Source organism: Gluconobacter roseus NBRC 3990, assembly GCF_006538885.1.
In the GTDB taxonomy this organism is placed as follows: domain Bacteria; phylum Pseudomonadota; class Alphaproteobacteria; order Acetobacterales; family Acetobacteraceae; genus Gluconobacter; species Gluconobacter roseus.
The window spans coordinates 229150-284865 of sequence record NZ_BJLY01000004.1; the positions used below are offsets into that span (position 1 = coordinate 229150).

General features: G+C 60.5%; 57 protein-coding genes (1 of these 57 only partly in view). 42 read left to right on the forward strand and 15 right to left on the reverse strand.

Going from position 1 to position 55716, the window contains the following annotated elements:
• From rpoB to GRO01_RS11225, 35 genes are all read left to right on the forward strand, one after another.
• Positions 1-2073, forward strand: the 3' end of a protein-coding gene (rpoB, locus tag GRO01_RS11055) for a DNA-directed RNA polymerase subunit beta (RefSeq protein WP_062509834.1). It extends 2100 nt beyond the left edge of the window; 2073 of the gene's 4173 nt are visible here — the last part of the coding sequence; its start codon lies beyond the left edge, outside the window; its stop codon occupies positions 2071-2073.
• An 80-nt stretch (positions 2074-2153) separates the two neighbouring features.
• Positions 2154-6473, forward strand: a complete 4320-nt coding sequence (rpoC, locus tag GRO01_RS11060) for a DNA-directed RNA polymerase subunit beta' (RefSeq protein WP_141307014.1) — start codon at positions 2154-2156, stop codon at positions 6471-6473.
• A gap of 377 nt (positions 6474-6850) precedes the next feature.
• Positions 6851-7222: a 30S ribosomal protein S12 gene (gene rpsL / locus GRO01_RS11065; RefSeq protein WP_011251969.1), complete on the forward strand. Its 372-nt coding sequence runs from the start codon at positions 6851-6853 to the stop codon at positions 7220-7222.
• 12 nt (positions 7223-7234) lie between these two features.
• Positions 7235-7711, forward strand: coding sequence for a 30S ribosomal protein S7 (gene rpsG / locus GRO01_RS11070; protein ID WP_011251968.1), 477 nt, complete (start codon positions 7235-7237; stop codon positions 7709-7711).
• Between the two features lie 115 nt (positions 7712-7826).
• Complete coding sequence (gene tuf, locus GRO01_RS11075; protein WP_062509661.1) at positions 7827-9017, forward strand: elongation factor Tu; 1191 nt, start codon at positions 7827-7829, stop codon at positions 9015-9017.
• Between the two features lie 119 nt (positions 9018-9136).
• Positions 9137-9445, forward strand: a complete 309-nt coding sequence (gene rpsJ, locus GRO01_RS11080) for a 30S ribosomal protein S10 (protein ID WP_007282720.1) — start codon at positions 9137-9139, stop codon at positions 9443-9445.
• 10 nt (positions 9446-9455) lie between these two features.
• On the forward strand, positions 9456-10139 hold the full coding sequence (rplC, locus tag GRO01_RS11085; protein WP_041110841.1) for a 50S ribosomal protein L3: 684 nt from the start codon (positions 9456-9458) through the stop codon (positions 10137-10139).
• A gap of 11 nt (positions 10140-10150) precedes the next feature.
• Complete coding sequence (gene rplD, locus GRO01_RS11090) at positions 10151-10765, forward strand: 50S ribosomal protein L4 (RefSeq protein WP_011251965.1); 615 nt, start codon at positions 10151-10153, stop codon at positions 10763-10765.
• A 41-nt stretch (positions 10766-10806) separates the two neighbouring features.
• Positions 10807-11103 (forward strand): 50S ribosomal protein L23, encoded by a 297-nt coding sequence (locus tag GRO01_RS11095; RefSeq protein ID WP_172492046.1) that lies wholly within the window; start codon positions 10807-10809, stop codon positions 11101-11103.
• 16 nt (positions 11104-11119) lie between these two features.
• Positions 11120-11950 (forward strand): 50S ribosomal protein L2, encoded by an 831-nt coding sequence (gene rplB, locus GRO01_RS11100; protein WP_011251963.1) that lies wholly within the window; start codon positions 11120-11122, stop codon positions 11948-11950.
• A gap of 16 nt (positions 11951-11966) precedes the next feature.
• Positions 11967-12245, forward strand: a complete 279-nt coding sequence (gene rpsS, locus GRO01_RS11105) for a 30S ribosomal protein S19 (RefSeq protein ID WP_011251962.1) — start codon at positions 11967-11969, stop codon at positions 12243-12245.
• A gap of 2 nt (positions 12246-12247) precedes the next feature.
• A complete protein-coding gene (rplV, locus tag GRO01_RS11110; RefSeq protein WP_011251961.1) occupies positions 12248-12676 on the forward strand; it encodes a 50S ribosomal protein L22 in 429 nt (142 codons plus the stop codon).
• A 3-nt stretch (positions 12677-12679) separates the two neighbouring features.
• A complete protein-coding gene (gene rpsC, locus GRO01_RS11115; RefSeq protein ID WP_062509659.1) occupies positions 12680-13357 on the forward strand; it encodes a 30S ribosomal protein S3 in 678 nt (225 codons plus the stop codon).
• A gap of 57 nt (positions 13358-13414) precedes the next feature.
• On the forward strand, positions 13415-13831 hold the full coding sequence (gene rplP / locus GRO01_RS11120) for a 50S ribosomal protein L16 (RefSeq protein WP_011251959.1): 417 nt from the start codon (positions 13415-13417) through the stop codon (positions 13829-13831).
• The gene (gene rpmC, locus GRO01_RS11125) at positions 13831-14064 is read left to right on the forward strand and encodes a 50S ribosomal protein L29 (protein ID WP_011251958.1); all 234 of its coding nucleotides are present in this window, start codon (positions 13831-13833) and stop codon (positions 14062-14064) included. The genes rplP and rpmC overlap by 1 nt, the downstream gene beginning before the upstream one ends.
• A 13-nt stretch (positions 14065-14077) precedes the next feature.
• On the forward strand, positions 14078-14350 hold the full coding sequence (gene rpsQ, locus GRO01_RS11130; RefSeq protein ID WP_041110838.1) for a 30S ribosomal protein S17: 273 nt from the start codon (positions 14078-14080) through the stop codon (positions 14348-14350).
• A 12-nt stretch (positions 14351-14362) separates the two neighbouring features.
• Positions 14363-14731 carry a 50S ribosomal protein L14 gene (gene rplN, locus GRO01_RS11135; RefSeq protein WP_011251956.1) on the forward strand — a complete coding sequence of 123 codons (369 nt, stop codon included), beginning with the start codon at positions 14363-14365 and terminating at the stop codon, positions 14729-14731.
• The gene (gene rplX / locus GRO01_RS11140; RefSeq protein ID WP_011251955.1) at positions 14731-15051 is read left to right on the forward strand and encodes a 50S ribosomal protein L24; all 321 of its coding nucleotides are present in this window, start codon (positions 14731-14733) and stop codon (positions 15049-15051) included. The genes rplN and rplX overlap by 1 nt, the downstream gene beginning before the upstream one ends.
• Positions 15052-15062: 11 nt before the next feature.
• A complete protein-coding gene (gene rplE / locus GRO01_RS11145; protein ID WP_011251954.1) occupies positions 15063-15626 on the forward strand; it encodes a 50S ribosomal protein L5 in 564 nt (187 codons plus the stop codon).
• Between the two features lie 132 nt (positions 15627-15758).
• Positions 15759-16064, forward strand: a complete 306-nt coding sequence (gene rpsN, locus GRO01_RS11150; protein ID WP_011251953.1) for a 30S ribosomal protein S14 — start codon at positions 15759-15761, stop codon at positions 16062-16064.
• 12 nt (positions 16065-16076) lie between these two features.
• Complete coding sequence (gene rpsH / locus GRO01_RS11155; RefSeq protein WP_011251952.1) at positions 16077-16475, forward strand: 30S ribosomal protein S8; 399 nt, start codon at positions 16077-16079, stop codon at positions 16473-16475.
• Between the two features lie 10 nt (positions 16476-16485).
• Positions 16486-17022: a 50S ribosomal protein L6 gene (gene rplF / locus GRO01_RS11160; RefSeq protein WP_062509657.1), complete on the forward strand. Its 537-nt coding sequence runs from the start codon at positions 16486-16488 to the stop codon at positions 17020-17022.
• On the forward strand, positions 17022-17384 hold the full coding sequence (rplR, locus tag GRO01_RS11165; RefSeq protein ID WP_011251950.1) for a 50S ribosomal protein L18: 363 nt from the start codon (positions 17022-17024) through the stop codon (positions 17382-17384). The genes rplF and rplR overlap by 1 nt, the downstream gene beginning before the upstream one ends.
• Positions 17385-17396: 12 nt before the next feature.
• Complete coding sequence (gene rpsE / locus GRO01_RS11170) at positions 17397-17972, forward strand: 30S ribosomal protein S5 (RefSeq protein ID WP_062509655.1); 576 nt, start codon at positions 17397-17399, stop codon at positions 17970-17972.
• A complete protein-coding gene (rpmD, locus tag GRO01_RS11175; protein ID WP_011251948.1) occupies positions 17965-18153 on the forward strand; it encodes a 50S ribosomal protein L30 in 189 nt (62 codons plus the stop codon). The genes rpsE and rpmD overlap by 8 nt, the downstream gene beginning before the upstream one ends.
• A gap of 1 nt (position 18154) precedes the next feature.
• Positions 18155-18643 (forward strand): 50S ribosomal protein L15, encoded by a 489-nt coding sequence (gene rplO / locus GRO01_RS11180; protein ID WP_062509653.1) that lies wholly within the window; start codon positions 18155-18157, stop codon positions 18641-18643.
• A gap of 96 nt (positions 18644-18739) precedes the next feature.
• Entirely contained in the window at positions 18740-20113 is a 1374-nt protein-coding gene (secY, locus tag GRO01_RS11185; protein ID WP_062509651.1) for a preprotein translocase subunit SecY, read from the forward strand.
• Positions 20110-20691 (forward strand): adenylate kinase, encoded by a 582-nt coding sequence (locus GRO01_RS11190; protein WP_062509649.1) that lies wholly within the window; start codon positions 20110-20112, stop codon positions 20689-20691. Before secY ends, GRO01_RS11190 begins: the two co-directional genes overlap by 4 nt.
• A gap of 216 nt (positions 20692-20907) precedes the next feature.
• Entirely contained in the window at positions 20908-21285 is a 378-nt protein-coding gene (gene rpsM / locus GRO01_RS11195; RefSeq protein ID WP_011251944.1) for a 30S ribosomal protein S13, read from the forward strand.
• A gap of 57 nt (positions 21286-21342) precedes the next feature.
• On the forward strand, positions 21343-21735 hold the full coding sequence (rpsK, locus tag GRO01_RS11200; protein WP_011251943.1) for a 30S ribosomal protein S11: 393 nt from the start codon (positions 21343-21345) through the stop codon (positions 21733-21735).
• A 132-nt stretch (positions 21736-21867) separates the two neighbouring features.
• The gene (locus GRO01_RS11205) at positions 21868-22887 is read left to right on the forward strand and encodes a DNA-directed RNA polymerase subunit alpha (RefSeq protein WP_062509647.1); all 1020 of its coding nucleotides are present in this window, start codon (positions 21868-21870) and stop codon (positions 22885-22887) included.
• Between the two features lie 27 nt (positions 22888-22914).
• Positions 22915-23337: a 50S ribosomal protein L17 gene (gene rplQ, locus GRO01_RS11210; protein ID WP_062509645.1), complete on the forward strand. Its 423-nt coding sequence runs from the start codon at positions 22915-22917 to the stop codon at positions 23335-23337.
• 340 nt (positions 23338-23677) lie between these two features.
• Positions 23678-24988 carry an MFS transporter gene (locus GRO01_RS11215; protein ID WP_062509644.1) on the forward strand — a complete coding sequence of 437 codons (1311 nt, stop codon included), beginning with the start codon at positions 23678-23680 and terminating at the stop codon, positions 24986-24988.
• Positions 24989-25093: 105 nt separating this feature from the next.
• On the forward strand, positions 25094-25318 hold the full coding sequence (locus GRO01_RS11220; protein WP_062509642.1) for a hypothetical protein: 225 nt from the start codon (positions 25094-25096) through the stop codon (positions 25316-25318).
• A 61-nt stretch (positions 25319-25379) separates the two neighbouring features.
• The gene (locus GRO01_RS11225) at positions 25380-25550 is read left to right on the forward strand and encodes a DUF1328 domain-containing protein (RefSeq protein WP_011251938.1); all 171 of its coding nucleotides are present in this window, start codon (positions 25380-25382) and stop codon (positions 25548-25550) included.
• 62 nt (positions 25551-25612) lie between these two features.
• On the opposite strand, the gene GRO01_RS11230 is transcribed toward GRO01_RS11225, so the two are convergent.
• From GRO01_RS11230 to GRO01_RS11245, 4 genes are read right to left on the reverse strand one after another with little or no spacing between them, the layout of a single operon-like run.
• Complete coding sequence (locus GRO01_RS11230) at positions 25613-27157, reverse strand: efflux transporter outer membrane subunit (RefSeq protein ID WP_062509641.1); 1545 nt, start codon at positions 27155-27157, stop codon at positions 25613-25615.
• Positions 27157-30435, reverse strand: a complete 3279-nt coding sequence (locus GRO01_RS11235) for an efflux RND transporter permease subunit (RefSeq protein WP_062509640.1) — start codon at positions 30433-30435, stop codon at positions 27157-27159. The genes GRO01_RS11230 and GRO01_RS11235 overlap by 1 nt, the downstream gene beginning before the upstream one ends.
• Positions 30432-33632, reverse strand: a complete 3201-nt coding sequence (locus tag GRO01_RS11240) for an efflux RND transporter permease subunit (RefSeq protein ID WP_062509639.1) — start codon at positions 33630-33632, stop codon at positions 30432-30434. The genes GRO01_RS11235 and GRO01_RS11240 overlap by 4 nt, the downstream gene beginning before the upstream one ends.
• Before the next feature lie 39 nt (positions 33633-33671).
• Complete coding sequence (locus GRO01_RS11245; protein ID WP_062509637.1) at positions 33672-35015, reverse strand: efflux RND transporter periplasmic adaptor subunit; 1344 nt, start codon at positions 35013-35015, stop codon at positions 33672-33674.
• 281 nt (positions 35016-35296) lie between these two features.
• Between GRO01_RS11245 and GRO01_RS11250 the strand changes: the two genes are divergently transcribed.
• The 4 genes from GRO01_RS11250 to GRO01_RS11265 all read left to right on the forward strand — a co-directional run bounded on the left by GRO01_RS11250 (position 35297) and on the right by GRO01_RS11265 (position 38157).
• Entirely contained in the window at positions 35297-35587 is a 291-nt protein-coding gene (locus GRO01_RS11250; RefSeq protein ID WP_141307015.1) for a CsbD family protein, read from the forward strand.
• Positions 35588-35665: 78 nt separating this feature from the next.
• Positions 35666-36304: a DUF4339 domain-containing protein gene (locus GRO01_RS11255; protein ID WP_062509633.1), complete on the forward strand. Its 639-nt coding sequence runs from the start codon at positions 35666-35668 to the stop codon at positions 36302-36304.
• Between the two features lie 147 nt (positions 36305-36451).
• Positions 36452-37075, forward strand: coding sequence for a ribonuclease HII (locus tag GRO01_RS11260; RefSeq protein ID WP_062509631.1), 624 nt, complete (start codon positions 36452-36454; stop codon positions 37073-37075).
• Entirely contained in the window at positions 37072-38157 is a 1086-nt protein-coding gene (locus GRO01_RS11265; RefSeq protein ID WP_062509629.1) for a site-specific DNA-methyltransferase, read from the forward strand. Before GRO01_RS11260 ends, GRO01_RS11265 begins: the two co-directional genes overlap by 4 nt.
• 72 nt (positions 38158-38229) lie before the next feature.
• Here the strand turns inward: GRO01_RS11265 and GRO01_RS11270 are convergent, their stop codons facing one another.
• The 5 genes from GRO01_RS11270 to GRO01_RS11290 form a co-directional block, all read right to left on the reverse strand.
• Positions 38230-38847 carry an ankyrin repeat domain-containing protein gene (locus GRO01_RS11270; RefSeq protein ID WP_062509627.1) on the reverse strand — a complete coding sequence of 206 codons (618 nt, stop codon included), beginning with the start codon at positions 38845-38847 and terminating at the stop codon, positions 38230-38232.
• 77 nt (positions 38848-38924) lie between these two features.
• Entirely contained in the window at positions 38925-40964 is a 2040-nt protein-coding gene (locus GRO01_RS11275) for a hypothetical protein (protein ID WP_062509625.1), read from the reverse strand.
• Positions 40961-43696, reverse strand: a complete 2736-nt coding sequence (locus tag GRO01_RS11280) for a DUF4159 domain-containing protein (RefSeq protein ID WP_062509623.1) — start codon at positions 43694-43696, stop codon at positions 40961-40963. The genes GRO01_RS11275 and GRO01_RS11280 overlap by 4 nt, the downstream gene beginning before the upstream one ends.
• Positions 43693-44619: a DUF58 domain-containing protein gene (locus GRO01_RS11285; protein ID WP_062509621.1), complete on the reverse strand. Its 927-nt coding sequence runs from the start codon at positions 44617-44619 to the stop codon at positions 43693-43695. Before GRO01_RS11285 ends, GRO01_RS11280 begins: the two co-directional genes overlap by 4 nt.
• A 5-nt stretch (positions 44620-44624) precedes the next feature.
• Complete coding sequence (locus GRO01_RS11290; protein ID WP_062509619.1) at positions 44625-45653, reverse strand: AAA family ATPase; 1029 nt, start codon at positions 45651-45653, stop codon at positions 44625-44627.
• Between the two features lie 155 nt (positions 45654-45808).
• On the opposite strand from GRO01_RS11290, the gene GRO01_RS11295 reads away from it, so the two are divergent.
• From GRO01_RS11295 to GRO01_RS11305, 3 genes are read left to right on the forward strand one after another with little or no spacing between them, the layout of a single operon-like run.
• The gene (locus GRO01_RS11295; RefSeq protein WP_062509831.1) at positions 45809-46345 is read left to right on the forward strand and encodes a DUF1285 domain-containing protein; all 537 of its coding nucleotides are present in this window, start codon (positions 45809-45811) and stop codon (positions 46343-46345) included.
• Positions 46342-47532, forward strand: a complete 1191-nt coding sequence (locus GRO01_RS11300; RefSeq protein WP_062509617.1) for a CCA tRNA nucleotidyltransferase — start codon at positions 46342-46344, stop codon at positions 47530-47532. The genes GRO01_RS11295 and GRO01_RS11300 overlap by 4 nt, the downstream gene beginning before the upstream one ends.
• A 45-nt stretch (positions 47533-47577) precedes the next feature.
• Positions 47578-49332: an ABC transporter ATP-binding protein gene (locus tag GRO01_RS11305; RefSeq protein WP_062509614.1), complete on the forward strand. Its 1755-nt coding sequence runs from the start codon at positions 47578-47580 to the stop codon at positions 49330-49332.
• On the opposite strand, the gene GRO01_RS11310 is transcribed toward GRO01_RS11305, so the two are convergent.
• The 6 genes from GRO01_RS11310 to GRO01_RS11335 all read right to left on the reverse strand — a co-directional run bounded on the left by GRO01_RS11310 (position 49290) and on the right by GRO01_RS11335 (position 55702).
• Entirely contained in the window at positions 49290-49802 is a 513-nt protein-coding gene (locus GRO01_RS11310) for an RNA pyrophosphohydrolase (RefSeq protein ID WP_062509612.1), read from the reverse strand. The two genes, GRO01_RS11305 and GRO01_RS11310, sit on opposite strands and share 43 nt — an antisense overlap.
• Positions 49799-50968: a divergent polysaccharide deacetylase family protein gene (locus tag GRO01_RS11315; protein WP_062509610.1), complete on the reverse strand. Its 1170-nt coding sequence runs from the start codon at positions 50966-50968 to the stop codon at positions 49799-49801. Before GRO01_RS11315 ends, GRO01_RS11310 begins: the two co-directional genes overlap by 4 nt.
• A gap of 25 nt (positions 50969-50993) precedes the next feature.
• Complete coding sequence (locus GRO01_RS11320; RefSeq protein WP_062509608.1) at positions 50994-52454, reverse strand: S41 family peptidase; 1461 nt, start codon at positions 52452-52454, stop codon at positions 50994-50996.
• A 130-nt stretch (positions 52455-52584) separates the two neighbouring features.
• Positions 52585-53874, reverse strand: a complete 1290-nt coding sequence (locus GRO01_RS11325) for a murein hydrolase activator EnvC family protein (protein ID WP_062509606.1) — start codon at positions 53872-53874, stop codon at positions 52585-52587.
• Entirely contained in the window at positions 53861-55393 is a 1533-nt protein-coding gene (gpmI, locus tag GRO01_RS11330; RefSeq protein WP_062509603.1) for a 2,3-bisphosphoglycerate-independent phosphoglycerate mutase, read from the reverse strand. Before gpmI ends, GRO01_RS11325 begins: the two co-directional genes overlap by 14 nt.
• A gap of 117 nt (positions 55394-55510) precedes the next feature.
• Positions 55511-55702, reverse strand: coding sequence for a CsbD family protein (locus GRO01_RS11335; protein ID WP_062509601.1), 192 nt, complete (start codon positions 55700-55702; stop codon positions 55511-55513).
• Between the last annotated feature and the right edge of the window lie 14 nt (positions 55703-55716).

A 55716-nucleotide genomic window follows, 5' to 3' on the forward strand; every position in this document is an offset into this window, starting at 1 on the left:
CTCATTCCGTTCCTTGAGAACGATGACGCCAACCGCGCATTGATGGGCGCGAACATGCAGCGTCAGGCCGTGCCGCTGGTGAAGGCTGATGCCTCGCTGGTCGGTACCGGCATGGAAGCTGCTGTGGCGCATGACTCGGGTGCGACCATCGTGGCCAAGCGCCGCGGCGTGGTTGACCAGATCGATGGTGCCCGTATCGTCGTCCGTGCAACGGATGAAGCTGGTGCCACGCAGGGTGTCGATATCTATCGTCTGCGCAAGTATATGCGCTCCAACCAGTCCACCTGCATCAACCAGCGTCCGCTGGTAAAGGTCGGTGACACGGTTCATGCCGGCGACATCATCGCCGATGGTCCGTCCACCGAGCTGGGTGAACTGGCTCTGGGCCGCAACGTGCTCGTCGCGTTCATGCCCTGGAACGGTTACAACTTCGAAGATTCCATCCTGATCTCCGAGCGTATTGCCCGTGACGACGTCTTCACTTCGATCCATATCGAAGAGTTCGAAGTCATGGCTCGTGATACGAAGCTGGGTCAGGAAGAAATCACGCGTGACATTCCGAATGTCGGTGAGGAAGCCCTGCGTAACCTCGACGAAGCCGGTATCGTCTATGTTGGCGCCGAGGTGAACCCGGGCGACATTCTCGTTGGCAAGGTGACGCCGAAGGGTGAAAGCCCGATGACGCCTGAAGAAAAGCTTCTGCGCGCCATCTTCGGCGAAAAGGCTTCCGATGTCCGTGACACGTCCCTGAAGCTGCCGCCTGGCACGACGGGTACGATTGTCGACGTTCGCGTCTTCTCCCGCCGTGGCGTGGACAAGGACGAGCGTGCGATGGCCATCGAGCGTGCCGAAATCGAGCGTCTCACCAAGGACCGTGACGACGAGCGTGGCATTCAGGAGCGCAGCTTCTACAACCGTCTGCGTGAGCGTCTGGTTGGTCAGACGGCCGGTGCCGGCTTCAAGGGCATCCGCTCCGGTACGCCGATCACAGAAGAAGTTCTGGACGAGCATCATCGTGCGACCTGGGCTAGCATCACGGTCACATCCGACGAAGTTATGGCGGAGCTTGAAAAGCTGCGTGGTGAGTTCAAGGAAGCGACCCGCCGGATCGATGCGCGTTTCGACAGCAAGGTCGAGAAGCTGCAGCGTGGTGACGAGCTGCCGCCTGGCGTGATGAAGATGGTCAAGGTCTTCGTTGCCGTGAAGCGCAAGCTTCAGCCGGGTGACAAGATGGCTGGTCGTCACGGTAACAAGGGTGTCGTCTCCCGCGTTGTTCCAGTTGAGGATATGCCTTTCCTTGAGAATGGTCAGGCCGTCGACATCGTACTGAACCCGCTGGGTGTGCCGTCGCGCATGAACATCGGTCAGATCCTCGAAACCCATCTGGGCTGGGCCTGTGCCAATATCGGCGCAAGCATCGGTGATATGGTGGACGAGTATCAGCGGACCGGTGAGCGCAAGCAGGAGCTGCTGGATCGTCTGCATGAAGTCTATGGCGATGTCATCTTCAACGAAGATGTGGCGACCCTGCCAAACGAACAGCTGATCGAGCTTGCGAACAACCTTCGCAAGGGTCTGCCGATCGCAACGCCGGTGTTTGACGGTGCCTCCATCCCGGACATCGAAGAGATGCTCGAGAAGGCTGGCGTCAACAAGTCGGGCCAGTCGCAGCTGATCGATGGTCGTACGGGTGAGCCGTTCGAGCGTCAGACGACGGTTGGCTATATCTACATGCTGAAGCTGCATCACCTTGTCGATGACAAGATCCATGCCCGTTCGATCGGTCCTTACTCGCTCGTCACGCAGCAGCCGCTGGGTGGTAAGGCGCAGTTCGGTGGTCAGCGCTTTGGTGAAATGGAAGTGTGGGCCCTTGAGGCATACGGTGCAGCCTACACGCTGCAGGAAATGCTGACGGTGAAGTCGGATGACGTGTCCGGCCGTACCAAGGTCTACGAGGCAATCGTTCGCGAGCAGGACGATTTCGAAGCAGGCATTCCGGAGAGCTTCAACGTTCTGATCAAGGAACTGAAGTCGCTCGGCCTGAACGTCGAACTCGAGCAGAGCGGGCTTTAATTGCCCGCTCCCTCCTTCTCGCCACGGTTCATTTTTAAGGTGTCCGCGGGACGCCGCGGTACACATTGGGGTTTCGGCGCATGAACGAACTCATGAAGATCCTGGGTCAGACCGGCCAGTCGGTGACCTTCGACCAGATCAAGATCCAGCTCGCTTCCAGCGAGCAGGTGCGGTCGTGGTCTTACGGCGAAATCAAGAAGCCGGAGACCATCAACTACCGGACGTTCAAGCCTGAGCGTGACGGTCTGTTCTGTGCTCGTATCTTTGGCCCGATCAAGGATTACGAGTGCCTCTGTGGCAAGTACAAGCGGATGAAGTTCCGCGGTATTGTCTGCGAAAAATGCGGTGTGGAAGTCACGCTGGCCAAGGTGCGCCGTGAGCGCATGGGCCATATCGAACTGGCTTCCCCGGTTGCACATATCTGGTTCCTGAAGTCCCTGCCGAGCCGCATCGCCACGATGCTGGATCTGCCGCTCAAGGACGTCGAGCCGGTTCTGTATTTCGAGAAGTTCCTGGTGCTCGACAAGGGCGTCTGTGAATCCGATCAGATCGATTCTTATAAGAACGGCAAGAAACGCGACCAGTACCTGCTAGACGAAATCCGCTGCGAAGACCTGCTGGATGAATATCCGGATGCGGGCATCGACGTCGGAATCGGTGCGGAAGCCATCAAGCGCGCGCTCTCCAGCTACGACTGGGGTATTCCGAACGACCAGGAACGCGACCTGAGCCTCGCGGCGAAAGAAAAGGGCCTGCCGGATCCGTTCGACTATGACGCTGACGTCATGGAAGGCGATTCCGAGAAGACCATGATGCGCAAGAAGCTGCGCAAGGCGACCTCGGAAGCCGCGCGCAAGAAGCTCGTCAAGCGTCTGAAGCTGGTCGAAGCCTTTGTGGAAAGCGGCTCGCGTCCGGACTGGATGATCATGGACATCGTCCCAGTCATTCCGCCGGAACTGCGTCCGCTGGTGCCGCTGGATGGCGGCCGTTTCGCGACGTCTGATCTGAACGACCTGTATCGCCGCGTCATCAACCGTAACAACCGTCTGAAGCGGCTGATCGAGCTGCGTGCGCCGGACATCATTGTCCGCAACGAAAAGCGCATGCTGCAGGAAGCTGTTGACGCCCTGTTCGACAACGGCCGTCGTGGTCGTGCCATCACGGGGGCCAACAAGCGTCCGCTGAAGTCGCTGTCCGACATGCTGAAGGGCAAGCAGGGCCGCTTCCGTCAGAACCTGCTCGGAAAGCGCGTCGACTATTCCGGCCGTTCGGTCATCGTGGTCGGTCCGGAGCTGAAGCTGCATCAGTGCGGTCTTCCGAAGAAGATGGCGCTCGAGCTATTCAAGCCGTTCATCTACTCGAAGCTCGAGAAGTACGGTCACGCCACCACCATCAAGGCTGCAAAACGCATGGTGGAGAAGGAACGTCCGGAAGTCTGGGATATCCTCGAAGAGGTGATCCGCGAGCATCCGGTCATGCTGAACCGTGCGCCGACGCTTCATCGTCTGGGTATCCAGGCGTTCGAGCCGACGCTGATCGAAGGCAAGGCCATCCAGCTTCACCCGCTGGTCTGCACCGCGTTCAACGCCGACTTCGACGGTGACCAGATGGCCGTTCACGTGCCGCTGTCGCTTGAAGCGCAGCTTGAAGCCCGCGTACTGATGATGTCCACGAACAACATCCTCAGCCCCGCGAACGGCAAGCCGATCATCGTGCCGTCCCAGGATATCGTTCTGGGTCTGTATTACCTGAGCCTTGAGGTTCCGGAATACCGCGAGACGCCGGACGAAGCTGTCATCAAGGATGGCAAGGTCGTCACGGCTGCTCCACCGGCCTATTCGGATGTTGCTGAAATCGAAAGTGCCATGCTTTCGGGCTCGTTGAAGCTGCATGACAAGATCCGTCTGCGCCTGCCGACGGTTGATGCCGATGGCAAGCCCGTGCGTCAGACGATTCTGACGACACCGGGTCGTGCCCTGATCGCGCAGATCCTGCCGAAGCATCAGGCCATCCCGTTCAGCCTGATCAACAAGCAGCTGACGAAGAAGAACGTGTCCGACGTGATCGACACGGTCTATCGTCACTGTGGTCAGAAAGAAGCGGTGATCTTCTGTGACCGCCTGATGGGACTTGGTTTCCGTCACGCAGCCCGCGCCGGCATTTCCTTCGGCAAGGATGACATGATCATCCCGGAAGCCAAGGCAACGCTGGTTGGCAAGACGTCGGAAGAGGTCAAGGAGTTCGAGCAGCAGTATCAGGACGGTCTGATCACGGCTGGCGAGCGCTACAACAAGGTGGTGGATGCCTGGTCACGCTGCACGGACGAAGTCCAGGCCGCGATGCTCAAGGAAATCTCCAAGCAGGTCATCGGTAAGCCAACGAACTCGGTCTGGATGATGAGCCACTCCGGTGCCCGTGGATCGCCGGCCCAGATGAAGCAGCTCGCCGGTATGCGCGGCCTGATGGTGAAGCCTTCGGGCGAGATCATCGAGCAGCCGATTATCGCGAACTTCAAGGAAGGCCTGTCGGTTCTCGATTACTTCACCTCCAGCCACGGTGCCCGTAAGGGGCTTGCGGATACGGCGCTGAAGACCGCGAACTCGGGTTACCTGACGCGTCGTCTCGTCGACGTGGCGCAGGACTGCATCATTGTCGAGCCGGATTGCGGTACGGAACGCGGTCTGACGGTCCGTGCGGTCATGGATAGCGGCGAAGTCGTCGCGTCCCTGTCCGAACGTATCCTGGGCCGTACGCTGCCCAAGGACATCGTGCATCCGGTTACGCAGGACGTTATCCTGCCGCGTAACACGCTGATCGAGGAAGCCGAGGCTGAACTGATCGAGAAGGCAGGCGTGGAAAGCGTTGATATCCGCTCGGTCCTGACCTGTGACAGCCGCGTGGGCATCTGTGCTCACTGCTATGGCCGTGATCTTGCTCGCGGTACGCCGGTCAACATTGGTGAAGCTGTTGGCGTTATTGCCGCTCAGTCCATCGGTGAGCCGGGTACCCAGCTGACGATGCGTACCTTCCATATTGGTGGTGCAGCAACGCGTGGCGCCGAGCAGTCCACGGTCGAAGCATCCCGCGACGGTATTGTGACGATCAAGAACCGGAACGTCGTCGAGAACTCGCAGAAGGTTCTGGTTGTGATGTCGCGTAACTGCGAGATCCTGCTGACCGACGAGAACGGCGTGGAACGTGCCCGCTACCGTGTGCCTTATGGTGCGCGTCTGATGGTCTCGGAAGGCGAAGCGGTGACGCGGACCCAGAAGATGGCCGAGTGGGACCCGTACACCCTGCCAATCATCACCGAGCAGGCTGGTACCGTCGAGTATCTGGACCTGATCGACAGCATCACGCTCGTTGAGCGCATGGATGAAGTCACGGGCCTGAGCTCGAAGGTCGTCGTTGACTACAAGCAGGCAGCGAAGGGTGTGGATCTGCGTCCGCGTCTGCAGCTCAAGGATGCTTCCGGCAACGTCGTCAAGCTCGCCAATGGCAATGACGCCCGCTACTTCCTCTCGCCTGACAGTATTCTGTCGGTGGAGAACGGAGCAGAGGTTAATGCCGGTGACGTGCTGGCCCGTATTCCCCGCGAAGGGTCCAAGACGCGTGACATTACGGGTGGTCTGCCGCGTGTGGCAGAACTGTTCGAGGCACGTCGTCCGAAGGATCATGCGATCATCGCCGAAGGTGAAGGCCGCATCGAATTCGGGAAGGACTACAAGTCCAAGCGCTGCGTCATCGTCAAGAACGACGATACGGGCGAAGAGACCCAGTACCTCATCCCGAAGGGCAAGCACGTTTCCGTTCAGGAAGGCGACTTTGTCCAGAAGGGCGATCCGCTGGTCGACGGTCCGCGCGTGCCGCATGACATTCTCAAGGTCATGGGCGTCGAGGCTCTGTCCGGCTATCTCGTCAACGAGATCCAGGACGTCTATCGACTGCAGGGCGTGAAGATCAATGACAAGCACATCGAAGTCATTGTTCGTCAGATGCTGCAGAAGGTTGAGATCCTTGAACCGGGCGATTCGACCTACCTGATTGGCGAGACGGTGGACCGTATTGAGTACGAGGGTGAAAACCAGCGTCTCATGGAGAACGGGGATACGCCTGCAAGGGCCATGCCGGTTCTGCAGGGCATCACCAAGGCGTCTCTGCAGACGCAGTCCTTCATCTCGGCGGCCTCCTTCCAGGAGACCACACGTGTCCTCACGGATGCGGCAACGTCGGGCAAGGTGGATACGCTCAACGGTCTGAAGGAGAACGTGATTGTCGGGCGTCTGATCCCGGCAGGAACGGGCAGCGTGATGAACCGCCTGCGGGGCATCGCTGCAAGCCAGGACCGTCAGCGCGTCGGCGGAACATCTCCCGCAGCTGTGGAAGATGCCGCAGAATGAAGAACAGGATCCCTGCTTTAAACAGGGCAGGGATCCGTTCAGCCCGATTCCGCAAACTTTCGGGGCAGAATCGGGCCATTTCGGCTGAACCACTTGACTTGGCGTCGAACCCTTCGTAGGTTCCGCGCCCTCGGCTCCTGCCTTCCCGGAAGGCTGAAAAAGCCGACGAAGTTTAAAGAATCGCATGCGGTGCCGCTATTCTCTTCCGGGGGAAAATGCCAAGGCCGTACGCTAAAGAGAGAAGGGAACAGTTCAGGCTGTTTCCTTTTCACGATGTGGAAATGGCAGGCGGTCCTACCGCATGTCGGTTGGAACAAATGTCACGACAGAAACAGCAATGTTGCTGTCTGAAATAGGACAAGGATTGGGAAGGGCGCATGCCGACCATCAACCAGTTGATCGCGAACGGCCGTGAGCCGGCCGCAAAGCGGAACAAGGTCCCCGCACTGCAGGGCTGCCCGCAGAAGCGCGGCGTTTGCACGCGTGTGTATACCGTAACGCCGAAGAAGCCGAACTCCGCTCTGCGTAAGGTCGCCAAGGTGCGTCTGACCAACGGGTATGAGGTCGTGAGCTACATTCCGGGTGAAGGCCACAACCTTCAGGAACACAGTGTTGTTCTGATCCGTGGTGGCCGCGTGAAGGATCTTCCTGGCGTCCGTTATCACATCCTGCGTGGTGTGCTTGATACACAGGGTCTCGCCAAGCGTCGTCAGCGTCGTTCGCTGTATGGCGCGAAGCGTCCGAAGTAAGAGGTATTTGGAATGAGTCGCCGTCACCGCGCTGTAAAGCGCGAGATCCTTCCCGATCCGAAGTTCGGAGACGTCGTCATCACGCGCTTCATGAATGCGCTGATGTATGATGGTAAGAAATCCACTGCCGAAGGCATCGTTTACGGTGCCCTCGAAGTCATGCGCCGCCGCGGCGGCACGACTGCAGATCCGGTGGCCATGTTCCACTCGGCTCTGGACAACGTGAAGCCTGCGGTTGAAGTCCGCTCGCGTCGCGTCGGTGGCGCAACCTATCAGGTTCCGGTTGAAGTCCGCGCCGAGCGCCGTCAGGCTCTCGCGATCCGCTGGCTGATCGATGCCTCCCGCAAGCGTGGCGAGAACACGATGCAGGAGCGTCTGTCCAACGAACTGATGGATGCGGTCAACAACCGTGGCTCCGCTGTCAAGAAGCGCGAAGACACGCACCGCATGGCTGAAGCCAACAAGGCATTCAGCCACTATCGCTGGTAATCAGAACCGGTTAAAGGGCTTCCGGCAGTGTCTCGATCTTCGGATCCGGCACTGACTGGTTTGAACTTTCAGTCTTACTCCCGTTCCAGGTGGAGCGGGGTTTTGGAGAAAGACGATGGCAAAGGCTAAATTCGAGCGGACGAAGCCGCACTGCAACATCGGCACCATCGGTCACGTCGATCACGGCAAGACCTCGCTGACTGCTGCAATCACCAAGACGCTGGCAAAGACCGGCGGCGCCACCTACAGTGCGTACGACCAGATAGACAAGGCTCCGGAAGAGCGCGCCCGTGGTATCACCATTTCCACGGCTCACGTTGAGTACGAGACGGCTGACCGTCACTACGCTCACGTCGACTGCCCGGGTCATGCTGACTATGTGAAGAACATGATCACGGGTGCAGCTCAGATGGACGGCGCGATCCTCGTCGTGTCCGCTGCTGATGGTCCGATGCCGCAGACCCGCGAGCACATCCTGCTTGCCCGTCAGGTTGGCGTGCCGGCACTGGTCGTGTTCCTGAACAAGGTTGACCAGGTTGACGATCCGGAGCTGCTCGAGCTCGTGGAAATGGAAGTTCGTGAACTTCTGTCTTCCTACCAGTTCCCGGGCGACGATATCCCCATCATCAAGGGCTCTGCTCTTGTGACGCTGGAAGATGGCGATCCGGCCATCGGTGAAGACCGCGTTCTCGAGCTGATGACGCAGGTTGACGCCTACATCCCGCAGCCGGAGCGTCCGGTTGACCGTCCGTTCCTGATGCCGATCGAAGACGTGTTCTCGATCTCGGGTCGTGGTACGGTTGTCACGGGTCGTGTCGAGCGTGGCGTTGTTAACGTCGGTGACGAAGTCGAAATCGTTGGCCTGAAGGACACCATCAAGACGACCGTTACGGGCGTTGAAATGTTCCGCAAGCTGCTCGATCGCGGTGAAGCCGGTGACAACATCGGTGCGCTGGTTCGTGGCACGAAGCGTGAAGACGTCGAGCGTGGCCAGGTTCTGGCAAAGCCCGGCTCCATCACGCCGCACAAGAAGTTCAAGGCTGAGGCTTACATCCTCACGAAGGAAGAGGGTGGCCGTCACACGCCGTTCTTCACGAACTACCGCCCGCAGTTCTATTTCCGTACGACCGACGTTACGGGCGTCGTGACGCTGCCGGAAGGCACGGAAATGGTCATGCCGGGTGACAACGTTGCCATGGATGTGGAGCTGATTGCTCCGATCGCCATGGACGAAGGCCTGCGCTTCGCTATCCGCGAAGGTGGCCGTACCGTGGGTGCCGGTGTGGTTTCTTCCATCACCGCCTAAGTCCTGCGTTTAGCCGTTGGCTTTGACAGCCCCGGTCAGATTTTTTCTGACCGGGGTTCCCTTTCAGGGGCAATGGCAGTAGGACGACACCCGAATTTTTGAGTTGGACGAACAAGAACATGGACAACCAGAACATCCGCATTCGCCTTAAGGCGTACGATCATCGCGTGCTGGACAACAGCACTAAGGAGATCGTAAACACGGCGAAGCGTACGGGTGCGCGGGTTCGGGGTCCGATCCCGCTGCCGACGCATATCGAACGGTTCACGGTGAACCGCTCGCCACACGTGGATAAGAAAAGCCGCGAACAGTTCGAAATTCGGACTCACCGCCGGCTGCTCGACATTGTCGAGCCGACCCCGCAGACCGTGGACGCCCTCATGAAGCTCGACCTCGCCGCTGGCGTGGACGTCGAGATCAAACTCTAAGGTCCAGACGATGCGAACCGGATTGATTGCAAAGAAGCTGGGTATGACCCGGCTGTTTAAGGAAGATGGCACGCATGTGCCTGTGACGGTCCTTCACCTTGACAATGTCGAGGTTGTGGATGCCCGCACGAACGAGCGCGATGGCTATACCGCCATTCAGCTCGGACTTGGTAATGCCAAGGTGAAGAATGTCACCAAGGCGAACCGTGGCCATTTCGCCCGGACCAAGGTCGAGCCAAAGAAGCATCTGGCAGAGTTCCGCGTCTCCGAAGACGCCCTGCTGGAAGCTGGAACCAAGCTGTCCGCTGCTCACTTCGTTGTGGGGCAGAAAGTTGACGTCACGGGCCAGAGCAAGGGCAAGGGTTTTGCGGGTGTTATGAAGCGTCATAACTTCGCAGGTCTCGAAGCGTCCCACGGCGTCTCCATCAGCCACCGTTCCCATGGTTCTACGGGCCAGCGCCAGGATCCTGGCAAGGTCTTCAAGGGAAAGAAGATGGCAGGTCACATGGGTGACGAGCGTGTTACCACGCTGAACCTTGAGATCGCTGCCGTGGATGAAGAGCGCAACCTGATCATGGTCAGGGGTGCAATTCCTGGTGCGAAGAACGGCCTTGTGCTGATTCGCGATGCAATCAAGAAGGCTCGCCATGCTGATGCGCCGTATCCGGCAGCAACAGTGGCGGCCGCCGGTTGAGGACGAGGGGCATGGAATACGATATCAAGACCCTCGATAACGGTAGCGCAGGCTCTGTCGCGCTTCCGGAAGAGATTTTCGCGGTCACGCCGCGCTCTGACATCATGGCACGTGTTGTGCACTGGCAGCTCGCAAAGCGCCGTGCCGGTACGCACCGTACGAAGGGCATGGGTGAGATTTCTGGCACGACCAAGAAGCCTTACCGCCAGAAGGGCACAGGTTCTGCCCGTCAGGGCTCCCTGCGTGCACCGCAGTTCCGTACGGGTGGCGTTGTCCATGGTCCGGTCGTTCGCGACCACGGCTATGATCTTCCCAAGAAGGTCCGTCGTCTCGGCCTGATCTGCGCCCTGTCGCAGAAGGCAGCCGAGGGCAAGCTGATCGTTCTCGATGCAGCCAACGGTGTCACCAAGACCCGTGAAGCCGCAGCGAAGATCAAGGCCCTGGGCTGGACGTCCGCGCTGATCGTTGATGGCGCTGTTGACGAGCAGTTTGCTCGCGCAATCGCCAATCTGCCGAAGATCGACGTTCTGCCGACCATTGGTGCAAACGTCTATGACATCCTCAACCACGACGTGCTGGTCATCACCCGCGCCGGTCTTGAGGGTCTTAAGGAGCGTCTGGCATGACCACCAATACCGTCATGAACGCACACAAGACGGCACAGAACATGTCGCAGGAAGCCCTGTACGACGTGGTCCGTGCACCGCTGATCACCGAAAAGGCTACGCTTCTTTCCGAGCGTAACCAGGTGGTGTTCAAGGTCGCTCCCGGTGCGACGAAGCCTCAGATCAAGGCTGCGGTTGAGAAGCTCTTCAACGTGAAGGTTACCGGCGTGAACACGCTGGTCCAGAAGGGCAAGGTCAAGCGCGTCAAGGGTCGTCCCGGCCGTCGCTCGGACATCAAGAAGGCGTATGTACAGCTTGCTGAAGGTCAGTCCATTGACCTTACAGCCAAGCTGGGCTGACGCGGGGTAGGATACCATGGCACTCAAGCACTTTAATCCCACGACGCCGAGCACACGCGGCACCGTGCTGATTGACCGCAGCGAGCTCTTCAAGGGCAAGCCGGTCAAGCAGCTGACGGAAGGCAAGAACAAGTCGGGCGGCCGTAACAATCACGGTCGTACCACGGTTCGCTTCCGTGGCGGCGGGCACAAGCAGTCCTATCGTTATGTGGACTTCAAGCGTCGCAAGTTCGATGTGGCCGCAACGGTCGAGCGTCTCGAATACGATCCGAACCGCACGGCATTCATTGCGCTGATCAAGTATGAAGATGGCGAGCTCGCCTACATCCTTGCTCCGCAGCGCGTGAAGGTTGGCGATCGCGTCATCTCCGGCGCCCACACGGACGTCAAGCCTGGCAACGCAATGCCGCTGGGTGCAATGCCGGTCGGAACGATCGTGCATAACATCGAGCTGAAGCAGGGCGCCGGTGGCAAGCTGGCCCGCTCCGCTGGCACGTATGCCCAGCTGGTTGGTAAGGACGCCGGCTACGCGCAGGTCAAGCTGCAGTCCGGTGAGCTGCGTCTTGTTCGCGGTGAATGCATGGCAACCGTTGGTGCCGTGTCCAACCCGGACAACATGAACCAGCACATGGGCAAGGCCGGCCGTTCCCGCTGGCTCGGACGTCGCCCGCACAACCGTGGCGTTGTCATGAACCCGGTTGACCATCCGCATGGTGGTGGTGAAGGCCGGACCTCTGGTGGCCGTCATCCGGTTACGCCGTGGGGTGTTCCGACCAAGGGTTACAAGACGCGTGTTAACAAGAAGACGGATAGCCTGATCATCCGTCGCCGTAAGTCCGGCAAGTAAGAGGGGGCAAACAGAGATGGCACGTTCCGTCTGGAAGGGCCCGTTCGTTGACGGGTATCTGTTCGGTAAGGCTGAAGCGTCCCGCGCTTCGGGTCGTAATGAAGTGATCAAGATCTGGTCGCGTCGTTCGACGATCCTTCCGCAGTTCGTCGGGCTTACGTTCGGCGTCTATAATGGTCACAAGTTCCTGCCTGTGCAGGTCACGGAGAACATGGTCGGTCACAAGTTCGGTGAGTTCTCGCCGACGCGGACCTACACCGGTCATGGCTCTGACAAGAAGTCGAAGCGGGGCTGAAAATGAGCAAGCCGAAGCACATCCGCACGCTCGCTGATACGGAAGCGCAGGCAGTTGCCCGCAACATCCGCGTCAGCCCGCGCAAGCTGAACCTGGTCGCGGCAATGATCCGCAACCAGCCGGCTGACAAGGCTATCGCCGCTCTGACCTTCTCGCGTCGTCGTATCGCGCAGCAGGTCAAGAAGACTCTTGAGAGCGCCGTGGCCAACGCTGAAAACAATCACCAGCTCGATGTCGATCAGCTGGTGGTCAAGACGGCAGAAGTGGGCAAGTCCATCGTCATGAAGCGTTTCCACGCTCGTGGCCGTGGCCGTTCCGCTCGCGTCGAGAAGTTCTTCAGCCACCTGAAGATTGTTGTTGCCGAGCGTGCAGAAGCACCGGAAGAGACGAAGCCGTCTCGCGGAACCAACAAAGAGCAGAAGGCAGCCTGATCCATGGGACACAAGGTCAATCCGATCGGGCTTCGGCTCGGCGTCAACCGTACCTGGGGCAGCCGCTGGTACGCCGGTCAAGACTACGCACGTCTGCTGCATGAAGACCTGAAGCTTCGTGCATTCCTGCGTCGCAAGCTGTCCGGCGCAGGCGTGTCCCGCGTTGTTATCGAGCGTCCGGCCAAGAAGCCCCGCGTGACGATCTACGCCGCCCGTCCGGGCGTCGTGATCGGCAAGAAGGGCCAGGACATCGACGCGCTCCGCAAGGAACTGAGCCGTATGGCGAAGACCGACGTGGCGCTGAACATCGTCGAGATCCGCAAGCCGGAAATCGATGCGACCCTCGTTGCCGAGAACATTGCTCAGCAGCTGGAACGTCGTGTTGCTTTCCGTCGTGCCATGAAGCGCGCAATTCAGTCCGCAATGCGTCTTGGTGCCCAGGGCATCCGGATCACCTGCGGTGGTCGTCTGGGTGGTGCTGAAATCGCTCGTGCCGAAAAGTATCGTGAGGGACGTGTTCCCCTGCATACGCTTCGTGCCGACATCGATTACGGTACGGCAACGGCCAAGACAACGTATGGCACCTGCGGTGTGAAGGTATGGATCTTCAAGGGTGAGATCCTGGCTCATGACCCGCTGGCACAGGATCGTCGTGCTGCGGAGCAGGCTCCCCAGCGCTAAGACTGTGAGCGAAAGCTCACAGTTCCATTGCTGGTGCTGATTTGAGGATTTAACAACATGCTTTCCCCGAAGCGGACAAAGTTTCGTAAGGCCCACAAGGGCCGCATTCACGGTCTGGCGAAAAGCGGAACCCAGCTGAACTTCGGTGCCTTCGGCCTGAAGGCGCTGGAGCCGGAGCGGATCACCGCTCGCCAGATCGAAGCCTCCCGTCGTGCGATCACGCGTGCCATGAAGCGTGCCGGTCGTGTGTGGATTCGTATCTTTCCGGACACTCCGGTCTCGACAAAGCCTGCAGAAGTGCGTATGGGCTCCGGTAAGGGTAACCCCGAGTACTGGGCAGCACGTGTCAAGCCGGGTCGTATCCTGTTCGAGATCGAAGGCGTTCCGCCTGAGGTTGCCAAGCTGGCCCTGAGCCTGGGTGCTGCAAAGCTTCCGATCAAGACCAAGTTCGTTCAGCGTATCGGAGACGCGTAATGGCCGACACGTACAAGCCTGCCGATCTGCGCGCGAAGAGCGAGGACGAGCTGAACGCTCTTCTGCTCGATCTCAAGCGCGAACAGATCAATCACCGTTTTTCGGCTGCCACCGGGCAGTCGGAGAATACAAGCCGCGTCAAGGTCGTGCGCCGTGCAGTAGCACGTATCAAGACACTGGCTCATCAATCGAAGAACCGTGCGGGCGCCAAAACGTCCGCCGCTAAGTCCTGAGAGGAGACGGACGATGCCAAGGCGCGTCCTGACGGGTAGGGTCACGAGCGACAAGATGGACAAGACGGTTACCGTTCTTGTCGATCGTCGCATCATGCATCCGCTCTACAAGAAGTTTATTCGCCGCTCCAAGAAGTATGCGGCTCATGACGAAGAGAACGTTTGCCAGACGGGCGATCTGGTCCGCATTGAAGAATGCGCACCGATCTCCAAGCGCAAGACGTGGTCTGTCGTGTCGCGCAACGGAGAGGACTTGGCTGCTGCCTCCTCTTCCGTCAGCGCTTAAGGGGGTAGACACATGATTCATCCCGAGACCAACCTGGACGTCGCCGACAATTCCGGCGCACGTCGGGTGCAGTGCATCAAGGTGCTGGGCGGTTCCAAGCGGAAGACCGCCTCGGTCGGCGACGTCATTGTCGTGTCCGTTAAGGAAGCAATTCCCCGCGGCAAGGTGAAGAAGGGGGACGTCCATCAGGCCGTTATCGTTCGCACCTCCTACCCGGTCCGTCGTGCAGATGGCTCCGCCATCCGCTTCGACAAGAATGCTGCCGTTCTGCTGAACAAGCAGCAGGAGCCGATTGGTACGCGTATCTTTGGCCCGGTGGTTCGTGAACTGCGTGCGCGCAAGTTCATGAAGATCATCTCGCTGGCTCCGGAGGTGCTGTAATGGCTGCTCGTATCAAGAAGGGTGACCAGGTTCTGGTCCTCTCCGGCAAGTCCCGTGGCGTTCGCGGCGAAGTTCTCGCCGTGATGCCGAAGGCCGAGAAGGCTGTTGTGCGTGGCGTGGCAGTTGCCAAGCGTCACACGAAGCCCAACCGCATGGGTGGAGAAGGTGGGATCATCGAGCGCGAAATGCCGATCCACCTGTCCAACCTGAAGCTGGTTGATCCGAAGAGCGGCAAGCCGACGCGCGTTGGTTTCCGTATTCTGGAAGACGGTCGCAAGGTTCGCGTTGCCAAGGCAACCGGCGAAGTGATCGAAGGCTGAGGAGCGCAACAATGAGCGAATATAAAAACGCTTTGCCGCGTCTGCACCAGCGCTACGAAGACGTTCTGAAGAAGCAGCTGCGCGAGCAGTTCGGTTACGCCAACGAACTCCAGGTTCCCAAGCTCGAGAAGATCGTGCTGAACATGGGTGTTGGTGAAGCCGCCGGCGACCAGAAGAAGCTTGATGCCGCTGTTGCGGAAATGACCGTTATTTCCGGTCAGAAGCCCGTCAAGACCCTTGCTCGCAAGGCTATTGCTGGCTTCAAGATCCGTGAAGGTCTGCCCATCGGCTGCAAGGTCACGCTCCGTCGTGCCCGCATGTACGAGTTTCTTGACCGTCTGGTGACGATCGCCATGCCGCGTATCCGCGATTTCCGCGGTCTGCCGGCAAACAAGGGCTTTGATGGACATGGCAACTTCGCCATGGGTATCAAGGAACAGATCGTGTTTCCTGAGATCGAATATGACAAGATCGATGCCGTTCGCGGCATGGACATCATTTTCGTGACCAGCGCCAAGTCTGATGCTGAAGCAAAGGCCCTGCTGAAGGCCTTTGATCTGCCGTTCAACGGCTGATCCATAATTTTTCAGACCGATCACGGTTAAAATCAGGATTCGGCCTTCCATTGGAAGGCCGCTTTCCTTTATAGACACGCTGATTGGAAAACCGTCGGGATAGGCCTGACAGGTTCCGGGAGAAAATTCGAGATGGCGAAGGTCTCAGCGGTAAACCGTAATAACCATCGCGCTGCCCTGGTGAAGCGCGACAAGGAAAAGCGGACCGCTCTCAAGAACATCATCAAGGATCGCACTCTGTCGGTTGAAGACCGCTTTGATGCGACCCTCAAGCTGGCCCAGATGCCGCGTAATGGATCCGCCACGCGCGTCCGCCTGCGTTGCAAGCTTTCTGGTCGCCCCCGTGCCAACTATCGCAAGTTCGAGCTGAGCCGTATCGCTCTGCGTGACCTTGCCTCCGCCGGCCAGATTCCTGGCATGGTCAAGTCGAGCTGGTAAAGGGTAGATCGAATGTCTTTGTCTGATCCACTGGGCGATATGCTGACCCGGATCCGCAATGCGCAGCGTGCCCGTCATGCTGTCTGCGTTGCGCCTGCATCCAAGCTGCGCGCAAGCGTTTTGGAAGCTCTGAAGCGTGAAGGCTACATCCGTGGCTTTGCTGCTGAAGAACTCCGCAAGGGTGTTGCACAGCTCCGCATCGAGCTGAAGTATGTAGAAGGCCAGCCGGTCATCAAGGAAATCCATCGCGTTTCCAAGCCCGGCCGTCGCGTCTACTCGAAGATCAAGGAACTTCCGCGCGTTTATGCCGGCCTTGGTGTGTCGATCCTGTCCACCCCGCGTGGCGTCCTGTCGGACGTCGAGGCTCGCGCTGCCAACGTTGGCGGCGAGGTCCTCTGCCGCGTCTTCTAAGGAGGATCGCATGTCTCGCGTAGGTAAATATCCCGTCGAAGTTCCGACTGGCGTGCAGGTGTCCGTTGCTGATGGCGTATTCAAGGCCAAGGGCAAGCTGGGTGAACTGAGCGTTCCGGTGTCCCGTCATGTAGAAGTCAAGATCGAAGGCAGCAATGTTTCCGTTGCTCCTGTTGGTCGTCGCTCCCGGGAAAACTGGACCATGTGGGGAACCACCCGCGCTCTGATCGCCAATACGGTCAAGGGCGTGTCGGACGGCTTCACCAAGGGTCTTGAAATTCAGGGTACGGGTTTCCGTGCTGCTGTTCAGGGTTCCAACCTGGTGATGAACCTCGGCTTCTCGCATGATGTTGTCTATCCGATTCCGGAAGGCATCAAGATCACCACTCCGCGTCCGACCGCGATTGTCGTTGAAGGTAACGACAAGCAGCGTGTTGGTCAGGTTGCGCTCGATATTCGCAGCTTCCGCAAGCCTGAGCCTTACAAGGGCAAGGGTGTTCGGTACGACACCGAGGTTCTGCGTCGTAAGGAAGGTAAGAAGAAGTAATGGCATCGCAGCAAGGATTGCAGGAACGTCGCCGTCAGCGGCTGCGCTTCCAGCTTCGTCGCAAGAGCGGCGGCCGGCCGCGTTTGTCGGTCTTCCGTTCCAGCAAGCACATTCACGCCCAGATCATCGACGACGCACAGGGTCGCACGCTTGCCAGCGCTTCCACGCTGGAAAAGACGCTGCGTGACGCTGGCAAGACCGGCGCCGATGTCTCTGCGGCTACGGTTATCGGCAAGCTGATTGCCGAGCGCGGTGTTGCAGCTGGCGTCAAGACCGTCGTGTTTGACCGCGGCTCTTATCTGTATCATGGCCGGGTCAAAGCCCTGGCAGAGGCTGCCCGTGAGGGCGGACTCTCGTTCTAAGGAGGATCACACATGGCACGTGAGCCAAGAGAAGGCGGCCGTGGTGGTCGTGAGCGCGAGCAGGGCGATGATCTGGTCGACAAGCTCGTAACCATCAACCGTGTCGCCAAGGTCGTGAAGGGTGGTCGCCGTTTTGCGTTCGCCGCCCTCGTGGTTGTCGGTGACCAGAAGGGTCGTGTTGGTTACGGTGCGGGCAAGGCCCGTGAAGTTCCCGAGGCGATCCGCAAGGCAACCGAGCGCGCCAAGCGCACGATGATCCGCGTACCGATGAAGGAGGGTCGTACCCTTCATCACGATACGTTCGGTCACTACGGTGCCGGCAAGGTTGTTGTCCGTGCGGCTGAAGCCGGTACGGGTATCATCGCCGGTGGTCCGATGCGTGCGGTGTTCGAAAGCCTCGGCGTCAATGACGTTGTGGCCAAGAGCCTCGGAACGCGTAACCCGCACAACATGATCAAGGCGACATTCGCTGCGCTCGAAAAGGCCAGCAGTCCGCGTCATGTTGCATCCCGTCGCGGCAAGAAAGCTGCTGAACTGTTTGGCAAGCGCGAGCAGAGCCAGACGGAAGCGGAGGTGACAAATGGCTGAAAACGGCAAGACCGTCCAGGTTACGCAGATCGCTTCGGTCATCGGTCGTAAACCGGGCCAGGCTGAGACCATCACCGGTCTTGGTCTGCGTGGAATTGGTTCCACGCGTACGCTGGAGGATACTCCGGCTGTGCGTGGAATGATCCGCAAGGTTGCCCACCTCATCAAGGTGGAGGGTTGAAATGAACCTCAACGAACTGCGTGACAACGAGGGTTCTCGTTATCGCAAGAGGCGTCTTGGACGTGGCATCGGGTCCGGCAAGGGCAAGACGTCAGGTCGCGGCGTCAAGGGTCAGAAGGCTCGTGAGGGCGTGTCTCTCAACGGCTTCGAGGGTGGTCAGCTTCCGCTGTACCGTCGTATGCCGAAGCGTGGCTTCGTGAACATTTTCCGCAAGGAATATGCTCCGGTGAACCTCGGCGCGATCTCCAAGGCGATCGAAAGCGGCAAGCTGGACAAGGCTGCAACCGTCAATGAAGAGTCCCTGCGCAAGGCTGGTCTCGTCAACGGTAGCAAGCTGGCCGGTGTCCGTCTTCTTGCCCATGGTGAACTTTCGCATGGCGTGACCATCGAAGTTGCCGGTGCCTCGGCTGCAGCTCTGGCTGCTGTCGAGAAGGCCGGTGGTACCGTGACGGTACTCGAAGCCAAGAAGGAAGCTCAGGCTGAGGCCTGAGATTTCTTTCCTGGGTTTTTCCCGGGATAGGGTTAGATAGTGAACAGCGTCCCGTGCTCTTGTGCGGCGACGCTGTTTTCATGAAAGGACAGGTGGATGGCTTCCGCAGCAGAGCAGCTCGCCGCCAATCTCAATATGAGTTCGTTTTCCAAGGCGACCGAACTCAAGAAGCGTATCTGGTTCACCCTGGGTGCGCTGATCGTCTATCGGCTTGGCACGTATATTCCGGTTCCCGGCGTGGATGCGACCGTGATGGGGCAGCTTCTGGCCCAGCATCAGGGTGGCATCCTGGGAATGTTCGACATGTTCACGGGTGGTGCGCTTGGGCGTATGACCGTGTTCGCGCTGAACATCATGCCGTATATCAGTGCCTCGATCATCATCCAGCTTCTTTCCACGGCGCTTCCGTCCATGGAAGCCATGAAGAAGGAAGGTGAGGCGGGTCGTAAGAAGCTCAACCAGTACACTCGCTATCTTACGGTCTTCATTGCTCTTTTTCAGGCCTATGGCATCGCTGTCGGGCTTGAGAACATGACGGCGCATGGTGCGAGCGCTGTGGTGGCCCCCGGGATGTTCTTCATTGCGTCCTGCGTCGTGACGCTTGTGGGCGGCACGATGTTCCTGATGTGGCTCGGAGAGCAGATCACGTCCCGTGGTGTGGGAAATGGGATTTCCCTCATCATTTTCGCGGGTATCGTTGCAAACCTGCCGCATGCCATGGCCAGTCTTTTCGAACTCGGACGGACAGGGGCGCTGTCGCCTATTTTCGTTGTGATCTTCCTGGTTCTGGCGATTGCGGTCATTGGCTTCATCGTCTTCATGGAGCAGGCGCAGCGCCGTGTGGTGATCCAGTATCCCAAGCGTCAGGTTGGAAACCGCATTTTTGGCGGTGACTCCACCCATATGCCGCTGAAGGTCAACACGGCTGGTGTCATTCCGCCGATCTTCGCGTCCTCCGTTCTTCTGATCCCGGTGACCATCTCCGGCTTCATGAACGGACATTCGATGCCGGGATGGCTTTCGGTTCTGGGCCAGCAGTTGGGGCAGGGACAGCCGCTGTACATGCTGTTCTATGCCGCAATGATCCTGTTCTTCTCCTATTTCTATGCGGCGATCACGTTCAATCCCGAGGAAACGGCCGAGAACCTGCGCAAGCAGGGGGGCTTCATCCCAGGTATCCGTCCGGGTGCGAGTACGGCCACGTATTTCGACAAGATCCTGTCCCGCCTGACAGCAATCGGTGCACTGTATCTTGTCGTGGTCTGCCTGCTGCCGCAGATCCTGATCAGCAAATATAACGTGCCGTTCTATTTTGGTGGTACGAGCCTGATCATTATCGTGTCCGTGACGATTGATACCGTGACGCAGATCCAGTCGCATCTGGTCGCTCACCAGTATTCGGGACTGATCCGCAAGCAGCGTAGCCGTGGCTCACGTGGCGGCGTACAGGGAGGCATGAAACGTCGATGAACATCATTCTTCTTGGGCCTCCTGGGGCCGGTAAGGGAACTCAGGCCAAGCGGCTTGAGAGCCTGTATGGCTTCAAGCAGATTTCGACTGGCGACATGCTGCGTGCAGAAGTTGCGGCAGGATCTGATATCGGAAACGAGGCGAAGGCGATCATGGCGAAGGGGCAGTTTGTCCCCGATCCGATCATTGTCGCCATGATCCAGAGCCGGATTGCACAGCCGGACTGCCAGCGGGGTTTTATCCTTGATGGTTTTCCGCGGACCGAGAGTCAGGCCGAGGCGCTGGATACCATGCTGTCCGCGCGCGGCTTGACGATCGATGCCGTCATCCTTCTGGACGTCAACGAGGATGAACTTGTTGAACGGATCGCCAGCCGTCGCGGCGAAGACGGAACACGTCGTCCGGATGATAACCCCGATGTGGTCCGTGCCCGTCTGGATGTCTATCGTAAGCAGACCGCGCCGATCCTTCCCTATTATGAGAAGGCCGGACGTCTGCTGCATGTCGATGGCATGAAAGACGTTGAGAGCGTTGGCAAAGAGATCGATGCCATCGTTGCGGCAGCGAAGAAACACTGAGTATTCTGATAGAATCACGAAAAAGTGATCTCTATCATTTGACTCAGGTAGGGTGGGCAGTATATTGCGCGCCCTCGACACAGGTGCAGTCAGACCGTGTATGCGCCTGCCGGAATCGGCAGGTGACAGGTCCGGCTGCGACATAATCGACCTGGCCACGGCCGGGCACGTAACAGTCTGGTGCGGTCCCGAACCGCGCCAATGGGAGTAACAGGCGTGGCACGTATTGCCGGCGTAAACATTCCGACCAACAAGCGGGTCGTCATTGCCCTGCGTTATGTCTACGGCATCGGCCCGTCGACGGCGCAGTCCATCTGCAACAAGCTCGAAATTCCCGATGCCAAGCGCGTCAACGAGCTGTCTGATGATGAAATCGTGAAGATCCGCGAGCTGATCGATTCCGAACTGCGCGTTGAAGGCGACCTCCGTCGCGAAACCGCAATGAACATCAAGCGTCTGATGGACCTCGGTTGCTACCGTGGCCTTCGTCACCGTCGTGGCCTGCCGGTCCGCGGTCAGCGCACGCACACGAACGCCCGTACCCGCAAGGGCAAGGCCGTGGCGATTGCCGGCAAGAAGAAGGTCACGCGCTAATCCGCGCCTGACATCTTCATCGACGTTTTTCGTTAAACTTTTAGGACGACCTCTCTCATGGCCAAGGCCGCTGCTCCGCGTATCCGTAAAAAGGAACGCAAGAATATCATCTCCGGTGTTGCTCACGTGCTGTCCACGTTCAACAACACCATGATCACCATTTCTGACGCACAGGGCAACGCGATTGCCTGGTCGTCGTCGGGTGCGCAGGGGTTCAAAGGCTCCCGTAAGTCCACGCCGTATGCTGCTCAGGTCGCTGCAGAAGATGCCGGCCGCAAGGCACGCGAGCATGGCATGGAAACGCTTGAGATCGAGGTCTCCGGTCCGGGTTCGGGGCGTGAAAGCGCTCTTCGTGCCCTTCAGGCCGTAGGGTTCAACATTACGTCCATCCGCGACATGACGCCCGTGCCGCACAATGGCTGCCGTCCCCGGAAGCGTCGTCGCGTCTGAGTGATGCTTTGCTGCGTATCGTGCGCGATACGCAGCATCTGTAAGTGATTGCATCTTTTGCCGCACCTCTGGTGCGGGCCCAGGTGCCGCCAATTTCCCTTGGCGTGCTTCGTTGTTTGAAAGGCCACGACCTTGGTTCTCCAGAAAAACTGGCAGTCCCTCATCAAGCCGGAGAAGCTTGAAGTCGAGCCCGGACCGGTTGCCTCGCGCATCGCCACTGTCGTGGCCGAGCCTCTGGAACGCGGCTTCGGCATGACGCTCGGTAACGCACTGCGTCGTATTCTCCTGTCGTCGCTGCAGGGCGCTGCCGTGACCGCCATCCAGATCGATGGCGTGCTGCATGAGTTCTCCGCTGTGCCGGGTGTTCGCGAAGACGTCACGGACATCGTCCTGGACGTCAAGCAGCTCGCCCTGCGTATGCATGGTGAAGGCCCCAAGCGCATGATCCTGACGGCCACGGGCCCGGGTGAAGTGACGGCTGGCCAGATCCAGGCGGGTCATGACATCGAGATCATGAACCCCGATCTCGTGATCTGCACGCTCGATGACGGTGTGAAGCTCGGCATGGAATTCACCGTCAATATGGGCAAGGGCTATGTTGCAGCAGCAGCAAACCGTCCGGAAGATGCCCCGATTGGCCTGATTCCCATCGACGCGATCTACTCGCCGGTGCGCCGTGTGTCCTACAAGATCGAGCAGACGCGTGTCGGTCAGGTTACTGACTATGACAAGCTGCTTCTGACGGTCGAGACCAACGGTGCGGTGACGCCCGAAGACAGCCTGGCTCTTGCAGCCCGGATTCTTCAGGATCAGCTGCAGTTGTTCATCAACTTCGATGAGCCGCGTCCGGTCCAGCATGAAGAGCCGCAGGATGACCTGCCGTTCAACCGCAATCTTCTCCGCAAGGTTGACGAGCTCGAGCTGTCGGTGCGTAGCGCCAACTGCCTCAAGAACGACAACATTGTCTATATCGGCGATCTGGTGCAGAAGTCCGAACAGGAAATGCTCCGTACGCCCAATTTCGGGCGCAAGTCGCTCAACGAGATCAAGGAAGTTCTCACCGGTATGGGGCTGTCGCTCGGCATGAGCGTCCCGGCCTGGCCGCCCGAGAACATCGAGGATCTGGCCAAGCGTCTCGACGAGACGTTCTGAGAACTTTCAAGGTAAGGAAAACTAGCAATGCGTCATGGTGTGAGCGGGCGTAAGCTCAACGTCACCTCTTCTCACCGCGCTGCCATGTTCCGCAACATGGCCGTGGCTCTCATCAAGCACGAGCAGATCACGACGACGCTGCCGAAGGCGAAAGAACTTCGCCCGGTCGTCGAAAAGCTGATCACGCTCGGCAAGCGCGGCGACCTGCACGCCCGTCGTCAGGCTTTCGCACAGCTGCGTGACGATGCCGTCGTGACGAAGCTGTTCTCGGCTGTTGCCGAGCTCTACAAGGGACGTGCCGGTGGCTACTCCCGCGTCCTGAAGGCTGGCGTCCGTTATGGCGACAATGCCGATATGGCCGTGATCGAGCTGGTCGATCGTGATGTCTCTGCCAAAGGCCAGGACAGCGGACCGAAGCAGAACGTTGCAGAAGAGCAGGAAGCCGCCTGAGGCTCCTGTTTTTCAGGAATTCGGAAGAGGCCGGGGCAGGAATGCTCCGGCCTTTTTTGATTCGTGGTTTCTTTGCCACGATGTTGTGTGGTATGCACTCATCACTCTTTGCAGAATCTTTCCTGTCTCCATCCGGAGACAGCCTGAATGTCCGCTCCTTCTTCAGGAGCGGTTCGTACCCTTTTGGAGAACGTTCCTTCGTTCTCCGCGTTGGGTCTGCACAATTCTGAGAAACAGGTCCGAGCACTCTCGTAGGGCCTGCCACGACGCATCGAATATGTATCCCGGCAATGAGGCCTGGATGGGTTCGTGATGCGTCCAGCGTTTGGAGAGCGTTATAATGTCCGAATCTTCCCCCCCCAAGCACGGGCTTGCGGAAACCCTTGGGATACCCAGAGCCCTGTTCTGGGCATTTGTGGGGCAGCTCCTGTTCATGGTCGGCGATGGTGTGGAGGCGGGGTATCTCGATACCTACATGCTCCATCACGGCCACACGCAGGGTTTCGTGAACGAAATGTTCACGTTCTACGGTATCACCGTGATGATCGCCGCCTGGTTCTCCGGGCCGCTGTCGGATCTCATGGGGCCGAAGAAAGTCATGTGGCTTGGTCTCATCCTGTGGTCCATTCTTGAAGTGGGCTTCCTGTCCCTGGGTCTTGGACCCAACAGCGGACCGATGATCCTGCTTTTCTATACGCTTCGCGGCTTTGCTTATCCGCTCTTCGCGTATGGTTTCCTTGTCTGGATCGCCGCCGCCACGCCGACCGCCATGCTGGGCTCGGCTGCTGGCTGGTTCTGGTTCTCCTTCTCCGCAGGTCTGCCGACGCTTGGCTCGCAGTTCGCACGGTTTGCCATTCCGCAGATCGGCGAACTCCGCACCTTCTGGTGCTCGCTCGGACTGGTGATCATCGGTGGCCTTGTGGCCCTGCTGTTCACGCATGAACCGACCGGCAAGAAGCGTCTGCTTCCCGAGCATGTGCCCACCAAGGACATTTTCTTCGGGTCCATGAGCATCATGTGGCGTGAGCCCAAGACGCTGATTGCCGGCATCGTCCGTGTGATCGACACGTCTTCGGAATATGCGTTCCTGGCGATCATGCCGGCCTTCTTCGTCGACCATCTCGGGTTTTCCCTTGGCCAGTGGCTGAACCTGCTGTCGCTCATCTTCCTGAGCAACATCCTGTTCAACCTCGTCTCTGGTATGGTGGCCGACAGCCTTGGGCACCGGTTTGTTGTCGCCGTGTTCGGTGGCATCGGCGGCTTTATTGCCATTCCGCTGTTCTATTATGTGCCGCTGTGGTTCCCCGGAAACTTCTGGGCTGTGGCCGCCGCAGGCATCTTCTATGGCGCGACCGTGGCAGCGTTCGTCCCGCTGTCTGGCCTGATGCCGCAGATCTGCCCGCGTGAAAAAGCTGCTGCCCTGTCCATTCTGGGTCTGGGTGCTGGTGCATCCACCTGGGTTGGTCCGGCGGTTGTGGCCGGCTGTGAAGCCGTCTTCGGTCCGGGCATGCAGTATGTGATCTGGACCTTTGCTGTGATCTATCTGGCTTCTGCCGGCATGACGATGGCTCTGACCATTTCGCCGGAAGCACGTCGCTACAGCGAAGAAGCTGCAGCACGGGGCGAAAGCGGTCCTGTAGTCGGTCACTGATCCAGAGCATCACATCATCGCTCTGAGGATGTAAAAGGAAGGGGCAGTCCGGCATCGGGCTGCCCCTTCCTGCGTTTGGGACCTGTCATATCAAGGAGAAGACCTATGGACGCCGATCTGGAGCGTTATCTCGAAGCCGGTGTAGGCCGGGTGCAGGACGAGCCTGCCTGCTGTTTTTCGAAATGTGGGTTTGGAAAAAAGATTTCTGGTGCGGCAAGAGAAACGGAAGCACTTGTTAGCGATCTGATGGTGGATCAGCCGCTCCTGTGGCTTCTGGTTTCGTTTTTCCTTGGTCTCTTGCTGGGAAAGCGACTTTTTCGAGGAAATTAAACTTCTGCAGGTTGCTCACGTTACGACATGACCACGAACTCTTGGGCGAGGAGCCTGCGTCATGCTGCACTATGCGATTGTTTTCTTTATCATTTCCATCATTGCCGGTGTTTTCGGCTTCTCTGGTATTTCAGCCGCGACCGCAGGCATCGCCAAGCTGTTCTTCATCGTCTTCCTCGTGCTGGCCGTGCTTGCCATTCTCGCAGGCGTAGCTGGGCTTCACGCTCTCTGAGGGCATGACGCAGGGCTGATGTGAAAAGGGCGGGTGCCAATGGCCCCGCCCTTTTTTGTTGTTCAGTTCCCGTTCTTGTCCCTCTGGATGAAAGAGGGCAGGAAGGGGTTGTCCGTCTGAAGCGAGCCCTTGCTGGGAAGCTGCTGGGTGGTCCATCCGCCGCCCAGATCCGTGATGAGCTTGACCTCGGCCAGGAACTGCTGCTGGCGTACGCTGAGCTGCGTTTCCTGATACTGCAGGGCGTTCTGTTCGGCAGTGATGACCGTCGTGTAGATCTGGGTGCCGGCAAGATACTCGTTCATCGAGACCTGAACTGCTTCCTCTGCGGATTTCACGGCCGCGTTCTGCAGGGCCAGCTGCTGATCGAGATAATGCAGGCCCGACATCTGGTCTTCGGTATCCTGAAGCGCAGCCAGAACGGTCTGGCGGTAGGTGGCAACGGCATTATCGTAGTCTGCTTCGGCGCTGCGGACGGCTGCGGAACGTGATCCGCCCTCGAAGATTGTTTCCGTTGCCGCGGCACCAAGGCTCCAGGTCCGCGTTGCTGTCTGGATCAGCTGCTGAAGCGGATTGCCGCTGTAGCCGTAGGACGCGGAAAGCGTGACCTGCGGGAAGAAAGCGCCAATCTCGTACCCGATTTCTGCATTGTAGGATTCCATGTTGCGCTCGGCCTGCGCCACGTCCGGCCGGCGTTCCAGCAGCATGGAGGGAACGGCAGCAGGTGCAGCAGGAATTGTCGCGGGAAGGGGCGACGGCGCCAGCGTCAGTTCGGCAGGGGCCCGTCCCGTCAGAACTGCAATGGCATGTTCATACTCTGCGCGCGCGATATGGGCATTGGCCAGATTCGCCTGAGTGGATTGTAACAGGTAACGCGCCTGCAGAACGCTGGTCGGATCGGCCACGCCAGCTTCAAGCTGGTTCTGAAGAATTTCGAGGTTATGGTGGTACAGATCCACATTGCGGGCATAGAGCGCAATCAGACTGTCCTGATAGCGCAGCTCAAAATAGTCCTGGGCCAGCTGAAGCTGATAGGACAGGCGCATATTCGCAACCAGCGCTGCGTCGGCCTGCGTCGCCGCGACCTGTTCCTGCACCTGACGGCGGATCATGCCCCAGACATCCACGGTCCAGCTTGCCGATGGTCCGGTGGTCCATGTGTTGGACGTGTAAGACTGGCTGGACGTGTAGGTGAAGCCGCCACTCGTATTCTGGGCGCTACTGCCCTGCGCATAACGGTTGAAGCTGAACTTGCCGCTCAGGGTCGGGAAGAGCTGGGCGCGGATCGAGTCAATTGTCGCGGCAGCCTTGCGATACTGCGCCTCGTATTCCTTCAGGCTCTGGTTGGACTTGGCGACACGTTCTTCAAGATCGTTCAGAACGGGGTCGTTGAAGACCGTCCACCAGTCGCCTTTTGGCATTTTTGCAAGATCCGGGGCGGCCATCTGCCAGCCCGGCGGTGGCGGGGCTTCCTTGAATTTCGCAGAGATGATGGCCTTCGGGCGATGATAATTCGGCCCGACCATGCCGCCGATGCAGCCGCTCAGGAAAGGCAGGGTTGCTGCCCCCAGCAGGGCATTGCGCAGGGTAGACTTACGGAGGGCGGTCATCAGGACTGTGTTTCCCGGGATGAAAGATGAAAGAAGGAGGCGAGATGGGCCCGCAGACGGCCCATGGCGCGCCCGAACCGGTCGAGATACAGGAAAATGACGGGGGTGCTGTAGAGCGTCAGAAGCTGGCTGACCACGAGACCGCCAAGAATGGCGATGCCCAGCGGACGCCGGAGCTCACAGCCGTAACCGTTGCCGATGATTAGTGGTACGGCGCCGAAAGCCGCGGCCAGCGATGTCATCAGAATTGGACGGAAACGCAGATGGCTGGCCTGACGGATGGCATCCATGGCGGACATCCCCTCGCGCTGTGCCACCAGGGCGAAGTCGATCAGCATGATGGCGTTTTTCTTGACGATGCCAATGAGCAGAATGACGCCAATCATCGCCATCAGCGAGAATTCTTCCCCGCAGATCTGAAGCGCAAGAATAGCACCCACGCCTGCGGAAGGCAGGGTCGAGAGGATCGTCAGGGGATGGATCAGGCTCTCATACAGAATGCCGAGAACAATATAGACCGCGGCCAGAGCGGCGAGGATCAGCAGGATCTCGCTGCTGGCCGATTGCTGGAAGGCGGCCGCATTGCCGGCAAATCCGCCATGAATGTCCGAGGGTACATGAAGCTTGACCATGGCTGACTGAACGGCATCGACGGCCGGCCCAAGCGAGACGCCCGGCGCCAGATTGAAGGAAATGGTCGTAGCGACGAACTGTCCCTGATGGCTGACCGTCAGCGCCGTATTCGTGTTGCGCTGTCGTGAGACAACGGAGAGTGGAACCATCGTGGCAGCGCTCGTCGCGACAGCCGAACCACTCGAAGCCGACTTGCCGCCCGCGAGCGCGTTTGCGACCGAGTTCTGGTAGGAGATTTCGCTCTGGGACAGGGTGGTCGCCGTCGTCGCGGCTTTGACGCGGATGTTGTTGGAGGCTGTTCCGCCTGCCGCTGTCCCGCCCGAGATGCTGACCCACATCTGCTCCAGCATCGACGGGTCCTGCCAGTAGCGCGGAGCGGCTTCCATGACGACGCGGTACTGGTTGAGATTGCCGTAGATGATGGATGCGGCGCGCTGGCCGAAGGCATCATAGAGCGTGTTGGAAATCAGCTGCGGCGTGACGGAATAGCGCGCTTCCGTATCGCGATTGATGGCGATGTTGATGCCCTGTCCGCCCTGTTCCACGTTCGAGGTCACGTCCATGAGCTGCGGCAGTTTCGAGAGCGCGGCCACGATCTTGGGCGTCCATTCGAACAGATCTTCGGCAGATGCGCCTTCCAGCGAATACTGGTAGGCGCCATCGCCGGAGCGCGCGCCCGTCCGCACGCTGCCCGGTGCCATCAGGCGCAACTGGGCGCCGGGGGTATGGGAGAACTTGCGGGTCAGGCGCTGGATGGTCGTGGCGAGATCGTCTGTCCGTTCGGATTTGGGTTTGAGGGCCACGAAGACATTGGCAGAGTTTGCCGAACGTCCGCCCACCCCACCCATGACGCCGACGACATCGCGGTCGGATGCGATCACCTTCATGGCCTTGACCACGATTTTCTGCAGCGCCTGAAAGGAGATCGACTGGTCGGCAACTATGCGGCCCATGATCTGTCCGGTGTCCTCGGACGGGAAAAACCCCTTGGGCATTTTCACGAACAGTACGCCCGCGAGCACCAGCGTGGCAGGCAGGGACAGTGCGATCAGGAACTGATGACCCAGCGCCCAGTCCAGCGATCTGCCATAGCCTGCCGTGGTGGCGTTGATCATGCGCTCGCAGAACCGGCCGATTTTTTTCCAGAAGCCGGGCCCGTTATCGTCCGAATGGGTCAGGAGCTGGGCGCTGATCATGGGCGTCAGCGTCAGGGACAGGACCAGGGAGATGCAGAGCGTGATGACCATGGTCATCGCGAACTCGTGGAACAGACGACCGGCGATCCCACCCATGAGCATGATTGGCGCGAAAACGACGATCAGCGAGACGGTGATTGAGATGACGGTAAAGGCCACCTCGGTCGTGCCCTTGATGGCGGCTTCCTGCCGCCCGTAGCCTATCTCCATATAGCGGGCGATGTTTTCCAGCACCACGATGGCATCATCGACCACGAAGCCTGTCGAAATCGTCAGGGCCATCAGCGACATATTGTCGAGCTGGTACCCCATCAGCGACATGACGCCGAACGTGCCGATGATCGAGACCGGCACCACGATTGCGGGCACCATGATCGCCGACAGGCTGCGCAGGAACAGCAGAACCACCGCCACCACGAGGACGACCGCGATGATGAGCGTCTGTTTCGTATCGTCCAGCGAGGCGCGGATCGTCTTGGAACGGTCGATCAGGATCGAGATATTCGTGTTGCCGGGCAGGGCGGACTGCAGCACGGGCAGGCGGGTGCGGATCCCGTCGATCGTCTTGATGACATTGGCGCCACCCTGCGTGAACACGGTGCAGATGATGGCGGCCTGGCCATTCAGATAGCCGGCCTGCCGCAGATCCTCGACGCCATCATTGACCTCCGCAACATCCGTAAGACGGACGGGCTGGCTGTCGCGATAGGCGATGATCAGGTCGCGGTATTCCTCCGCTTTCGTAGCCTGATCATTGGTGGACAGCATCATGCGCGCGCCGTTGGCATCCACAAAGCCCTTGGGCGTATGCGCATTGGCGGACGCCAGGGCAGCGCGGAGATCCTCAAACCCGATCCCGTAGCGGAACAGCCGCAGCGGATTGATCTCGACCCGCACAGCTGGCAGCGAGGCGCCACGGATGTCCACGTCACCCACGCCCTCGATCTGGCTGAGCTGCGGGATGAGGATGTTGCTGGCGAAATCGTAGAGTTCCTGCGGCGTCCGGGTGCTGGATGTCAGCGTCAGCGCAAGAACGGGCGGGCCGTTCGAGTTCGCCTTCATATAGGTCGGGTTGCTGCGCAGGGTCGTGGGCAGATCCTGCCGCGCGCCCTGCAGCGCTGCCTCCACGTCACGCGCCGCGCCGTTGATGTCCCGCGATAGATCGAACTGCAGCGTGATACGCGTCTGGTTGACCGTGGATTCCGACGTCATCTCGGTCACGCCGGAAATCGCGCCCAGATGCCGCTCCAGCGGGCCGGCGATCGTACTCGCGATTTCGGACGGAGAGCCGCCGGGCTGGTTTGCGGTCACCATGATGACCGGGAAATCCACGTTCGGCAGATCGGCGACCGGAAGGGCAAAATACCCCATGATGCCGCCGATCACGAGCGCCACGGCCATCAGCGTCGTGCCAACGGGCCTCAGAACGAAGAGGCGGACCAGATTCACGGAGCGCCTGTCTGGGGGTTGGAGGGCTGGTTCGGTGACGGCGGACTGCTGCGGCGATGACGTTTGATGAAGGCACGGCTCCGGGTACCAAGCTCATCCATGAACAGATAGATGACCGGCGTGGTGAACAGGGTCAGCAACTGCGACATCATCAGACCGAAGACGATGGCCACACCCAGCGGACGGCGCAGTTCGGAGCCAACGCCCGTGCCAAGCAGCAGGGGCAGGGCGCCGAACAGGGCCGCCAGAGTGGTCATCAGGATCGGACGGAAACGGAGCATGGCCGCGCGCTTGATGGATTCAAGGGGCGTATGGCCTTCCAGACGTTCGGCTTCGAGCGCGAAGTCGATCATCATGATGGCGTTTTTCTTCACGATGCCGATCAGCAACACGATGCCGATGATGCCCATGATGTCGAGATCCATCCCGAACAGATAGAGCCCGATCAGCGCACCGATGGCGGCCGAAGGCAGGGTGGAGAGGATCGTGATCGGATGGACGTAGCTCTCATAGAGAATGCCCAGCACGATATAGACCGCAATCACGGCCGCCATGACCAGCCAGACCTCGTTGGACAGCGACGAGCGGAAGGCCGCAGCCGTGCCCTGGAAGGCGGTCTGGAACTCGGGCGGCAGGCCGATCTGCTTTTCCACGCGCTCGATAGCGTTGGTCGCGGTCCCCAGCGAATAGCCATTGGCCACGTTGAACGAGACGGTCGTGGCCGGGAACTGTCCGTAATGGCTGATCAGCAGCGGGGAGAGCGCGTGCGTGATCGTCGTCACCTGTGACAGCGGCACGAGGCCGGAGGTCGGCTGGCGCGTCGGACCCGACGTGCTGCCACCGGCTTCAGACGAGATGCCCGGCAGGTAAAGCTGGCTCAGGGACGTTAGATCGGTCTGGAGCTTCGGATCGGCTTCCAGAATGACACGGTACTGGTTGGATTGCGTGTAGATCGTGGTGATCTGGCGCTGGCCGTAGCTGTCATACAGAAGATTGTCGATCGTCTGCGGCGTGATGGAGTACCGCGCGCCGGTCGGGCGGTCGAGCGAGAGCTGGGCAACCAGTCCCTCGGCCTGAAGATCGGACGTCACATCCGTCAGGGACGGCTCCTTGCGCAGCGCATCCACGAATTTCGGCACCCAGGTCTTGAAGGTGTCGTAATCCGGGTTTTCCAGCATGAACTGGTACTGCGTGGCGGAGATCGAGGAATCCAGCGACAGATCCTGGATCGGCTGGACATAGAGTTCGGCGCCGATCACCTGCTGCCCGACGGAAGAAAGGCGGCGCAGGATCGTCTGAAGGTCGCTCGTCCGCTGTTCACGCGGCTTGAGGTTAATCAGGAAGCGGCCGACATTCAGCGTCATGTTCTGGCCGTCGATGCCGACGAAGGACGAGATGCTGGCGACGTCCGGGTCCCTGAGGATCACGTCTCCAAGGGCTGCCTGACGCTCCTTCATGCCTTCAAACGAAATGGCCTGCGACATCACGGAGATGCCCTGGATGACGCCGGTGTCCTGTGTCGGGAAGAAGCCCTTGGGAATGGTCCAGGCCAGCACACCGGTGAGTACGATCGTCCCCAGCGTGACGAGCAGGGTCGTGACACGGAAGCGCAGCACCACGTCGAGCCAACGGCCATAGCCTGCGATCAGCGCATTGATGCCGCGTTCGGTGCTGTTGGACAGGCGGCTCCAGAGCGTGTTCTTCGTGGACGGCGCATGCGTATCGGACAGCAGACGCGCGCACATCATCGGCACCAGCGTCAGGGCGACGACGGCGGAAATGATGATGGTGATGGAGAGCGTCATTGCGAATTCATGGAAGAGACGTCCAACGACATCCTTCATGAACAGCAGCGGGATCAGCACGGCGATCAGCGAGACCGTCAGCGAGATGATGGTGAAACCGATTTCGCCCGCGCCCTTGAGTGCTGCGGTATAGCGATCCTCGCCAGCCTCGACGTAACGGGCGATGTTCTCGATCACCACGATGGCATCATCGACGACGAAGCCGGTCGCGATGGTCAGGGACATCAGCGAGAGATTGTCGAGCGAGAAGCCCAGCAAATACATCGCCGCCAGCGTGCCAATCAGCGACAGCGGAACGGAGAGGCTGGGAATGATCGTCGCCGGAACATTCCGCAGGAACACGAAGATCACGCCCACGACCAGCAGCATGGCCAGCGCGAGTTCGTATTCCACGTCATTGACCGAGGCGCGGATGGTCGTGGTCCGGTCAGTCAGAGGCGTGACGTCAATGCCGGGCGGCAGGTCGAGCTTGAGCTGCGGCAGGACGCGCAGCACGTTGTCTACGACACCGATGACATTTGCGCCGGGCTGGCGCTGCACGTTCAGGATCAGCGCCGGCGTGCGGTTGGCCCAGGCGGCGAGCTGTGCGTTTTCCGCACCTTCGACGACGGTTGCGATGTCGCGCACGCGGATCGGACCGTTGTTCTGATACGCGATCACCTGGTTCATGAGCTGTTCGACAGACTGGATCTGGCCGTCGATGCGCAGGGAGGTGGAGCGTTTGGGACCGTCGAACGTACCGGTCGGCGAATTGACGTTCACCGTGCTGATGATGGTGCGCAGCGTATCAATCGCGATACCGTACGAGGTCAGCTTCGGGATATTGACCTGGATCCGGTACGCCTTGCGGTTGCCGCCCGACAGGGTGACGAGGCCGACGCCGGAAATCTGGCTGATCTTCTGCTCAAGGCGCGTGTTGACGTAGTCCTCGACTTCTGGAAGCGGCAGCGTCTTGGACGTGATGCCAAGCGTCAGAACAGGCGTGTCAGCCGGATTGACCTTCGCATAGATCGGGGGCGCGGGCAGATCGCTGGGGAGCAGGGAGGTGGCGTTGTTGATCGCCGCCTGGACTTCCTGCTCGGCCACGTCCATCGACATGTCGAGCCCGAAGCGCAGGGTCACGACCGAGGCACCGCCCGAAGACTGGGACGTCATCTGGTCCAGCCCGGCCATCTGGCCAAGCTGGGTTTCCAGAGGCGCTGTGACGGACGTGCTCATCACGTCCGGGCCGGCGCCTGGATAGAAGGTCGAGACCGTGATCGTCGGATATTCGACCTGCGGCAGGGCTGACACGGCCAGGAAGTGATAACCGAGCAGGCCGCTCAGCAGGATGGCGAACATCAGAAGGCTGGTGGCAACCGGGCGCTCGATGAACAGGCGGGACGGATTCACGGTCTTGCTGTTCCCTAATCTTGCTGTTCTGGTCGGCGATCAGTGATTGCCGGTATCGGCGGGCGAGGACGGGTCGTTCTGCTGCTGCGATGCGTCGGAGCTCTGCTGTCCGTTGCGGTGACGGCGGTGCTGGCCAGCCGTCTGCTGCTCGGCTTCCGTATTCTGCTTCGCTGTCGAAGACGTATCGGGGATTGAAACCTTCTGACCCGGACGCAGATGGCTGACGCCGTCGGTGACGACGCGGTCGCCTTCGCTCAGACCCTTCTGGATCACGGCATTCGTGCTATCGGTCGTGCCCACGGTGACGGGTACGGTTTCCACGGTCATGTCGGACTTGACGCGATAGACAAAGCGCCCGTCCGGACCGGTCTGCAGGGCGTTGCCGGGAATGAGCAGCGCGTTGTGCAGCGTTGTGACCAGAAGATGCGGATTGACGAACTGGTTCGGGAAGAGGTGCTCGTCCTCATTCGCGAAAATGCCACGCATCCGGACCGTTCCGGTTGAAGTATCAATCTGGCTGTCCAGCGCCTTGACGGTGCCAGTAGCGAGTTTCTGGGTATTGTCGCTGTTCCAGGCCTCCACCGTCAGTTCGCCGGCTTCACGCAGATGGGTTGCGACTTCGCCAAGCTGGTTCTGCGGGACCGTGAAGATCACGGAAATCGGCTGCATCTGCGTCAGGACCGTCAGACCGCCGGACTGGCCAGCGGTGACATAGTTGCCAACGTCGAGCGCACGGATACCGACACGGCCTTCGACCGGAGCGATGATGTGGCAGTACATCACGTTCAGTTCGGCATTGCGGACATTGGCGCGGTCGAACTCGACCTGGCCTTCAAGCTGCTGCACCGTGAATTCCTGGTCACGCGCGGTCATGGCCGAGGTCGAGTTCTGCTTGATCAGGCGCTGGTAACGGGCATTGTCCACGCGGGCCTTTTCAAGCTGCGCGATATCGGCGGCGAGCGTGCCGCGATACTGGGCGAGCGTGGCCTCATAGGGGCGCGGATCGATCAGCTCGAGCTCGTCTCCCTTATGAACGTGCTGGCCTTCCTGATAATAGACAGCGGCGATATGGCCGTTGACGCGCGGCGTGATCGTTACGTTGGTGACAGGAACGACCGTACCGATTTCCTGAAAAATGACGGGCATGTCGCCGGTATGGGCTGTGGCGACGGCGACGGGCTGGACGCTGCCATCGGCTGCTGCACCATGACCGTGCTTGTGTGTTGTCCCGTGGGGGCGGAAGATCGCGAACAGGATCAGAAGAGCGACCAGAAGAACAACGGCCCACAGGATCCAGCGACGGCGGGACCGTACGCGGGGCGGGGCGGACTGGGTGGTGCTGTTCGTAAGGCGGTCGCTGGAGCCGGCCGTCTGCTGATCCATAGTCGTTCTGTCTTTCCCGTATACCAGAGCGCGGAGCTCTCAGGCGGCAATGCTGTATGTTTCCACACTTATAAGGCAGGAGATCCGGTGCTGCCATGACGGGACCTTAAATCCTGTTCAGTTTTGATGGTGAAAATCAAAATGAGCACAAATGATACACTATGTTACCGATTTGCGGGGCTTGTCTCTTTTCCGCTCAAGGATCATATCGGACAGGAACCGGATGCTCCCGTTGCGCGTTGGAATGCGGACACAGGTTTATCCGGACAAAGGAGAACAAAATGGCTGATACAACTGAAACGAAGGCTGAAGGCCTCCTGGATGACGTCAAGGGCAAGGTCAAGGACGGCGTTGGCGGTCTGACCGGCGATGCCAAAATGCAGGCCGAAGGCAAGTTCGACCAGCTTTCCGGCATGGCACAGCAGGATTTTGCCGATCTGTGCGACGAAGGCGAGACCAAGCTCGAAGCCGCTACGGCATTCGTTCAGGACCGTCCGCTGATTTCGCTGGTGATCGCCACGGTTGTGGGCATGATTGTCGGTGGACTGATGTTCGGCCGCAAAAGCTCCTGAAGGAGCCACAGGCCTTTCGACCATTGCAGGGTCTTTGTGCTAGAAGCCTTCCGGAGCAATCCGGGAGGCTTTTTTTGCATGGAATGGTTTTACGAGAATAACGGGCAGCAGGTTGGTCCCGTTTCCCGTGAAGAAATCCTGCGTCTGATCATGCAGCAGCGCATCAAGCCCGAAACGCTGGTCTGGACGTCGGAGTTCGGCGAGGCCTGGCGTCCGGCCAGTGCTGCCGGGCTCGTTTCTCCGCTGACGGGCCTGCTGCGCCTGTCCACGGGCATCTCGGAACACTGGGCCTGGGTCCTGCTTGTCGGGCCGTGGCTGATCCAGCGTCTGGCGCTGCTGATCCTAGACTGGCGTCAGGTTCCTGACAGCGAGCGAATGGGGACATTCTCCATTATCGGGATCATGTCGCTGGTGCTGTTTTTCACGGCCTTCACGCTCGACCGCAACTCCATCCGCGAAAACGGCCAGACGCCACCGGGCTTCTGGTGGTGGCTGTTCCTGCCGGGATATTTCTGGAGACGGCGTCAGATCGTCGGGCGGGGGCTATCGCTGCTGCTGGTCAGTCTGGTGCTGCTGGCAGCCAATGTGACCGAGAAGATCTACCAGTTGCCGCAGATGGAAGCTGAACTCCAGCACCGTCAGGAGCAGACGCACCAGTCCGTGCCGTCGCAGCCGCCAGCCTCATCCGGACAGGACGACCAGCAGGAAGAACTCTGAGCCCGACTGACAAGAGTCTTTCGAACCACACTTGACATACTAAACTGAAGAACAATGCATTTTTAGGCTTCCCTTTCGAGTCGCCATGATTCAAAACCGATTCGGTCACCTGATTTCGCGGTGATCTGTCGGGGAGAATGTTCAGAAATGCCGGATTACGCCCTGGAAGCTGCCCATGGGGGGCTGGTCGTCGGGATCGACGAAGTCGGGCGTGGTCCTCTGGCAGGGCCGGTTGTGGCGTCTGCCGTCGCATTTATGGCCCCTCCGTCAGATCACCTGTGTTCCCTGCTGGATGATTCCAAGAAACTGACGGCCCGTCGCCGGATGCTGGCTTATGACGCCCTGATGGCGGATGAGCAGGCACTGATTGGCATCGGTGCTGCGTCTGTCGCGGAAATCGAGCAGATCAATATTGCCCAGGCCTGTTATCTGGCCATGCGGCGCGCGCTGTCCCGGCTCGGCCGGACACCTGATCTGGCGCTTGTGGACGGCAAACATGCCCCGAAGCTGCCATGCCCCATCAAAATGGTGATCGGTGGAGACGGGATCAGCCTGTCCATTGCCGCAGCCTCCATCATCGCAAAAGTGACGCGGGACCGCCTGATGGCGCGTCTGGCCGTGCGGCATGATGCCTATGGGTGGGAGCGCAACGCCGGTTACGGCACGGCGGCGCATCTGCTGGGACTGAAGCTCCGGGGGGTGACACCCCATCACAGGCGCGGGTTCGCGCCTATACGAAACATGATTGAAGCAGAGGCACACGCAGTATGAGCGGTGAATTTCCCGTCGACCAGATCCTGCGTGGAGAGTGCATCGAAACGATGAAGACGCTTCCCGATGGGAGCGTGGACTGCATTTTCGCCGATCCTCCATACAACCTTCAGCTGCGCGGTGAGCTGCGTCGTCCGGACGAAACCGTCGTGGATGGTGTGGACGATGATTGGGACAAGTTCGCGGATTACGCGACCTACGATAATTTTACGCGCGAATGGCTGCGCGAAGCGCGCCGCATCCTGCACAAGGACGGCACGATCTGGGTCATCGGATCGTACCACAACGTTTTTCGGCTGGGTGCGATCATGCAGGATCTGGGTTTCTGGATCCTAAACGACATCGTCTGGCGCAAGTCCAACCCGATGCCGAATTTCCGCGGACGTCGCTTTACCAACGCGCATGAAACACTGATCTGGGCAGCGCGCGGTCCGCAGAGCAAGTACCGGTTCAACTATCAGGCCATGAAGGCTCTGAACGACGATCTTCAGATGCGTTCGGACTGGTATCTGCCGCTCTGCACGGGCAATGAGCGCCTGAAGAACGAACATGGTCTGAAACTGCATCCGACGCAGAAGCCGGAAAGCCTGCTGCATCGCGTGCTGGTGGCCTCGACCAATGCCAATGACGTCGTGCTGGACCCGTTCTGTGGAAGCGGTACGACCCCGGCGATGGCCAAGCGTCTGGGCCGGCATTACATCGCGATCGAACGGCATCCGGATTACGTCAAGGCAGCACGGGAGCGCGTGGCACGCGAGGAGCGACTGTCGTCCGAGCATCTCGCGACGACGCCTGCCAAGCGCGAAATGCCGCGTATTCCGTTCGGAAGCTTCGTCGAGACGGGAGCATTACCGGCCGGGACGCTGCTGTACGACCGGCAGAAGCGTCTCAAGGCGACGGTTACGCCTGATGGCACGCTCGTATCGGGCAACCAGCGCGGCTCCATTCACAAGCTGGGCGCAATGCTGACCAATGCACCGTCCTGCAATGGCTGGACGTTCTGGTATTTCGAGCGGGACGGTCAGTTCGTTCAGATTGACGTGCTGCGTCAGGAAAGTCAGGCGCTGCGTAACGTCGGCTGAGGCCAGGACAGAGCGGATATAAAAAAGCCGGAGACTGCTCTCCGGCTTTTTTCGTGTCTGGGTCAGAAAAATCTAGTGTCCCGCGAAGCCGAGGAAGCCGACCGAGGGATCTGCCTTGCCACCACTTGTATCGAAATGAGGTGTAGCTGCGACGAGGGAGCGCTTCGGCGTGACGGTTTTGCCGCCGATCGTCAGATGGCCGTTGCCATTTTTCATTTCGACGCCCTGATCGGAGACGCTGTTCTCGATCCTGCCGTCCGGGTTGTAGGTCCGCATCGACAGCAGCAGGAACATGATATCCTTGCGGTTCAGGTCGATGGCCATGTCCAGCGGCGTCTGATCCAGCACGTTGTGACCGCCCATGTCGGCACCGCGATTGAGTGCTTCCTTGGCGGCGTTGAGTGAGCCGCGGTTGATCGCATCGAAAAGCGCGGTCGTCGGGTTCACGTCAGCACGGGCATGACCGGCATCCTCATCCGCAGATTCTGCTCCGGGCAGGGCAGAAGGCGGCGCGGCGCGCTGGGCAGCCTTGCGGGCCTCGGCCTTCTTCTGGGCGGCTTCGGCTTCCTGTTCAGCCTCGGCGTCGTCGGCATCCTGAGCCTGGGCGTGATGCCAGGGTACGAGAATCGTCGGCGTCATTGCCAGAGCGGCAATGAGCAGCAGGCGGGGCAGGGTGGGGAGCAGTCGCATGGTGCCAATATACTGTGATCGATCGTCCTGTGCGAGTCTGCAGATGCCTCTCAGGCATGCCGGATTGTGACATTTTTTCAATGACCTTCTCGCCACCATCCGATCGCAAGGAAAATCAGGGCTGCGAGCAGCGCCGCCCAGGCCGGAACAAGGTCTTTCGTGCGCGTCTCGCCTGCGACGGCGGCGGTCGTGACGGGCAGGCCCATCCAGTCCGATCCGCTCATGGCGTTACCGGCCGGGACCTGCCGTAGATGGGGCGTCTGATCCGCAATCCATGAGACGGTTCCGCCGGAAGCTTTGGCACTGGCGCCCATGACGGTCGCGGTGGCGCGCAGATCCTGACGTTCGATCGGGTCATGGGAAACCGGGCTAGCAAAAGCAACGAGGCCGTCTTGTCGGACACTCCAGATTCCCGGCAGGGTCGCGGGCAGGCTGGCGTGCCAGACGCCTTTGGTCTGGGTTAGCGTGATAGGCTGGCGCTTTCCGTCGGGTGCGGTCACGAAGGCTTCCGGCGACACCGTCTGCCCGGCCGCATGACGCTCCACGGTGAGCTGTCCGTTCTCGATCCGGGCAGTGAGGCGGTTTTCCTCAAGGTCCGGCTCTTTCATCAGCCAGTGCGACAGGCGTCGCAGAAGTTCGGCCTGCGGTCCGCCGCCACCCTCACCGCGCGACCAGAGCCAGAGCTGATCCGACATCAACATGGCCACGCGCCCGCGATCCACCCGGTCCAGCAGAAGAAGCGGTGCGCCATCAGGACCGTGCATCAGGTCTTCGCCGTGGGACTGGTCAGGGCGAAGTGCGCGGTACCAAGGGCCCCAGTCTTCCGTCAGACCAGCGGTAACCGGATGCGTCCTGCCCAGATCGGTCAGGGCGGGGCGGAAGGCGCGGGTGACGATTCCGTCCGTGCCAACATGCGCGGGCAGCACCTGTGCGAGACTTGTGTCCTGAAGCGTGCCGTCCTGTGTAAACTCGGGTCCGGCCGTCACAAGGAGGCCGCCACCATTGCGCACGTAATCCGCGATATTGGTCAGGTATTCGTCGGGCAGGATGTTGCTGTTGCGGAACCCGTCCAGAATAATGAGGTCGAAGCTGCGGATCTTTTCCTGAAACAGCTCGCGGATAGGGAACGGAATCAGCGCCAGATCCGACAGCGGCGTGCCATCATCGGTATTGGGGGAGCGCAGGATGGTGAAGTGCACGAGATCGACGGACGGATCGGCTTTCAGCAGCCGACGCCAGACGCGCTCTCCCTGATTGGGCACGCCTGAGACCAGCAGCACACGCAGCCGGTCCCGGACGCCACGGATGCGCACGACTTCACTGTTGTTCTCGGTAGACGCTTCCCCGGCCAGAGGGGACACGGACAGCCCAACCAGCGTCTCGCCGGGATGCTGGACAGGGAGCATGATGTCCTGCGGCGTACCGGTCTGGATGGGGCGTGTCTGCGGTGGGGCTTCGCCGGAGCGGATGGTGAGGATGGCGTCCGAAGCGCTCGGAGCGCCCAGATCGTCCACCTGAACGCGGATCGTGGCGTTCTGCCCGACGATCGCATAAGGCGGTGTGCTCAGGATGCGCAGGCGCCGGTCCTGTTCCTCGCCATGCGCCGTCAGCAGAAGATGCAGCGGAAGCGTCTGGCCGTTTGACCCATGGAAGCGGGGCGGCAGATGGGGCGGAACGTCATGATCCATACCATCCGTCACGACGATGGCGCCCGCGAAACGGCCCTGCGGCAGATCGGCGTGGTCCAGCGCCTCGAACAGGCGCGTTCCGTGACCGGTCCCGCCCGGCACATCGACGCGATGCAGGGTCAGGCCCGGAAGATGGGCCGCGTCCTGCATGATCTGTTCGGCGGCATGGTCAGCGATGGCAGTCCGGTGGCCAACCTGCATGGAGGCCGAGCGGTCCACGACCAGAAGAGCATCCTGCGGCACAGGACGCAGCACCGGATGCAGCGAACGCGGTCCGGACAGCCAGCCCAGCAGGGCCAGCACAGCCAGCGTCCGCCAGAGCATGCCGCGCGCGCCACGGATAGCACCGTAGACTGCGCCCACAACGGTCAGGATTGTCAGTGTCGTCAGAAGCCAGACCGGCAGCATGGGAGAAAGATCGAACATCATGGTGCGTCCTCCTCGTCAACGCTGTCCGGGCTGGTTGCGGCGGCTCCATTGTCGGGTGTGCCGAGGCGGCGGAGCATTTCCGGGTACTGGGCCTGATCGTTCTTGTAGTTTCCGGTCAGGGCGTACAGCACCATGTTCATGCCGAAACGATAGGCCTGCGTGCGCTGGTCCTCGCCACCTGGGATAACGGCGAAGGGATGGTTGCCCGAACCATCCACGGCCCAGGCATGCGCCCAGTCGCCATTGCCGATGATGACCGGGCTGACATCATCATTCGCCTCATCGCCATTACGCGCGACATAGACCGGCTGTCCGGCAACGCGGCCGGGAAAGCCGCTGTGCAGCAGATAGAAGGTGTGGGCCAGAACATGCTTTTCCGTCAGCTTGGCGAGGGGCGGCACGACGAGGCCGTCGGTGACGCGCTGCAACGCGGCCCGGGCGGCGGAACTGGTTCCGGAATCCGTATCGGTTCCTGCGCCCTGTTCATCGATCAGCAGGATGCCACCATGATCCATGAACGCATTGAGGGCTTTCGTGCGCTCGGGGTCGGGCTGGGCGTCGGGTGTGACCGGCCAGTACAGGAGCGGATAGAACGCCAGATCGTCCTTGCCCGGAACGACGCCATCCGGATGGCCGAGCGTTGCGGAACTGCGTGCAGTCGTGAAGTCGGAGAGGCCCTGAAGCCCCTCGCGGGAGACAGTGTCGATATCGTCATGGCCGGTGATGACATAGGCCAGCCGTGTATCGAGCGCGGCCTGTGGCACTGTGGTCGGCAGGGGCGGCATCTGCGTCGGGCTCTGGGCATGGGCCACGGGCAGGATCAGCAGACAGGCCACGCCCAGAGCCCCCAGCAGACCACGCCGACGCAGGGACAGGATCAGGTCCAGAAGCAGAAGCAGCAGACCCGCTGTCATCAGCGCAGGGCCAAGCGGACGGTCCGCATGGGCGCCATCCGGTAAAATCCGGGTCCCAAGCAGGGCTTCTTCCTTCATTGCGGGCGCGGAGTCGGAAAGGTTCAGGGCATGCGTTCCATGGGCCGGACCATAAAGTCCGGCGGGATGAGTGACGGAGACAGGCGTATGCGCCAGATCCGAGACGCGGATGGAGCGCGCGGCTTGGGGCGGCATGATGAGCCCGCCGTCACTTCCGACAATCCGCCACGGTGCAAGCTCCGAAGGTCCACCGCCCGCGACACCGGCCGAACGCTCGATCAGGCGCTCCAGCATGTCGGGGAACAGCCCGGACAACGGCACATTGGACCAGTCCGGCGAGGCCGTGACATGGAACAGGACGATCTCGCCATTCCCTTCTGCCCGTGCGGTCACGAGAGGTGTTCCGTCACTCAGAGCCGCCCAGACATGATCCGTGAGGCCCGTTTCAGGCTTGGCCAGAACCTGCCGGGAGACGGTGACATCGGGCGGGATCGTCAGGTCGGAAAACGGCGAGGTCTCGGGGAAGGGCGCCAGCGTCTGCGGCTTGCCCCAGGACATGGGACCGCCGAGCTGACGCATGCCGCTCATGAGATGGACGGGCAGAAGCGCGTCTGACGTGGCGTCGGACGCAGCGCCCTGATCGGCGGCGAGGCCGGGACCGGCAAAGCGGACGAGCATGCCGCCATGACGAACCCAGTTCAGGACACGGCTGCGCGTCTGATCGCCGGAAAGTGCGCCATCAGTCGCAATCAGGACAGACAGGGGCGCACTCAGCATGGCCGTCGCATCCCCACTATGCAGATCCGAAATTGGCTGCAAGGCGCGGTTCAGGAAGAACGCCGAACCGACGAGCGGTGTGGCATCGCCGGGCGTCTGGAGGATGCCGACGGGGCGGCGATGATCGGCCTGTCCCATCAGATGCACGGCAGCCGGACCGGTCGCACCTTCCAGCGTCAGATGATCAAGCTGGTTCCGCAGGAGGGGCGGGAGCGAAATGGTCTGATCCTGTCCGGTTCTGACGGGATAAGCGGCGAGCGTTCCACCATTGGCATTGGCGGCATGGAGCGTCACGGTCCGCGTGGGGCAGGACAGCGTGTCCACTCTGGCATGAAGGGCACCGTCCTGACCGGTGGATGCCGCAAGGCGCAGAATGTCGCAGCCATTCCAGCGCATGTCCTGCACCGAACGGGCCTTTGCGAGCGCGTCATGCAGGGCAGTGTCTCCGTTTGCTGCCAGTCCGTCCGAAAGGACCATCACGCGCTGGCCGGACAGGTCCCGGTGCTGGAGCAGGGACGCCAGGGCCTGACGGTCCGTCGGCCAGGGCTGAGGCCGTAGGCGGGAGAGATGTTCGGACAGGGCGTGCGCATCATGCGTCGTGAACGCTTCGGGCATCGCACCATCGGGAGCGCGCACTGCATGCAGAAGCGTCACGTCCTGACCATTGCGGATCGCAGTTTCGCCAAGGGCCAGAGCCGCGGAAACCCGTTCGTTCCAGTGCGGAATGGCCGCCCAGCCATCATCGAGCACGAGCGTGAGCGGTCCGTTGCCGGTTTCTGCCTGATGCGGTGTCAGGACAGGCCGGGCCAGTCCAAAAATAACGAGAGCCACGGCGGCCATGCGCAGAAGCAGGAGCCAGAGCGGAGAGCGGGCCGCATCCTCACGCCGCGCTGTCAGCCGGTTCAGGATGAGCAGGGACGGAAAGCGCTGATCCTGCGGGGCGGGCGGCGTGGCGCGGACCAGCCACCACAAGGCGGGCAGCGTGAGGAGGCCGAGCAGCAGGAACGGGGCGAGAAGGATCATCGGCCGCCTCCCAATGCCATGTGAAGCGCCAGCAAGGCCGGAAGCGGGCTCTGCGACGTGTCATGCAGAATGCACTCGGCATGGAGCGAGGCCGCACTCTGCTTCAGCGCTGCCAGATGGGCATTCATGGCCTGTTCGTAGGCAGGGCCAAGACTTTCCATGGCCGGAAGCGTCAGAACGCCGCCTTCAAGGCCTTCGAACCGGATTCGTCCGGAGCGTTTCAATTCCCGTTCCGCAGGATCGAGAACGCAGAGGAGATGGGTACGCACGGGGCGGCTGGCGCAGGTCTTGAGAAATGTGTCGATCCGGTCTTCGTCCCACAGGAAATCGCTGATCACGACCAGATCGGACCGGGTGGAAACAAGCGCCATGCGGGGAAACTCTGGTTCGTCCGCATCGGGACGCAGAAGGGAAGCGGCTAGCCGCGGCAGGACCTGCCGACCAGCGAGCGCACGTCCCGCCTCGATCCCGGTCAGCAACCCGGCGCGCTCGCCGCCCCGCAGGGATGCGGAAGCCAGCGCCAGCGTGCAGAGCTGGGCCCGCTCGGCCTTGGTGGGCAGGGCATCGGACGAGCGCCACTGCATGGAGGGCGACGGGTCACACCACAGCATCAGCGACTGGGCGTTTTCCCGCTCGCGCTCGCGGACCCAGAATGTGTCTTCGACCGGAGAGCGGGCAGACTGCCGCCAGTCGATGGACGTCGCGGGCTCGCCGGCGTGATAAGGACGGAACTGCCAGAAATCCTCACCCGCGCCCGAACGCCTGCGGCCGTGAACGCCGCTTTGCAGGCTCGCGGCAATCTTTTCGGCTTCAAGAACAAGTGCGGGCAGGGCCAGACTTTCCGCCTGCACGGTCGGAGCACTGGAAGCGGCGCCCCGGTTGCGGCGGAAGAGACTGCGCAGGGTATCGGACGGACTTTTCACGGCGATCAGAGGAGGGCCTGTGCCTGCTTGCGGATCAGGGCTTCACGATCTGTCCCTGAGGCGCGGGCACCAAAGCCCAACCCGATACGATGGGACAGAACCGGGCTTGCAAGGGCCACGACGTCATCCAGGCTCGGCGCCAGACGGCCGTCGAGCAGAGCGCGGGCGCGGGTTGCAATCATCAGGGCCTGTGCCGCACGGGGGCCGGGACCGTAGGACACTGCTTCCCGCACGTCCTGCGGAGAGGACGGATCTTCCGGACGCAGGGAGCGGGTCAGGGTCAGGATTGCGTCAACGACCTGATCGCCAACCGGTAGGCGGCGAACGAGGTTCTGGGCCGCGAGAAGACTTTCGGCATTCATTAGTGCCGTGGCGGTCGGTGTCGTGGCGCCTGTGGTCTGCAGCAGCATCTGACGTTCCGCATCCCGTCCCGGAAATCCGAGGCTGATCTGAAGCATGAAACGGTCAAGCTGGGCTTCAGGGAGCGGATAGGTGCCTTCCTGCTCGATCGGGTTTTGGGTGGCGAGAATGTGGAACGGGCGCGGAAGAGCATAGTCCTTGCCACCCTGCGTGACACGGCGCTCCGCCATGGCCTGCAACAGTGCGGACTGGGTACGCGGGCTGGCACGGTTGATTTCATCGGCCAGAACGAGCTGACCGAAAATCGGGCCAGGCAGGAAGCGGAAGGCGCGTCGCCCGTCTGCATCCTGATCGAGGATTTCCGCGCCCGTGATGTCCGACGGCATCAGGTCAGGCGTGAACTGGATGCGCGTGGCGTCCAGACCCAGCACGCGCGACGCCGTATTGACCAGAAGCGTCTTGCCCAGACCGGGCGCGCCCATCAGAAGCGCGTGACCACCGGACAGGATCGTGACAAGCACCTGTTCAATGACGCTGTCCTGGCCGAGAACAATCCCGCCGATGGCCTGACGCACATGACGAAGAACCGGGGCCAGACGGTCGGCTTCAGCCACGTCCGCCTCGCCCTGCAGGGTGCCGGCGAAAACGCCGGAAGAATATTGCTGCTCGCTCATGCTGCCAGTCTGACAGGTGTGGGGGTTTCATCAAGGCTCGATTGCACCCAAGTTGGTGTGAGAAGAGAGTTTTTATGCAGTTGGAGGGAAAATTGAGCGATCATGAGTTCCGGCAGGCGGCCCGTCCTGACGTCTCCCTGTCTCCAGATCCCCTGATGCCCCCGTCTTCCTTTCCCGGAACACCCGGTACAGGCCCGCGGCTGCTGCCTTTTCTCATTCAGCGCGATGGTACATGGCTCTACCGGGGCTCTGCGATCAAACGCAAAGCCATGCTGTGCATGTTTTCTTCGATGCTGACCCGTGATCCCGAAGGGACGTACTGGCTGAAAACGCCGATGGAGCAGGGCATCATCCAGGTCGAGGATGCGCCGTTTGTGGCGGTCGAGCTGGATTTCCGCGGAACCTGTGGCCGTCAGCAGAACCTGTGCTTCCGTACGAATATGGATGAACTGATCTGCGTCGGGCCCGAGCATCCGCTGTCCTGTGACTGGGATCGTCCGTCCGATGACTGTGCCAGCGTACCTTACGTCCATGTCCGTGACGGCGAGGGGGCCTTTCCCATCCTCGCGCGGGTCACGCGTGCGGTCCATTACGAACTCGCCGCCCTTGCCGTTCCCGGACATGTGAAAGGGCAGCCCTGTCTGGGCGTCTGGAGTCAGGACTGCTTTTTCCCGCTCTCGCGCCCTGCATGATGCAGAATGCAGGCCTGTTGGAGCGCCTCCCGGACCGGTCCGGTCTGGAGCGGATCTGGAATATTCTGCCTGCTGCCCGGCTTGTCGGCGGTTCGGTTCGTGATCTTCTTGCGGATGTCACCGTCCACGATCTGGACCTTGCGACTCCGGAGCCACCCGAAGATGTGCTGCGCCATCTTGAGGATGCCGGGATCCGCGTCATTCCGACCGGACTGTCCCACGGGACGGTTACGGCAGTGCTGGACGGCGTGCCTTACGAAATCACGACCCTGCGCCGCGATGAAGAAACCGACGGACGCCATGCGGTCGTCGCCTGGACGCGAGACTGGGCGGAAGATGCGGCCCGACGGGATTTCACGATCAATGCCATGTCGCTGGACCGGCATGACGGACTCCACGACTATTTTGGCGGCCGGGAAGATCTGGCGAACCGGCATGTCCGGTTCGTCGGAGAAGCGTCCCGCCGGATCGAAGAAGATGCGCTGAGAGCGCTGCGTTTTTTCCGGTTCGATGCGCGATATGGGAACGGTGCTCCGGACAAAGCGGCGTGCGAAGCCGTCTCGAAACAGCTTGAATTGATCCGCACACTCTCGGCCGAACGGATCGCATCCGAACTCCTGCGGATTCTGGCAGGTCCCCGTCTCATGGAGACGATCACGGCAATGTCGCGTGTTGGCCTGCTTCAGACCGTTCTGCCGTCTCCGGACACCGCTTCTCTGTTGCGTCTGCTAAACTGTGATGCGCCATGCAATCCGTTGCTGCGCCTGTTTGCGCTCTGCCGCGAAAGAAGCAGCGAACTGGCCGGACGTCTGAAGCTCTCCAATGCGGACGGTGCAAAGATTGAAGCTTGGGCCTCCGACAGTCCGGCGCTGCATCCGGACGCATCAGATGATGATCTGCGGCGCCTGCGTGTGCTGCAGCCTCTGGATTGCCTCATGGAACGGAGCTGGCTTGAACAGGCCCGGCGTGTCGGCGCGGCTGACCCTGACTGGGACAGGTTCCGGGAGAGCCTTCAGGCCATGCCGCAACCGGAGTTTCCCCTGTCAGGCAAGGATGCCATTGCCCAGGGTGTTCAGCCGGGACCGGGAATGGGGGCATGGCTGAAGACCGGGCGGAACTGGTGGATGGCGAAGGGATGCCTGCCAGACCGGGCCGCCTGTCTGGCCTATTTGGCCGCACACAGGTGAGGCTGCGGTTTCGTCCTTTTCGCAAGGCCTGCTAAACCCCCGGATATGACGAAAACGACAGCTCTTGATACGGACAGCCGCGTCCTGATGAAACGCATCTGGCGCGAGGAAATGCGCCAGCATGTCGGACGGATCATATCCGTGGTTATCCTGACGGTTCTGATGGCCGGGCTGACCGCGCTTTACCCTGCGGTCATCAAACGCGCCGTGGACATGTTTGCCGCGCATGATTCCCGGATTCTGTATCAGGTGCCGGCGCTGGTCGTGATTGTCACAGGGCTTAAAGCCGCCTCGCAGTACGGACAGACGATTGCCGTGCAAGGGCTGGTTCTTGCCGTGATCCGTGGCCTGCAGTCCCGCATGTTTGCGCATTCGCTGCAGGCCGACGTCTCGACCATCGAGAAGGAAGCCCCGGCCAAATGGGCGGCGCGCTTCACAACGGATGCCATTTCGATCCGTGAAGCCATGATCCGGGTGGTCAATGCGCTCGGGGATGCGGTGACGGTGGTGGGACTGGTCATTTCCATGATCGTAACCGACTGGGAACTGAGTCTGATTGCGCTCGTGCTTTATCCGGTTGCGGCAGTCCCTATCCAGAAGCTGGGCAAGAAAGTACGCCGGGCGTCGGGCGGCATGCAGGAACAGATCGGTGAGACATCCGCCCTGCTGAACGAGAGCTTTGCCCTGGCCCGTCAGGTCCGTATCTATCGTATGGAAGACCGGGAAAGCACGCGGGTCGATCAGTCTCTGGATCTGCTGCATTCGGCATTCCTGCGGATTGCAAAAGGCCGTGCGCGCGTCGATCCGGTTCTTGAAGTTCTGGGCGGAGCAGCTGTGGCGGCCGTGCTGGGTTTTGCGGGCTGGCGGGCGGCGCAAGGTGGCGCGACGCTCGGAGATTTCACCGCCTTCATTGCAGCTCTTCTGACGGCATCGCGGCCAATCCGGGCGCTTGGCTCGCTCAATACGGCTCTTCAGGAGGGGCTGGCTGGCCTGTCGCGCGTCTTTGCCGTGATCGACGAACCTCCGGCAGTGATGGAACGGTCCGGCGCGATATCGCTACCATCCGGAAAAGGCCATCTGGCCTTCCAGCAGGTCAGCTACCGTTATGACGACGGACGGGTTGGTCTGAAAAACCTGACATTCGAGGTCCAGCCAGGAAAAACAGTGGCGCTTGTCGGCCCCAGCGGCGCAGGCAAGTCCACAGCGCTTTCCCTGATCCCGCGCCTGCATGATGTGATCGAAGGCAGCATCTGTCTGGAAGGTGTGGATCTGCGGGATCTGACACTGTCATCCCTGCGCGACGCCATTGCGTATGTCAGTCAGGATACGACCTTGTTTGACATGTCCCTGATCGAGAATATCTGGATCGGGCGGCCGTCTGCATCGCGGATTGAAGTCGAGAAGGCCTGCGCCATGGCCGCAGTCGATTTCCTCGATAATCTCCCGGCAGGTCTGGAAACACGGGTAGGGCCGGGCGGTCGTCGTCTCTCGGGCGGACAGCGCCAGCGCGTGGCACTTGCGCGTGCCCTGCTGCGCAATCCGCGAATTCTGCTTCTGGATGAGGCAACCAGTGCGCTGGATTCTGAAAGCGAGGCCCGTGTGCAGAAGGCACTGGCCAATCTGCGCTCAGGCCGGACAACCGTGATCGTGGCACACCGGCTTTCAACCGTGCAGGCAGCCGATCTTATCGTTGTGATGGATCATGGTGCCGTCGCCGAGGCAGGCACTCATGCGGAACTTCTCAGAAAGAACGGTCTTTATGCGCGGCTGGTGCGGACCCAGTCTTTGGCAGCGGCCTGAAACAGGGTCGTCAGTTCCGGAATCAGCGCTGCATAAAGATCTTTCTTGAAGCCCAGATTGCGCTCCAGCAGCACTGTCGGCTCAACCCATTCCCAGGTGTCGAATTCCGCCGGATCATGAAGGTCCAGACGGATATCGGAATCCTGACCTTCATAGCCCATCACGAACCATTTCTGTGTCTGCCCCCGAAAGCGGCCACCAAGAGCTTTTCCCATCAGAGCCTGCGGCAGATCATAGGAAAGCCAGTCTTCGCGCTCTGCCAGAATACAGGCGTTCCGCGTTCCGATTTCCTCTTCCATTTCCCGCAGTGCAGCGACTTCTGGTGTCTCACCGTCATCAATACCGCCCTGCGGACACTGCCATACATCACCCGGAAGATCCGTCCGGCGGGCGATGAACAGTTTGCCATCGTGGTTAAAGAGGGCAATGCCCACATTCGGGCGATAGGGCAGGGTCTGGGGATCGATCACAGAGGGGCTCCCTGGCTGGAGGATGAAAGATTGGCCGCCTGATCATTGCTGATGCCGCTATCCGCAAAGGCCGAAGGAGGCACCAGCACAAAACGGGCTGCCGCAGGTCCCTTGAGCCAGTTCGCCAGCCGGTCAATCATGACCGGCGTGACCGGTCCGACCATCAGCAGGATTTTTGCGGGTTTTCCATCCTGAGGCAGCAGGGCCGCGAGCCTGTTATCCAGAGTGGTGGCGTCCGTATCCCCATCAATCCAGGCCGTTGCCGTCATGCCGCGCGTCCGGCGTCCATCCTGTGCTGAACCGGCCAGATACAGCAGGCCCTTACTGCTGATGATATTGGCGATCGGTGAAAAATCCGGAGAGGTCGCATAGCCACCGCCGGGCTGATCATCCCCGTTTTCGGACGCATCTGTCAGGCCTTCCGCACCCGCCGCGCGGGACAGGCACCATTCCAGTTCGCGCTGGTCGTCAGCAGCCGAGTTTCCATATCCAAGGGCATGCGGACCTTCATCGACCCGCTCAGGATGCGCACTCTGCATCGGCAGGGTGACATAGACTTCCCGATGGCTGGCATGTGCCCGCGCAATCACGTCACTGATATTGCTAACATACGGCGACACGCCCACAGCGACAGGCGCGGGAATACGCGACAGCACGTCATAGGTCAGAGCGTCAGAATATCCGAACCCCTGCAACACGATCGCGACAGCGGTTTTATCCACTGGAAGCGCAACCGGAGCCGGGCTGACAACTGCCGGTAAATTGGGTGCGGTAGGTGACGTAACCGGCGGAAGGGACTGCTGTGCAACAGCGTTTGGATCTGCCTTGGGCACCGCCGCATCAGTCGTGGCCGGAGGTGCCGCGGTAGAAGATCCCGCCGAATGCGGGGCCTCCTGTACCGGCTGAGCCTCAACCGTTTTTACAGCCGGAGCGGTATCATTCGGAACCGGTGTAGAAGCAATTGACGACTCAGTGTGAGCGGGAACGGCAGGCCTAACTGGTGGCGTTGCTTTCGCGATGACCGCAGGTTTGCGCTGATGCAGCAGAAATGCCGTTGCGCCTGCCCCTCCCGCAAGGAGGACAGCCCAGAACGCGATCAGAAGGCGTCCGATAACAGGAAGTCGTTGCCAGAGCCCTGGTCGGCTGGAGGCGGGACGGTTCTGCACGATCCGGGATGTCCTTTTTTAGTTTTTAGTGACGCGCTTCAGGCGGCTTAGGGGAAGTGGCAGGTGTGGACGCCTTGACCTCGGTCGCAGGCGCAGTCGCCGGAGCCGGGTTTGAAAGCCCAGCCATGGCATTGATCACCTTGATCGCCTGCTGAAGCTGGAAATCGGTTGCAGGCTTCGTGGCATCGAATGCGGGCCAGCTGGCATCCGGCATCTTCGGAATGGATTTCGCGATCGGCGGAATATCAGTACGCGGGGTTTCGTTCGTCCGGTTGCCGCCGATATTCGTCAGGATGTGGGACAGGTCGGCCTCACGATAACCATAGGCATCGTCATCCTTGGTCTCGGCCACGGGAATATCGGGCGTAATGCCAAGGCCCTGAATGGAGCGGCCGGACGGCGTGTAATAGCGCGCTGTCGTCAGACGCACTGCACCCTGATCGCCGATGGGGATGAGAGTCTGGACCGAGCCTTTGCCGAAGGTCTTCTCACCAAGAATGATGGCGCGATGATGATCCTTCAGGGCGCCCGCCACGATTTCACTGGCCGAGGCCGAGCCGCCATTCGTCAGGACAACGATCGGCAGGCCATTGGTGATGTCCGTGCCCTTGGCATCCCAACGCTGGTTGTTTTCAGCGTGACGGCCACGGATCGAGACGATTTCACCGTCCTTGATGAAGTCGTCCGAAACGGCAATGGCCTGATCGAGCTTGCCGCCCGGATTGGAGCGCAGGTCAAGGATGATGCCGGTCAGTTTCCCGCTCGGCGCCTTGGTGGCCTGTGCTTTCAGCTTGTCAAAGGCGGCATGCATGGCACTTTCGAGATCATCATCGAACTCGGTCAGGCGGATGTAGCCGGTGCTGCCATACAGCGCAGACTTCACAATCTGGACGTGCACGATCTCACGCGTCATGTCGAAGGTGAGCGTCTTGCCTGTCTTGGGACGGACGATCGTCAGGCTGATTTTCGTGCCCGGATCACCACGCATTTTACGAACAGCCTGATCGAGCGTCAGGTCATCAATGCTCTTGTGGTCCACCATCGTGATGAAATCGCCGGGCTGGATGCCCGCGCGCGCGGCCGGGGTGCCGTCGATCGGGGAGACCACACGAACATGTCCGGACTCACCCTGAACCTGAAGACCCAAACCACCGAACTTGCCCGAAATCTCGGTCTGCATGTCGTGGAACTGGGCTGCGGTCATGTAGGACGAATGGGGGTCGAGATTGCCGACCATCCCATCAAGCGCGTTATTGATCAGGTCCTTGTCGGAGACGGGGTGGACATATTCCGCCTTCACCACATCCATGACCGTTCCCAGCAGTGTCAGCAGACGGACGGTTTCCGCGCTGTTGTCATGGGAAATTTCACGGGCGAGGGCTGCGCCCGGAAAGTCGCCGGAGCTAGCAAGACGCAGGGCGCCCGGTCCGACGGCCAGTCCGGCCAGAAAGGCGGTGCCCAGCAACAGGCCACTGCGAAACTTCATGTGATCTCCATCCTCGGGAACGAAGGAATGTCCTGACCCGTCATTACCTGCTAAGGCAGGCTTAGCCGGTTCAGGTTGCCAAATTACTAAGAAATGATCCTACAAGGTCAGACGCGCTCGGCAAACCGGATCATAGGAACGGAGCAGGACTGACGACCTGCGTGCCATGCCGGAGCTGGACAAAAAGCATCCCATCGGCCGCAGGCATCTGGCCGAGTGTGGCAGCTTTCCTGATGCTTTGGCCATCCGAAACATTCAGCTGTCCCAGTCCGGAAAGGACGAAGCGGTAATTCCGTCCGCAGTCCAGGATCAGCATCTGCCCAAAGGAGCGGAAGGGGCCGGCAAATTCGACTCGGCCCGTGCAGGGGGCCTGTACGGACGCGGAGGAGAGGGCGGCATAGGTGATGCCGGTTGCGGGGCCGGCTTCCGTCGTCTGGCCCCAGCGGATGGCAACATGACCTGAAACGGGTGCATGGCCGCTGCCACTGGAAACGCCCTGTCCGGCCGAAGACAGGGCCTGAGCCTGCGACCGCGCATGGCGCGCGCGTTCGAGCTGGTGCTGCCGGGCCAGAGCAGCAGCTTCCTTTTCCAGTTCGGCGCGCGCCTGGGCTTCCTGACGGACAAGCGTGTCGATTTCGGCGGACAGATCCGCTGCGGCCTGCATGGCGTCGGCAACGGCCTTGCGGGCTTTCAGGGCGCCCTGATCCGCGACGGCTTCCTGTCGTGCTGCAACTTTGGTGCGGGCTGCGGCTGCATTGCGCTCGCGGGTCTGTTGCGCAAGCAGGTCTGCAAGTTCCTTCTGCCGGTTATCCAGATCGATACCGATGGCATGGAGTTCGTCTTCGCGGGACTGCAATGCCTGTGCCCGCTGCTGGGTCAGGCGCGAGAAGCCACCAAGCACGGAGAGTGCCATTACGCTTTCGGACGCTGTTTCAGGCGAGGCCAGCAGTGCTGCATCCGGTGCGATGGACAGGCGGGCTGCGACGGGAAGCAGGGGCTGAAGCGCATCGTTCTGGTGGCGAATATCCGCTTCAACAGCCGTCCGCTTGTCTATCAGCTCCGCAATACTTGCCTTGAGTGCAAGGATGCGGCTCTGGGTCGTGTCCACGGCAGACTGTGCCGTATGGGTCTGGGCCGTGAAGGCGAGAGTGCGTGCATTGTCCTGACGGGCCTTTGCTTCGGCCTGTGCCGAGGCAAGCTGTTTTGCCTTCAGGGCCGCAGCTTCATCCGCCTGCCGTTTTTCCAGAGCTTTGCGCGCGGCCTGGGCGCGGGCGAGGGCTCTCTGTCCCTCGCTGGGCGCGGCGACCGCCGGTTTTTCTGTATGGCGGATGTGATGATGAGACGCGTGATGGGCTGCCGCCCAGCCGGGCGACAGGACCAGAACGAGCGGCAGAAACGATCGTGGATCAGGCGCTTTCAAGCAGGGAAACACCCGTCATGGCTTCAGGCTGTTTCACGCCCATCAGGGCCAGCATGGTGGGGGCCAGATCAGCCAGACGGCCGTCATGGATTGTCCGGCCGTCCGCATGTGCCAGAATGACAGGCACGACGTTCAGCGTGTGAGACGTGTGCGCACCGCCCGTCACGGGATCGCGCATGGTCTCGCAGTTACCGTGATCTGCCGTGACAAGCAGGCTGCCGCCCGCCTCGACGATGGCGTCATTGATGCGGCCCAGCCCCTGATCGACGGTCTCGCAGGCCTTGATGGCGGCGGGCAGGGAGCCGGTATGGCCGACCATGTCCGGATTGGCGAAGTTCAGCACGATCATGTCGAACTTGCCGCTTTCGATGGCGGCAACGGCCCTATCCGTCAGTTCAGGGGCGGACATTTCGGGCTGAAGATCGTAGGTCGCAACCTTGGGGGATGGGACCAGAATGCGCTCTTCGCCTTCGAACTGCACTTCGCGGCCACCATTCAGGAAGTAGGTGACGTGCGGGTATTTTTCCGTCTCCGCCATGCGAAGCTGTGTCTTGCCGGCTTTGGAGACCACATCACCCAGCAGATCATCAAGCGAGACCTTGGCGAACAGGACGCTCATATGCGGGGCCAGATGGTCGGAATAGCGCGACATGCCGCAGACGGATGCGAACTTCACCTTCCGGCCGCTGTCGTAATCCGCAAAATCGGGCAGGACGAGGACGTCCAGAAGCTGGCGGATGCGGTCTGCGCGGAAATTGCAGGCCAGAATGCCGTCGCCATCCTTCATGCCAGCATAGTCGCCCAGAACGGTGGGGAGAACAAATTCATCCCCCTTGTCACTGTCGTAACTGGCCTTGAGGGCGGAAAGCGCGTCCGGAGCGTGAGGGCCTTTCGCATCACGGATGGCATCGACCGCAAGAGCGACGCGTTCCCAGCGACGATCACGGTCCATCGCATAATAGCGGCCGCTCAGGGTTGCGATTTTGACGCTGTCAGGCAGGTCCTTGAGGAATTTGCCGATGAATTCCTCGCCCGAACGCGGCGCAGTATCGCGGCCATCACTGAAAATATGCACGGCAACCGGAATGCCGGCTTCGCTGACGATCTTCGCGAGCGCGACGACATGGTCCTGATGGGCATGGACGCCGCCGGGCGAGATCAGGCCCATGAGATGGCAGGTACCGCCCGAAGCCTTCAGGGATGCAATAAAGTCCAGAAGGACCGGGTTTTTAGCCAGCGAGCCGTCACGGGCGCTGCGGGAAATGCGTGGCAGTTCCTGCATGACGACACGACCGGCGCCGATATTCAGATGGCCGACTTCGGAATTGCCCATCTGGCCGTCGGGCAGACCAACGTCTTCACCTGACGTTTTCAGGAAGGCATGGGGGCTGGTGGTCCAGAGGTGGTCGAACGTCGGGATATTGGCGAGACGGACCGCATTGTCGGATTCATCCTCACGCCAGCCAAAGCCGTCGAGAATGACGAGCATGACGGGGCGGGGGATCGGGGATGTGGACATGGGCTGTCTCCTGCCGGGAAGGAGGGATGGGACTGTTTCCCCATCATGCCATCATTCCATACAAATGCGAACGCCCGCCATGAAGGCGGGCGCTGCATCGTGATCAGTGCGTCAGCGTCAGAGCTTGTCGACGCCGCTCTTGACCGCATCCTTGGCATCGCCGGTGGTCTGCTGGACCTTGCCCTTGATGTTCTGGGCCACGCCCTCACCTTCAAGTTTCTTGTCGTTCGTCATGTGACCGACTTCTTCCTTGACCTTGCCGGTAGCCTGGTTGGCAACGCCTTTGATTTTGTCTTCCATGGAGCTCATGATCGCATCCTTTC

What these genes read in the sequence shown, in the direction of transcription:
- rpoC (WP_141307014.1), top strand. Translation starts at nt 2,154, where the DNA reads ATGAACGAACTCATGAAGATCCTGGGTCAGACCGGCCAGTCGGTGACC.
- rpsL (WP_011251969.1), top strand. Translation starts at nt 6,851, where the DNA reads ATGCCGACCATCAACCAGTTGATCGCGAACGGCCGTGAGCCGGCCGCA.
- rpsG (WP_011251968.1), top strand. Translation starts at nt 7,235, where the DNA reads ATGAGTCGCCGTCACCGCGCTGTAAAGCGCGAGATCCTTCCCGATCCG.
- tuf (WP_062509661.1), top strand. Translation starts at nt 7,827, where the DNA reads ATGGCAAAGGCTAAATTCGAGCGGACGAAGCCGCACTGCAACATCGGC.
- rpsJ (WP_007282720.1), top strand. Translation starts at nt 9,137, where the DNA reads ATGGACAACCAGAACATCCGCATTCGCCTTAAGGCGTACGATCATCGC.
- rplC (WP_041110841.1), top strand. Translation starts at nt 9,456, where the DNA reads ATGCGAACCGGATTGATTGCAAAGAAGCTGGGTATGACCCGGCTGTTT.
- rplD (WP_011251965.1), top strand. Translation starts at nt 10,151, where the DNA reads ATGGAATACGATATCAAGACCCTCGATAACGGTAGCGCAGGCTCTGTC.
- GRO01_RS11095 (WP_172492046.1), top strand. Translation starts at nt 10,807, where the DNA reads ATGTCGCAGGAAGCCCTGTACGACGTGGTCCGTGCACCGCTGATCACC.
- rplB (WP_011251963.1), top strand. Translation starts at nt 11,120, where the DNA reads ATGGCACTCAAGCACTTTAATCCCACGACGCCGAGCACACGCGGCACC.
- rpsS (WP_011251962.1), top strand. Translation starts at nt 11,967, where the DNA reads ATGGCACGTTCCGTCTGGAAGGGCCCGTTCGTTGACGGGTATCTGTTC.
- rplV (WP_011251961.1), top strand. Translation starts at nt 12,248, where the DNA reads ATGAGCAAGCCGAAGCACATCCGCACGCTCGCTGATACGGAAGCGCAG.
- rpsC (WP_062509659.1), top strand. Translation starts at nt 12,680, where the DNA reads ATGGGACACAAGGTCAATCCGATCGGGCTTCGGCTCGGCGTCAACCGT.
- rplP (WP_011251959.1), top strand. Translation starts at nt 13,415, where the DNA reads ATGCTTTCCCCGAAGCGGACAAAGTTTCGTAAGGCCCACAAGGGCCGC.
- rpmC (WP_011251958.1), top strand. Translation starts at nt 13,831, where the DNA reads ATGGCCGACACGTACAAGCCTGCCGATCTGCGCGCGAAGAGCGAGGAC.
- rpsQ (WP_041110838.1), top strand. Translation starts at nt 14,078, where the DNA reads ATGCCAAGGCGCGTCCTGACGGGTAGGGTCACGAGCGACAAGATGGAC.
- rplN (WP_011251956.1), top strand. Translation starts at nt 14,363, where the DNA reads ATGATTCATCCCGAGACCAACCTGGACGTCGCCGACAATTCCGGCGCA.
- rplX (WP_011251955.1), top strand. Translation starts at nt 14,731, where the DNA reads ATGGCTGCTCGTATCAAGAAGGGTGACCAGGTTCTGGTCCTCTCCGGC.
- rplE (WP_011251954.1), top strand. Translation starts at nt 15,063, where the DNA reads ATGAGCGAATATAAAAACGCTTTGCCGCGTCTGCACCAGCGCTACGAA.
- rpsN (WP_011251953.1), top strand. Translation starts at nt 15,759, where the DNA reads ATGGCGAAGGTCTCAGCGGTAAACCGTAATAACCATCGCGCTGCCCTG.
- rpsH (WP_011251952.1), top strand. Translation starts at nt 16,077, where the DNA reads ATGTCTTTGTCTGATCCACTGGGCGATATGCTGACCCGGATCCGCAAT.
- rplF (WP_062509657.1), top strand. Translation starts at nt 16,486, where the DNA reads ATGTCTCGCGTAGGTAAATATCCCGTCGAAGTTCCGACTGGCGTGCAG.
- rplR (WP_011251950.1), top strand. Translation starts at nt 17,022, where the DNA reads ATGGCATCGCAGCAAGGATTGCAGGAACGTCGCCGTCAGCGGCTGCGC.
- rpsE (WP_062509655.1), top strand. Translation starts at nt 17,397, where the DNA reads ATGGCACGTGAGCCAAGAGAAGGCGGCCGTGGTGGTCGTGAGCGCGAG.
- rpmD (WP_011251948.1), top strand. Translation starts at nt 17,965, where the DNA reads ATGGCTGAAAACGGCAAGACCGTCCAGGTTACGCAGATCGCTTCGGTC.
- rplO (WP_062509653.1), top strand. Translation starts at nt 18,155, where the DNA reads ATGAACCTCAACGAACTGCGTGACAACGAGGGTTCTCGTTATCGCAAG.
- secY (WP_062509651.1), top strand. Translation starts at nt 18,740, where the DNA reads ATGGCTTCCGCAGCAGAGCAGCTCGCCGCCAATCTCAATATGAGTTCG.
- GRO01_RS11190 (WP_062509649.1), top strand. Translation starts at nt 20,110, where the DNA reads ATGAACATCATTCTTCTTGGGCCTCCTGGGGCCGGTAAGGGAACTCAG.
- rpsK (WP_011251943.1), top strand. Translation starts at nt 21,343, where the DNA reads ATGGCCAAGGCCGCTGCTCCGCGTATCCGTAAAAAGGAACGCAAGAAT.
- rplQ (WP_062509645.1), top strand. Translation starts at nt 22,915, where the DNA reads ATGCGTCATGGTGTGAGCGGGCGTAAGCTCAACGTCACCTCTTCTCAC.
- GRO01_RS11215 (WP_062509644.1), top strand. Translation starts at nt 23,678, where the DNA reads ATGTCCGAATCTTCCCCCCCCAAGCACGGGCTTGCGGAAACCCTTGGG.
- GRO01_RS11220 (WP_062509642.1), top strand. Translation starts at nt 25,094, where the DNA reads ATGGACGCCGATCTGGAGCGTTATCTCGAAGCCGGTGTAGGCCGGGTG.
- GRO01_RS11225 (WP_011251938.1), top strand. Translation starts at nt 25,380, where the DNA reads ATGCTGCACTATGCGATTGTTTTCTTTATCATTTCCATCATTGCCGGT.
- GRO01_RS11230 (WP_062509641.1), bottom strand. Translation starts at nt 27,157, where the DNA reads ATGACCGCCCTCCGTAAGTCTACCCTGCGCAATGCCCTGCTGGGGGCA.
- GRO01_RS11245 (WP_062509637.1), bottom strand. Translation starts at nt 35,015, where the DNA reads ATGGATCAGCAGACGGCCGGCTCCAGCGACCGCCTTACGAACAGCACC.
- GRO01_RS11250 (WP_141307015.1), top strand. Translation starts at nt 35,297, where the DNA reads ATGGCTGATACAACTGAAACGAAGGCTGAAGGCCTCCTGGATGACGTC.
- GRO01_RS11255 (WP_062509633.1), top strand. Translation starts at nt 35,666, where the DNA reads ATGGAATGGTTTTACGAGAATAACGGGCAGCAGGTTGGTCCCGTTTCC.
- GRO01_RS11260 (WP_062509631.1), top strand. Translation starts at nt 36,452, where the DNA reads ATGCCGGATTACGCCCTGGAAGCTGCCCATGGGGGGCTGGTCGTCGGG.
- GRO01_RS11265 (WP_062509629.1), top strand. Translation starts at nt 37,072, where the DNA reads ATGAGCGGTGAATTTCCCGTCGACCAGATCCTGCGTGGAGAGTGCATC.
- GRO01_RS11270 (WP_062509627.1), bottom strand. Translation starts at nt 38,847, where the DNA reads ATGCGACTGCTCCCCACCCTGCCCCGCCTGCTGCTCATTGCCGCTCTG.
- GRO01_RS11275 (WP_062509625.1), bottom strand. Translation starts at nt 40,964, where the DNA reads ATGATGTTCGATCTTTCTCCCATGCTGCCGGTCTGGCTTCTGACGACA.
- GRO01_RS11280 (WP_062509623.1), bottom strand. Translation starts at nt 43,696, where the DNA reads ATGATCCTTCTCGCCCCGTTCCTGCTGCTCGGCCTCCTCACGCTGCCC.
- GRO01_RS11290 (WP_062509619.1), bottom strand. Translation starts at nt 45,653, where the DNA reads ATGAGCGAGCAGCAATATTCTTCCGGCGTTTTCGCCGGCACCCTGCAG.
- GRO01_RS11295 (WP_062509831.1), top strand. Translation starts at nt 45,809, where the DNA reads ATGCCCCCGTCTTCCTTTCCCGGAACACCCGGTACAGGCCCGCGGCTG.
- GRO01_RS11300 (WP_062509617.1), top strand. Translation starts at nt 46,342, where the DNA reads ATGATGCAGAATGCAGGCCTGTTGGAGCGCCTCCCGGACCGGTCCGGT.
- GRO01_RS11305 (WP_062509614.1), top strand. Translation starts at nt 47,578, where the DNA reads ATGACGAAAACGACAGCTCTTGATACGGACAGCCGCGTCCTGATGAAA.
- GRO01_RS11320 (WP_062509608.1), bottom strand. Translation starts at nt 52,454, where the DNA reads ATGAAGTTTCGCAGTGGCCTGTTGCTGGGCACCGCCTTTCTGGCCGGA.
- gpmI (WP_062509603.1), bottom strand. Translation starts at nt 55,393, where the DNA reads ATGTCCACATCCCCGATCCCCCGCCCCGTCATGCTCGTCATTCTCGAC.
- GRO01_RS11335 (WP_062509601.1), bottom strand. Translation starts at nt 55,702, where the DNA reads ATGAGCTCCATGGAAGACAAAATCAAAGGCGTTGCCAACCAGGCTACC.